The sequence below is a fragment of the Microcoleus sp. ARI1-B5 genome, assembly GCF_036705795.1.
Taxonomy (GTDB): Bacteria; Cyanobacteriota; Cyanobacteriia; order Cyanobacteriales; family Microcoleaceae; genus Microcoleus.
In genome coordinates this window covers 1-57,671 of sequence record NZ_JAUBVK010000017.1, presented here as the reverse complement: position 1 = coordinate 57,671, position 57,671 = coordinate 1, and the positions used below count along the sequence as shown (strand labels likewise).

The following is a 57,671-nucleotide window of genomic DNA, read 5'->3' as shown; positions in this document are numbered from 1 at the left end:
GGCGAAGATTATTGTTACTGCTTTGCGGGATGAAAGCGGAGAGTTGCAGGGCTTTTCTCAAGTAATGCAGGACATTACTCAGCAAAAGCGGGCGGGAGAGGAAAGGATGCAGTTGATTGCTTCTTTGCAAGCATCGGAAAAGAAGTTTCGCACTCTCTACGAATCGACTACAGATGCGGTAATGCTGCTAGACGAAGAGGGTTATTTGGACTGCAATCCGGCTACTTTAAAGTTATTTGGATGCAGCACAGAATCGGAGTTTTGCGGCAAGCATCCTTCTGAATTTAGCCCGCCGCTGCAACCCGACGGACAAGATTCTATGAGTCTGTCTCAAGAGCGAATTAATACGGCTCTGGAAACGGGAAATTGTCGTTTTGATTGGCGGCACTGCCGTTTGGACGGTTCCGAGTTTCCGGCGGAAGTGCTGCTAACTTCTATGGATATCGGCGGCAAAATGGGGCTGCAAGCTGTGGTGCGCGATATCACCGAGCGGGTGCAGGCCCAGGTGGCTCTGAAGCAGGCTAACGAGATATTGGAATGCCGGGTAAAAGAGCGGACAAGTCAGTTGGAAGACGCTATTAAACAGTTGAGTTTGTCGGAGGAAAAGTTTTCTAAGGCTTTTCGATCGAGTCCCGATCCGATGACTATTACTACTTTTGCCCAGGGGCGGTTTCTGGAGGCTAACGACAGTTTTTTGTCGGCACTCGGTTACTCTAGGGAGGAGATAGTCGCTCATACAGTACCGGAATTAAATATTTGGGTAAACCCGCAAGACAGAGTTAATTTTAGGCAAAGTTTGCAGGAACAAGGTGTGGTTCGCAGTCAGGAATGCGAGTTTCGGATGAAGTCGGGATCGGTGGTGGTGTGTTTGCTGTCAGCAGAATTGATTAATTTGGACGGCGAACTGTGTATGCTGGCGGTGATGACGGATATTACCGATCGCAAACACGCAGAAGAAGCCCTGCGGGAAAGCCAGCGCGCATTGTCCACGCTGATGAGCAATTTGCCGGGGATGGCCTACCGTTTTCGCAACGATGCCGATCGCAGTATGGAGTTTGTCAGCGAAGGTTGCTATCAGCTAGCCGGCTATTCTCCTGAAGAATTTATCGGCACTGGGCAAATTTCTCTCTCGGAATTGACTCACCCCGACGATCGCGAAATCTTCTGTAATGCCGTGGAAGTTGCCCTGCGAGAAAATCGACCCTATCAGCTAAATTACCGAATTACTTCTAAAAACGGCGAATTAAAATGGGTTTGGGAGCAAGGTTTGGGAGTATATTCCGACTCAGGTGAATTGCTCGCCTTGGAAGGGTTAATTACTGATATTTCCGAACAAAAACGCAGCGAGGAAGCTTTGCTGCGATCGCAAACCGAGTTAACCCAACAAAAACTTCAGCTCGAAAATACTTTGCACGAATTGCAGCAAACTCAAGCAGTATTGATTCACACTGAGAAAATGTCTACACTCGGTCAAATGGTAGCCGGTGTGGCGCACGAAATTAACAATCCCGTTAGCAGCGTCTGCGGCAATCTCGTCCACATAGGCCACTACACGGAAGATTTGCTGAATTTGATCGATATGTACCAGCAGCACTGCCCGCAGCCACCGGCACCAATTCAAGATAAAATTGAGGCGATGGAGCTAGAGTTTCTGTTAGAAGATTTGCCAAAAGCAATATCTTCGATGCAGATAGGGGCCGATCGCATTCGGGAAATTGTGCGATCGCTCAGAAATTTCTCTCGCAAAGACGATTCTCAAATGACCAAAGTTAATCTGCACGAAGGCATTGAAGGAACGCTGCTAATCCTGCAAAGCCGGTTGAGAGCGCGCGGCAACTATCCAGAAATTGCGGTAATTAAAGAATATGGAAATTTGCCTTTAGTTGAATGCTATTCTGGTAAAATCAATCAGGTGTTTATGAATTTGATCGGAAATGCGCTCGACGCGATCGAGGAATACAACGCAGGGCGATCGGTTGCCGAAGCCAAAGCTAACCGCAGCAAAATCAAAATTAGGACAGAAGTCCAAAACTCCAAGGCTGTAATTCGGATTTCTGACAACGGTCCCGGTATGCCAGAAGAAGTTTCCCAGCAGTTGTTCGAGGCTTTTTTTACCACCAAACCCGCAGGGAAAGGCACTGGTTTGGGCCTGTCAATTTCCTACAAAGTCCTCCAAGAACACGGCGGCAAACTGAGCTGCGTGTCTGCACTCGGCCACGGAGCCGAGTTTATCATCGAAATGCCGATCGAACAAATTAGTCAGTTGACAGTTGACAGTTGACAGTTGACAGTTGACAGTTGGGCAGCGGACAGTTGACAGTTGACAGTTGACAGTTGACATTAGTTATACCAATTTGTCAAATTAATGCAACAGTAATCGTAGGGTGTGGATCTATCAACAATCCCTAAAAAATATCGACGATTTAACAGCGACGCACCTTCTGAGCAGCGTCATTGTAAACAAACACAACATTTATTGTATAGCAATCTTTTGTCAAAATCGTATTATTAGTCATTAGTTATGAGTCATTGGTTATTACTAAAAATCACCAACTAACAACTGACAACTACCAACTGCCAACTGACAACTACCAACTGTCAACTGCCAACTGCCAACTGCCAACTGACAACTGTCAACTGTCAACTAACTATTGGCACCTATCCAAATAAATTTGAGCCACCTTATCCCCCGGATTTTGCCGCAAACAATCGGCAAAAAGTGTCGCAGCTTCGCTAAAATTATACATATTGTACAAAGACCAAGCCTGAGCAAACAGTTGCAAAGTAGCCAACTTCCCCGCTTTAACTTCCGGCAAATCCGCATCAAAAACTTCATAAACAGTCACCCATTCAGACTTACCCTTAACCTGAACCCGATCGATTACCCGAATTGCATAATCAGCAGGATTTGTCAAGCGATCGAAAGTATGCTGAGTAATTAACAGCGACACCCCGTAATTCTTCGTCAAATTTTCAATCCGAGCAGCCAAATTAACCGCATCGCCAATCACAGTACCGTCCATCCGGCTGTTTCCGCCAACAGTACCCAGCATCAAAGAACCAGTATTGATTCCCACCCCAATCTGAACCGGCACATCGCCCGCCGCAGCGCGCTGTCGATTGTATTCAGCAAGAGTATGCAGCATTGCAATTCCCGCTTTCACAGCATCATCCGCGCCCTCGCTAAACAACGCCATAATTGCATCGCCAATATATTTATCAATAAACCCCTGATTTTCCACAATCAGCGGTTCCATTCGACTCAAATAAGAATTTATAAATTTAAAATTTTCTTGCGGTGTCATCTGTTCCGAGAGAGTAGTGAAATCGCGGATGTCAGAAAACAAAATCGACATTTCCAACTCCACCGCTTCTCCCAATTTAACACCAACAATACTGTCACATCCCAAAAAAGATAAAAACTCCTTGGGTACAAAGCGGCTTGTCGCCTCAAGGATTTCTAATTTTGCATCCAGTGAAATTTCCAAACTGCATTTGACCTCAAAGAGCTCATCAATGAACTTTTTGCGCTCGGCCTCAGCTTCTTTGCGTTCCGTGATATCTAGAAGAGTGTTGATAGCATAGACAATTTGGTCGTGTTTATCGTAAATCGGGGTAGCATGAATTTCTAGGGGAATAACCTTGTTGCCCTGTCGGACTTCTAAATCGTCAGCCATGGAAGTTTCGCCCCTCAATGCCCGCATGATGGGCAAGTTTTCGACTGGGCAATGTTGAAGAGTTCCTGCTTGATAAAGTTGATAAACCTCTGACAATTGTTCGGCTGGGATATCGGACACGACTCCTTTATCAAATAGCTCTTTTGCTTTTTTATTGATATAGTAAACTTTGCCCTCCGCATTCAGCACTCCCACGCCCACCGGCATTGCTTCCAAAAACTGCATCAAGCGATTTTCGTTGTCGTGGAGTTTGGCAATCAGTACCGCTTGCTCGGAGTTTAACTGTGCCAACTCCTGATTCATTTGCTGGAGTTGAGCGTTTTGTTGTGCCAGTTGTTTGTGTTGAAGATAACTATTTAGCGCTTCTTTAACCGTCAATTTCAAATCTTCAGCTTGCCAAGGTTTAGTGATGTAACGGTATAAGTTTGCCCAGTTGATAGCATTGGCGATCGCCTCAATATCTGCTTGTCCCGTCAGCATAATTTTTATAGTGTCCGGCGAAATGAGATGAGCCTCTTTTAACAGCTCATCTCCCTTCATCTCAGGCATAATGTGGTCGGAAATAATTAAAGGAATTTCCTCCCCATCCTCTAGCAATTCTGCAATTAACTCTAATGCCTCTTCCCCGCCTTCAGCAATTTCGATTAGATAATCATTACCGATAGACTCTTGCAGTTCTGCTTTGAGGCTCCTGAGTACAGTTCTCTCATCATCTACACAGATAATTACCTGTTGGGTCATAATTTAGATAAACCGGATTTAATAGTTTCCAGCAAATCGGCTTCCGACCAAGGTTTAGACAAGCAGCGATGGAGGTTAGCCTGTTTTTTTGCTCGGTCAACTGCTACTTCATCAGCTTGACCTGTGAGCATAATTTTAATAACATTGGGGTATTTTTTGTGAATGCGAATTAGCAACTCATCTCCCTTAATACCGGGCATTAACCAATCAGAAATAATCACAACAACGCTGGCGGCATCGTCAGAAAGTTCGCTGATTACATCTAAAGCCTCCTCAGCATCTTCTGCTCCTTCATAGCTGTAGGCATCTCCAAATTCTGCTGCTAGCTGCGTCCTGAGACTGTCTAACACCATTCTCTCATCGTCAACGCACAAAATAACTGGTTTAGACATCTATTTCTTCTCCTATTTAATGGTCATTAGTAGCACAAGTACAGTTCCCGATCGCACTCCGACTCCTCGAAACCGAGTTTTTCAACTCGGATTTAGGGTTAGAACGAAGTATGGGGGTTAAAAAACCCGCTTTCTCGGCCCAGGACTGAGCAGTCAGATTAGTAAAGTGTATTAGTAGGCGCGATCGTATTTTAAGATGCCACAAGCTGACCGATCGCCCCCTCCTCTCCCCGTCTCCAGTCGCCGGAACCAAAAAATCTATCTGCGTAGCAGCTTAGCTGAGCATAACGCATCGTACTGCTGTTTTACATCCATTTCCGGTGGAATCCAAGTTATTTTCGTCAAAACGCTTTAACTTTTGCCATCCTCCCTATGGGCTAGATTGCAGGTTGGGTGGAGTCCAGTAATACCCGACCTACTTACTGCGTTATATTGTTTGCGAGATCCTTGACCTGCTTATACAGCGCTCACGGGCAGGAAAACATTAAATGTGGTTTGGCCCGGAATCGATTCTACCTCTATTTTTCCCTGATGTTTGTCAACAATCTTCTTGACAATATCTAGCCCCAAACCGCTGCCTTCTCCCGCCGGCTTAGTAGTAAAAAACGGGTCAAATATTTTCGCTTTTATCTCGAATGGTATCCCCTTACCGCTGTCGGTGACACTAATCTTAGCCTGCCCGGATTGCTGGGCTAACTCAATAATTAGCGTGCCTCGGTAATCCATTGCTTGCAAAGCATTGTGCACAAGATTTGTCCACACTTGATTCAGTTCGTCGGGATAGCACATTATTGGTGGGATTTCGGCATACTTTCTCACTACCTGAACGCCCTGTTTGAGTTGATTTTGATAAAGGGTTAACACCGTTTCAATCCCTTCTGCAATGCTGGCTGCTGTCTTTTTCCCCGACTGTTCGTAATGGGCATAGGTTTTTAAGGCAAACACGACTTTTGATGCTCTGTCTGTAGCTGTGTTGATCGTGGCCATACCTTTTTTTAACTCAGAAAGTTTGTAGGCGATTTCTATAATGTGCAAGCTATCGGGTTTTTGCAGCAGCGACACAAAGCTGTCAAGTTCATGATAGACTCCCATCATTACTAGGCGATCGGCTGCGGTATCTGAATCTGCTATTCCTAATTCTTGCAGTTGGCCTCTCAAAGCTCTCTTCAATTTGCGTTCTTCTTTCGTTGATAAGCTGGTTTCTTGTTCGAGAGCACGCTGAAGTAAGGCTAAGAAATCCTGTACTTCTTCTGGGGAGAGAGATTGAAAAAGTGCGGGCAACTGTTCTAGAGTTTGATTCAAGAACTTAGAAACATTGCCGGCAGACGATCGAATCGCGCCCAGGGGAGTGTTAACTTCGTGGGCAACTCCGGCAACCAGTTGTCCTAAAGCTGCCATTTTTTCTGATTGAATCAGTTCTGCTTGGGTAGCTTCGAGATAGCTTAAAGTTTGTGATAGTTCTTGGGTGCGTTCTTCGACTTTGGCTTCTAAGTTGGCGTAGAGTTGGGCATTTTCTATGGAGATGGCTGCTTGAGACGACAATATTTTTAAGACTGCTACTCTGTTAGGAGTAAAGGCATTTGTTGTCAGATTGTTTTCTAGATACAGAATGGCGATCGTTTTTCCTTGGTGTTGGATCGGCAGGCACAAAACTGACTTCAGTTGGTGCTGAATGATATAAGCATCATATAAATTTTGGCTCTCTTTAGGTACATTGTTGTAGAGCAAAAGTTCTTGAGTTCTGGCTACATAGTTAATCAGACTTATGGGAACTATGTGGCTATTTTCTAGGGCAATGGGTTGCAGGAATGTTGTTTCTGAAGTGTCGCTAGTTCCCAAAGCTTCAACTATTAAGTTACCTCCTCGGTGCAAAATCAGAGCGCCTTTGGAAGCTCCAGCATTTTCAATTGCTGCTTGCATCAAAGTTGAGAGCAGTTTTTCAAGCTGAATTTCCCCTGAAAGAGCTTGAGATGCTTTAATAACTGTTGCCAAATCGAGAAATTCCGACCTTTCCAAACTGCTGGTCATTGAGAGGGTGGCATTAGTCATCAGGGAAAAGGTTTCGCCTGTCTGCAAGCTGGTTTTCTGGTTGAGAATCGGCGCGATTAATTGGGGATAGCGTTTTTCTAAATCCTCAACTTTTGCCTTGGCGCCCCAGCGCGCGTAGGCGTAGTAGGCGTCAGTTAAATAGACTCGGGCAATTTTTTCTTTGCCCCATTCGAGATAAAATGTGGCGGCGAGTTCGTGGGCGAGGGCTTCTTCATTAACGTACTCGTTTTGTTGGGCGAGGCCGATCGCGCGATCGTACATTTCCACTGCCTCCAGTCTTTCTCCTAGCACCCGATGCCGCCCTGCCTCTACTAGATAGAACTTATGTAAATGATTCATCGGAGCATGATGCGCCCACTTTTGCATTTTTTCTTGGTTGTTTTTCACCCGATTGAGTATAACCTCTTGTTCGGAACTTGAAGCCTCAGCAAATACAGCTAAATGTGCCAGAGAATCATAAAAATGGAAGAGAGGCACGCAGATCAGTGCTGTCACGCTGCCTAGATATTTTTCGGCTAAAACAGCATTTTTAATGGCTTCATGAGGTTGACAAAACACGCAATTTAAAATGAGTTTATATAGGTATACTTGATGAAGTTGACAGCCATCATTTGCTTTAATAGCAGTTGTTAGTCCTTCCTCTTCATTGTATATGTCACCCATTAAACAAGTGGGATTTTCATTATTACCTAACAAATTCTGGACTACTTGCCGAGCTAATGCGATCCAACTCAATAAAACTTCTTGTCTAATTTTACTAATAGCCTTACTGTATGCTGATATCTTTTGGTCTACCTCCGTAAGCTCTTGACCCAAAAAACATGATACATAGCATATATGAAATCCACAGTGACCAGCCATTTCAAAGTCTCCACTTTCCACTGCGCTTTGATATCCCTCAATCAAAATGGGTAGTGCTTCTCTGAGATGTTTTTTCCAGTGTACGATCAGAGAACCCCAGACATTGAATACCTTAGCCTTGACTTTCTGAACATTGAGCCGCTCAGCCAAATTTGCAGCTAAGTAACCAAATCGATAACCCGTTTCTATGTCTTGGACTACTCCACACAGAATTAATCCGTAAATAGAATAACCAAATGACGACCAGGTGGCATTACCATATTTGAGTGATAAATTAACCATTTTGCACGTAATTAGTAATAGCACTGTTGGTGCAGCAACATAAGCAGCAGGAGCAATACTTGATATGATATACATGGCTGCTAACGGTTCTGGTTCGGTCATTTCCGACAGGTTAATTAACGCTTCGATTTCGTGTTCAGCACAGAGCAAAGCAGTTTCTTCTAGTCCTTTTTGAACATCCGACTGGTTGGGCGATTCTGGTAAAATTACTCCCAACTGAGCGAGCACTTGCAGCCCAATGTTAACATCTTCTGTGAGGTTCCCCTGGGAGGCCGACGCTTGAATTTTTGCATCATAGACTTTCACTTTGTCCAGCAGCGAAATCGCTTGTTGCAGAACAATATTAGCGAATTTATCCATCTGCTCAAACTCACCGTTGAGATAAGCCACCTCTGCTGCTTCGGAGTACAAAGCCAATGATAGGCTGTACTGATGCTGCCAACTATTTACTGCTAAAACTTCCAGTCCCGTAGCTAAATATCTTTTCGCAGCAGCATAAGCTATTGAACTTTTAGCTCTACGTCCAGCAATTAAATTCAATTGAGCTAATTCATCTCGCTCAGTCTGAGCAATAATTAACTCCTTGCCCCTGTTCAAATGGTTGACGATATCGAAAATTTTCTCTTCTCTTTCTTGTGCCGTAGGGGCGGCGCCTCCCTGTCCGCCCTTCCTCAACAAAAGTTGCCCTATTTTGAGGTGAGTTGACTGTTTCTGAGATTCGGGAATTAAAGAGTATGCTGCTTGCTGTACTCGATCGTGTAAAAATTTGTAGGGAACCGATAAATCAGATGTTTGTGCCACCTCTGATGATTCCGAATTTTGAAAGAACTTGTAAACTTCGCTGATGGGAATCACTAACCCCTCTTGCAGCGCTTGCCACAATTCATCCGCCGTTTCGGCTTGAGATTTTTCGCGGACAACTGCCAGGGTTGCCAAGTCAAATTGGTTGCCGATACAAGCCGCTAACTTTAAAATATCTTGGGTATTTGCAGGGAGGTTTTGCAACTTAATCGCCATAAACTCAACTACATCGTCGGTCAAAGCAAGGGCGGTAACTCGGGCAATATCGCACTGCCAATACGCGCAGCTCACATCAAAGGAAATTAACCCATCGATTTGGAGAAATTTGAGGAATTGCGTAGCAAAGAATGGATTGCCTTTAGTTTTGCTGAAGACGAGTTCTGTTAAAGGAGTTGCTCGTTCTAATGGACAAATTAGGGTATCGGCAATCAGGCGATTTAGGGCTGGTTTGTCTAAGGGTGATAATGTAATTTGATTGACTGGGACTGACTTTTTGCGGAGTTCATCCAAGGTCAAAATTAGCGGATGGGCACCGAAAACTTCGTTGTCCCTATAGGCTCCGATTAACAGCAGATAGCGGGTATCCGTCTCGCTTACCAGCAACTGCATTAGCTTCAGCGAAGCAGAATCGGCCCACTGCAAATCATCCAAGAAAATGACTAAAGGATGCTCTTTTGTGGCGAAGACTCCGATAAACTTACCGAAGAGCAAATTAAAGCGATTTTGTGCGGCAATTCCTTCTAGCTCTTGGACTTTTGGCTGCTTGCCGAGCAGGTGTTCTAATTCGGGGATGACATCGATAATTACCTGGGCATTTTCACCCAAAACTTTTAAGATTTTGGCTTGCCATTTCTCCACATTAGCTGCGGTTTCAGCTAGCAGTTGTCTCATCAAGTTCTGGAAGGATTGCACCCAGGCCCCCAAGGGAATATCGCGCTTGAATTGGTCAAATTTCCCTTTGATGAAGTAGCCCCGCGCTCCGACAATGGGTTTGTGTACTTCGTTGACGGCGGCGGTTTTGCCAATGCCGGAAAAGCCGGCGACTAGCATGATTTCGACCCCCCCTTGCCCCCCCTTATTAAGGGGGGAGTTGAGGGGGGTGCTGACGCGATCGAATGCTTCTAATAATGTGTTAACTTCGGTTTCTCTGCCGTAGAGTTTTTCGGGTATGGCAAAGCGATCGCAAATATCTCTAGCCCCCAAAGTAAACTGGCTAATCTTGCCTGTTTCTTGCCACTGCTGCCTTACCGTTTCCAAGTCGTACCTGAGTCCGAAAGCATTTTGATAGCGCGATTCTGGGTTTTTTGCCATCAATTTAACAGTGATGTCATTCAACATTGCCGGGATGGTTGGGAGGATCTCTATTGGGGGAGTTGGAATCCTGGCCAGATGGGAGTGAACTAACTCCATCGGATCGGTAGATTTAAAGGGTAATTGTCCTGTCAGCAGTTCGTAAAATGTGACTCCCAGCGAGTAGAAATCGGTGCGGTAATCGATACCTCGATTCATGCGACCGGTTTGTTCTGGAGACATATAATTTAGCGTTCCTTCCAGAACGTTAGGGCTTTTAATTTCTTGATTTTCTCGGGGCAAAAGGGAAGATATACTGAAGTCAATGACTTTAATTTCTTTTGTGTGGGGATTAATTAGAATATTCTGGGGTTTGATATCTTTATGAATAATTCGATACTGATAGAGTCCTTCTAATACTTGGACTGTCTGAATAGCTATCGGTAAAAAATCGGCGGTACTTAGTGGGTGAAGGGCGGTATATTCGGCAAGAGAGATACCGCCAAAATCTTCCATGACTAAAGCAAAACCGTTGCGGTAGTTTGAGAGTGCCAGGGGTTTGACAATTCCTTTCAGGTCAAGATTTTTGGTAATTGTGTACTGATTGCGAAACTGTACGAGTTCGTTGAAAGTGGGATATTCGCTTTGGAGGATTTTGATGACGACAGGTTTTTGGTCTGATTCGGAAATCGCTCGGTAAACTTGGGTTCTAGAACCGTTGTAAATGCGATCGAGGATGCGATACCCGGCAATTGTTAGTGAAGTATCTGTCATGGGATTTTAGATTTTAGATTTTAGATTTTAGATTTTAGATTTGACCTAAAACAATGCAAGTTTAGGGAAGCTTCAAGCATTTATTTTATAAGTCATTCAACCTATTGCATAATTTTTTATGCACTCTTGAAAGTCGCAGATTAACGCAGATAATTGAAGGAATTGAGAGCTAATTCTGGCAATTCAAGTCTATTTTAAGATTCTCGGCAAGGACGAAAGGATGTTCGATGAAAGACAGATGCACCGCAGCGTTCTAAAGCCAATGTATGTTTTTTTGTACCATATCCTTTGTTGTTTGTCAAGTCATATTCTGGATACTTGAGGGCCATCCGCAGGATTAATTCATCGCGCCAAACTTTGGCGACAATGCTAGCGGCGGCAATCTGAATCGATCGCGAATCACCCTTAATCATCGTCTCTTGGTCGATCGACAAATTGGGTATTCTTTGATTGCCGTCAACCAAACACAAATCCGGCGTGACATTCAACTTCACAATCGCCCGCTTCATTGCCAACAAAGAAGCCTGCAAAATATTCAGGCGATCGATCTCCCGCACCGAAGCTGCACCAATTTGACAGTCAACCGCCACAGCCCGGATTTTCAGCGCTAACCGACTCCGGGCTGCGGGACTCAACTGCTTGCTGTCGCGCACCCCGCAACTTACTAATTCATCGAGAACCTCGTCGGGCAAAATGCAGGCAGCAGCCACCACAGGCCCGAACAAAGCTCCTCTTCCTACTTCATCTACACCTGCAATTATCCGAGGGAGACGGGGAGAGGGCGAGAGGGGGAGAGGAGAGGGCGAGACTGGGGGAGTGGGAGAAAGGGAGAGATGGAAAGATGGGAAGAGAGTAAAAATTTCTACTTCTTCCTTCTTCACGCTTGACTTCTTTCTTCTTACCTCGGACTTCTTCACGCTTGACTTCCATCCGTTACATCCGTTACACAATCCGTTGCCGAACTTCCTTCTTCCCTCGAACCTCTTCCTTCATAATCACTCATCCAAAACAGCAGACGAGCGGCGGCGGCGCCGGCGGTTGATAGCAGGCTCCTCGGGTTCGATCGATTCGATCGGCTCATGGGATTCGATCGGCTCATTCGATTCGATCGGCTCGTGGGATTCGATCGGCTCGATCGATTCGATCGGCTCATGGGATTCGATCGGCTCATAGGATTCGATCGGCTCGTGGAATTCGATCGGCTCCTGTGAGAAAGCCATCACACCGTCGGTTTCCTCCATCGGCTCAAAATCATCCTCGGTTTCGTCTTCGTCGATCGAACTTGAGCCGTAAATTTGGGCCTCATCATCATCAGCATCATCATCGTCATCCTCAGCAAATACCGGCCGGGCAACCGACATTTCTGAATAATAATCTCGTTCCTCAACATTCTGTGCTGGTGCAGGCGCTTCAAATTCAAATTCGAGCTGCTCAAAAGGTGGCTTGTTCGGGGCCGCTCCCGGGAGCGTCACCGAAACGATCGCATTCTTAGGATTTTTCAGGCTGCGATCCGTCAGCACCAAAGGAGAAACCCCCATCAGAGCATAAACATCCTGCTCCTCTGGCGTCATTTCCACCGAAATCACCTCGGGAGGCTCCACCATCGGCTTCATCAACTCAGACTTAGCTGGGCGCACGCGATCGAAATCCTCGCGCCTGCCAACAGTCGCCATATTCACCACCCCGAAGCCCTCAGAAGCTGCCCGGATGCCGGGGGGTGCCTGATACTCAGAGCGCGGCTCTGCGACGGGCGCGCTGTTCGTATTCGGCAGCCGCAACTTGCTGCGTACCGGTTCCTCCTCCGCCACCACGGCAAAAGGCTCTTCGCCAATCCGGCGGCGGCGGCGCCGTCTGGTTCCGTTGCCCAAATCCTGATAGCTGGGATGGTTGAGCAAGTCCAAAGCCGAGGCGTTGCCGCCAGTCTCAACAAAATCCAAACTTTCGCTAGACGGTTCCCAAGCAGCCCGAGCGGGTTCGGGGGAACGTTCTTCTCTTACTGGCGCAACTGCTGCGCCAGCTACAGGCGCCAAGCTGCGGCGTTCCAATCCTTCTGGCAAGTTCAACATCACCCGGTTGGAGGAAGTCACAGTGCGATCGGCCGATTCCCGCACCGCTGCGGCGAAATCTTCTTCGCCCGGGAGTTGCACCAGATGACCCAACCCGCTGCAAGTAGGGCAACTGTGGCCGAACAACTCGTAAATATTTTGACCTTGGCGTTTGCGGGTGAGTTCTACCAGTCCCAATTCCGAGAGTTGAGCGATTTGCGGCCGAGATTTGTCAGCTTTGAGAGCTTTATTGAAATGTTCCAGCACCTGCAACTGATCGCGGCGGGATTCCATGTCGATAAAGTCAACAATAATCACCCCGGCAATATTGCGGAGTCGCAGTTGTCTGGCAATTTCCGTTGCTGCTTCGCAATTTGTCCAGAGTACCGTTTCGCGAGCTGTTGCCGATCGAGTAAACGAGCCAGAGTTGACATCGATCACCGTCAGCGCCTCAGTCGGCTCGATGATCACGTAACCGCCCGAAGGCAAATCCACCCTCGGTCTGAGGGCTTCTCGAATCGCAGCGTTAACGCGGAAAAATTCTAAAATCGAGGCGCGCTCTCGGTGGTGGTCGATCAAAACTCCAGCAGGAAGTTTACCGCCGTTCCAGCTCATCAACTGCTGCTTCACCCGCTTAATTCCATTTTGCGAGTCCACCACAATCCGATTCACGTCACCGCTGAACATATCCCGCAGCACCCGCTGGATAAAATCGTCATCGCGGTTGAGCAGTGCCGGCGCCCGCGAGGTACCGCCTTCGAGTTGCACGGCTTCCCACTGTTTTTGCAGGACTTCCAAATCTTCCATGATGGCTTCTTCGGTCATGCCTTCGGCTTCGGTGCGTACCAGCAGCCCCATCCCGGCCGGTTTCACCAAAATAGCCAGGGCTCTGAGGCGGTTGCGCTCGGCTTCCGACTTGATTCTGCGGGACAGATTGACTCCCCTGCCGTAGGGCATCAGTACCAAATAGCGGCCCGGCAGAGTAATGTTGCCTGTCAGCCGAGGGCCTTTGCTGCCCGTCGGTTCTTTCATCACCTGTACCACCACTTTCTGCTGCGGCGTCAGGAGTTCTGTAATTGCTCCTGCCGATCGTTTGAGCCGCAGCGGGCCGAGGTCTGTGACGTGCATGAACCCGTTGCGTTCAGGGTCGCCAATATTGACAAAGGCCGCATCTATCCCGGGGAGTACATTTTCGACAATTCCCAAGTAAATGTCGCTGACTTGGTGGCTGCCTGTGGCTACCACGAGTTCTTGGATTTGATCTTCTGAAAAAACGGCAGCAATGCGATGCTGCTCTGCTATAACTATCTGCTTTGTCATTCAATTTCCTCAAAAAACTGGCAGCAAGTTAGAGACACTAACGCGCTTAGAGTGCCTCTGACTTTAACTGTAATTAGTAGTAGCAGGAAGAGTTATTAGTTGTGAGTTGGTGCAGGGTGCAAGGAAATTTAACTGTTAACTGTTCACTGTTCACTGTTACAGATAAAGTAGTTAAACCCGCCCGATCGAGAGTTATGAGTTATGCTCAGCAGATAAATCTGAGAGATAGAAATAAGGAGGCTTTGATCGAGTTAGCAATATTAAGTTGTGAGTTGAGAATTGCTTGACTCAATACTCAAAATTCAACACTTGCAACTCTTCCTTTGAACTCAGCGAATAAATTCAGCGACAATCCCACCAATTTCTTAACACACAACTGAACATACAACTTAACACTACGAACTGATAACTCCCCTTGCGTGGTGGTTGAGGGCTGGTTTTGAGCGAATGTAAGTAGGAGTGAAAGCGTAAGGACTTTTGTTGAATTCTTGCGCGATCGCACTCAACTGACTCTACTCTTGGCATTCGACTGCAACCTGGGCCCCTGCCAACCCTAAAACCTGGTCAGTCGATTTTAGATTTTAGATTTTAGATTTTAGATTTACTGCACAGATGCCATCTGGGAGCTTGAACTAGGGTCTAAAACCTAAAATTTTGGGTTCTCCACGACGATTGTCGGGGGCTTCTCTCCGTTTTCGATCGAGGTTAGTCGATTAAAGAATTGAAGAATTTTAGATTTTAGATTTACCGAACAGATGCAATCTGGGAGCTTGAACTAGGGTCTAAAACTGCGATCTCTCTACGACTGAAGTCTGGGGCTTGTATCCGTTTTCGATCGAGGTCAAAAAGATCTATTGTTGAATACCAGCAGAGCGGCTTGAACCGTGAGATTTTTGAGTAAGCCGACGATCGACAACCAGTCGATCGAGCGAAATTAATCGATCAATTTGGTTCAGGCCCCGCTCCTGCGGGTTTGGCGCTAGATTTAGCCCGTGAATGTACAAAAAGGCTTGAAGTCTTGAACAGAAGCAATTTGCACCCAGCCCGCGTTGCTGGTTGACTCTTAGCGACGAGCGACAAAAGCGCTCAAGCCGCCGCGGCTTCCATAACAAGCAATTATAGCGTGAAACGATACATCCCGATAGGGAAGCCCGGGTGAAATATTCCACTGCGGCTTCCCTATTTTAACCATAACCCAGGATGAGCTGACTGCGTTGTACCTGCAGAAGCTGAATTTCTTGCTGGCTAACTTGTTCGAGCATGAAAACAAGATGTTCGGGCTTCAGCAAGTTGCCATCGCTGCGACAACTGCCGGTATAGCGCAAGACGGCTGTACCTTGGGATTTACCACTAGAGGCAGAGGCGCTGCTTTCTGGTTTCTGCTCTACAAGTTCGAGTTTGTGCAGCCGATCGCGCAAATTGACATCCCGCGTCTTTCCCGACTTAGTAGTGTGCACCCGCCAAAAAGCCGAACTTTGGGCGATCGCTTTAACCCAAGCCTCCCAATTGGCACTATCCGCGACCCCGACAGCAGCAGAATGCTCCCGGTCAGATTCGCCATTTTCTGCCAGCGAGCCTGTTGCAGCGACAGTGATGACATACTCCGCAGCTTCTAACAACTGACTGGCAGAAGGAGCTTTGAGATCGATCGGCTCAACCCTGTAAATCGGGATATTTTCCGGCAGAGTCCCCGCCAATTTTTCCCGAAAAATCTCAATATCGATCGGCTCAGTGAGTTCAAAATCAGCAATTTCCCCAGTGCTCGTAACGCCCAGAGGCAGGGCATTTGCCACAGAAATTCGAGGGTTCGGGTGGAAGCCGCCGGTAAACGAAATCGGTAAATCGGCCCTGCGGACAACTCGATCGAACAATCGCAGCAAATCCAAATGACCAACCAAAGCCATATCGCCCACCTTCCCGAACCAAACCCGCAAACGCTGTTTCCGCTGCGTATCCGGCACGAATTCCCCTGCAAACTCTGGAATTGGCAGAGCATCCACAACCACATTGTGTCCGAAATCAGTGCCGCAAACCCCGCAGCGCGAACACCCTTCAAAGGAACAGTCAGGAACCGTCGCTGCTTCTAAAGCATGAAGCAAGTCCATTTTAAGCCAGTTTTTGTCGATCCCCGTGTCTAAGTGATCCCAAGGTAAAGGTCGATCGAGAGAGAGGGGGAGAGTGGGGGAGGGGGAGAGGGGGGGAGTGGGAGAGGGGGAGAGGGGGAGAGTGGGAGAGGGGGAGAGGGGGAGAGTGGGGGAGGGGGAGAGTGGGAGAATTCGGGAAATCTTCGTTGATTCCTGGGAATTCAGACTTGTATCCGTTAAATCCCGTACAGTGCTCGTTGCCGAACTTCCTTCTTCCTTCTCCTCTTCCTTCTGAAAAAGATTCCATTCGCCGCTTTCGACTTGGCGGTATTTCCAGGTAAGGCCCGATTCATCGATCGCCTGAGTCCAAGCCTTGTAAGCCTTATCCAAACTTTCCCACCACGCATCCATACCAGCACCGAGTTCCCAAGCGCGGCGGACTACAGCGCCCAAACGCCGATCGCCCCGTCCGACAAAATCCTCCATTGCCGAAATCCGCACATCAGTGTAATTCACCTTAACGCCCCGCATCCCGCGAAATTCATCCTTGAGGAGTCTTTGCTTGCGGGAAAACTCAGCAGTCGAAACCGAGTGCCACTGAAAAGGAGTGTGAGGCTTGGGGGTAAAATTAGAAATTGTCAAATTAAAATTCAGTCCCCGGCGGCCGACCAGCCTGCATTCCCTGTGCAGCCAGCGGACTGTTTCCGCGATGCCCAGAACATCAAAATCTGTTTCTCCGGGCAAACCGATCATAAAATACAGCTTGATTTTATCCCAACCGCGATCGACCGCAGTTTTGACACCCCGGAGCAATTCTTCGTTTGTCAAACCTTTGTTAACAATGTCGCGCATCCGCTGCGTGCCGGCTTCCGGCGCAAAAGTCAAACCGCTTTGCCGCGTGCCGCCGAGAATGTCGGCAATATTATCGTCAAATCTGTCAACCCGCTGGCTGGGTAGAGACAGAGAGATATTTTTATCTTTGAGGCGGTTTTTGATTTCCATCCCGACTGCTGGGAGTGCCAGATAGTCGGAACAACTCAGGGAAAGCAGGGAAAACTCGCTGTGCCCGGTGGCTTTCATCCCTTGTTCTATTGCCTCTACGACTTGCTGCGGTTCCACATCGCGCGCGGGGCGAGTCAGCATTCCCGGCTGACAGAAGCGGCAGCCGCGGGTGCATCCCCGGCGGATTTCTACTGTCAGTCTGTCGTGTACTGTCTCGACGTAGGGTACTAGCCCGATCGAATATGCTGGTATGGGAGTCGCCACGCGGCGCAGAATTCGATCGGGAACTTGCGGGCGGTTGGGACGAACAGAACCGTCGGCCGCCATATCGTAGAATTGGGGGACGTAAACGCCGGGAATTTGCGCTAAATCCAGCAGCAGTGCTTCTCGGCTCAAATTGTTAGTTTTGCCTTCGGTCAAAATCAAGCCAATTTCCGGCAGCAATTCTTCTCCATCTCCCAAAGCGATGAAGTCAAAAAAGTCAGCGTAGGGTTCGGGATTGGATGTTGCGGTTTGTCCGCCAGCAAAAATCAGCGGCATTTGACCGTTTTGGTCATTTGTCGCTCTTTCTTGCCAAGTTAGGGGAATGCCGGCTAAATCCAGCATTTCCAGAATGTTTGTCGCTCCGAGTTCGTAGCTGAGGCTGAAGCCCAGAATATCAAATTCTGAGAGCGAGCGCCTGGATTCTACTGCAAACAGGGGAGTTTTGGTCGATCGCAGTTTTGCTGCTAAGTCTGCTGCGGGCAAATAAGCTCGATCGCACAACTGTCTCGGCAAGGCGTTCAAAATGTTGTAAAGGATGATGTGCCCCAGATTGGAAGCACCAACTTCATACACTTCTGGGTAAGTCAGCACCCAGCGCACAGACGCCCCGTCCCAAGGCTGTCGCGCAGCCCCCAACTCGTTTCCTAGATAACGAGCAGGCTGATTGATTTCTGCTGTAAGTAATTCTTCGACTTTTACTGCCACGGCTCGACTCGCTCTGATAGTTGCGACTAGACAGCAGCCTACCTTAAAATCTGCCAACACGCCAACGGCAATCAGTTGATTTTAGATTTTTGATTGAAGAATTTTAGATTGACTTGCAGCGCCCAGAATCTGGGAGCTTGAACAAAAGCGTTGCCCGAAGAGCGAAGTCGAAGGGAGCGCAGTCGTTGGGTCTAAAATTTTGGGAGCATCCACGACGATTGTACGGGACACGGTACCCGTCTCTGGCGGCTCCTCTGTCTTTTGGGGCATTTAACTCAATTTGCTGTGTTTTGTTGCTTGTTTTCACCGATAAAAAGGTTCTACGAGTGATTTTTTACACTAGAGTTTGCCGCTTCAAAGCTCTCGACATTTTCAAAGATCTCAAAAACTCGATCGAGTTGACTGAGTTCCAGAATCATCCTAATCCCGGCGGAAATTGAGCAAATACTAAACCTGCGCCCCATTTTTTTTGCCTGCTTGAGGCCGGAAATCAATGCCATCAAACCCGCACTGTCAATAAATGTCACTGCGCCAACATCCACGAGTACCGCTACCACCCCGGGGGCTGAAATTGCTGCGGTTAGTTGCTGTCCGAATTCTGCGGCTGTAGCTGCGTTCAGGTGGTCTAGGGGTCGAATCACCGTAATTGCTTTATGGGCAAGAAGTGTCTGCATATATCAAACCTATGATTTCTACGTATTTTCAACTACTTCATTGGACGGATGTAAGCCTAAACCTACTTGATACCTACGAGCCTAACTCGCTCTGAGGAAAACCGACCAGTTGTTTTCAGTAAGTTTACTGAATCTTTATTTATTTACTCTTTTTTATAAAATTTTCCGCAAGATTTGGGGAGTAAAGGTAAGCTACTATACGATTTTTTATTGAGGCGACTAGGTTTAGTCTAGGCAATGGTAAAAATTGCGATCGACCTTGCCTTAGCTGTTAGGTCAAACTGAAGAATGTAATTGAAATCACTTGTTAGTTCTGATTTAGATCACTCGCGCGATCGACTCTTAAGATGAAAATTAAACTGTACGGAGTTCTCCGATATACTATGCAAGCAACTCATGCTATTCGTCAACTTGTAGAAAAAGCCCTCTACATTAAGCAGTTGACGCCTGACATTGAAAACGAAATCAACAACGAGCTCACCCGCTTGGGCTACATCTCGGATATTGATTATGAGGCTTTAGAGTTATTAATGGATGAAATGGATGCCGGCCGGGTGCAATTGGTCTCTAGTCGATAGTTGGAACCGGACGGGGCAGGAAAAATCAAATAGCAAAAAAAATCCTTGCACGGCGTGAAATACAAAAGTCCCAGAAGCATTTACCCCGGCACGGTATTTTTCACGTGAAGCACCGAGTTGATGAGCTTGATATTTGAGGAGCTGGTTTTTGCACCTCAGTATCAAAAACTACAAACTTTGACCTCAATTAAATCTATAACTTTTGGGGCTTGACAAAGGAGCTCAGATAGTAATTTATTCTAATGATTACTGTTACCGGACTGAGGCAGAAACTTGGTTTGGAACGATCGCAATTAAATTGGTTCGATCGTTCCGACTTGAGTCCTCATCAAACGAGAGACTACTCATATCATGTCCGGTGCATTACCCTAAAAAAAACTTTTCGTAGTGCGCCCGAAAGTCCGCAAAAAGCTGCGGACTTTCGGGCGCACTACCAACCTTACTTATTGCGGTTAATCGATCGGACACCAGATAAATCAGGTGCGATCGCCAGTTGTGTAAAGTTTGGTAAAAAAGCTGCGGGATTTGCATAAAAAAGAACAAGTTGCGCCGATAGCTCAAATAGAGAGGCCCGCGTCAAGGCGGCGAGAGAGCCAGTCAACTTGTATCTAAATCAATATAATATGTCACGAAAACCAGAAAGCACGGAAACTTCCATCAGCAGTTTATTTGCCAAAATCGAGAGCTTGCTGATGCAGACTTGGCAAGAAACAGGCCACGGATGCCTAACTATTGAGAGCGAAAAATTTAGTCCGAAAAAAATCCAAGTAATTATTCGCGGCTCTACTCACTATCGGTATGTTATTTCGCCTGAAGGCATAAACGAGAGGCTTTCAAAGCAGAGTACCGAAGGGGATTGAGCGATTAACGGTTGGGTTAACGTAATTGGTAATTGGTAATTGGTAATTGGTAATTGGTAATTGGTAATTGGTAATTGGTCATTGGCCCGCGCAGGTCATCGGTCATTGGTCGTTATATAATGTGCGATCGCTCTTATCGAAGAAAACTGATTTTTAGTGAGGATTTCCCTCCTCGCCGAGTCAATCACAGATAGATCGATCGCGCCGCCAAACTTGCCACCACCGCCACCAACTCACCAGCATCGAGAGGCTTGGACACGTGAAGTTGAAAACCCTGCCGCAGCGCCCGCACCCGTTCCTCTACCCTACCTGCCGCCGTGAACGCCAGCGCCGGAATTTCCCTGTGGGCCATTCGCTCTCGCACTTGCAGCAGCAGAGCCTCTCCATTTTCCGACTGCATCCCGAGATCGATCGCCAACACATCCGGATTCAGCCTAGGAATCGCTTCCAAGGCTTCCCTTCCCGAGACTGCCGTCTCCACCTCGGCCCCGCAATCTTCGAGCACTGTACGCGCAAAATCCAGGGAATCCCCGTCGCGATCGACCACCAACACCCGCACTCCCAAAAGGTTGCTGCTGACAAAAGACTCATTTACAGGGGCTGGCGCCTTACTTTCTAGAACCGCAAAATCCGCCGCCGGGCCAACAGAAAATCCGCAGTTGCCGTGGAGCTGTTTAATTGGCAATCTCACGAAAAACGTCGCTCCTTGTCCCTTCCCTGCCGATTCCACTTGCACCGTCCCCCCGTGCATTTCCACAAAATGGCGCACTAGGGCCAAACCCAAACCCAATCCGTCGTAAGATCGCGTTGTAGAGCTGTCAGCTTGGCTGAACCGCTCGAAAACGTGCGGCAAAAACTCTCTCGCAATCCCTTGTCCCGTGTCGCTGACCTCAATTTCCACACTAGGCGGCGACAAATTTTCACAGCAGGCGGATGGCGCCCGGGCCATCGTCCCCTCAACCGGGCGCAGCGCCACCCTCACCTGTCCCCCGTCAGGAGTAAACTTAATCGCATTCGACAGCAAATTCCACGCCACCTGCAGCAAGCGGCCGGAATCGCCAAAAATCCGCCCCGCAAAGGAGTCGAAATCCGCCACAATTTCAAGATTTTTTGCCGCAATCGCGGGCCTCAAAGTATCGATCGCAGCCTCAACAATCGAAATCAAATCCACCCACCGCAAATTCAGCGACAGTTGACCGGTAATAATCTGCGACACGTCCAACAAATCCTCGATCAGAGTTGCCAGCGATCGCGTATTGCGATCGATCGTGGAGAGAGCCTTAACAGTCGTTTTTTCATCAAACTTCCGGTTTCGCAGCAGTTGCGTCCATCCCAGCATCGCATTCAACGGCGTCCGCAATTCGTGGGACAAAGTTCCCAGAAACTCGTCTTTAATCCGGTTCGCCCGCGCCAATTCGGCGGCTCGATCGTGCAGTTCTCTTTCCAACTGCTTGCGCACCGTCAAATCCAGAACAAAAGCCACAGATTCTTGCCGCTTTTCCCCCAGCAAAATATACCCCACCAACACCGGAATCCGGCTGCCATCTGGCCGCACGTACTCCTTGGAGTAAGGAGTGCAAACGCCTTTCGCCTTTGCCTCTGCGATGCCGATTTCGTCCAGCGGTAGGTACTCCGGCGGTGTAATGTCAATCCAGCGGAGTTCCCCGCGCTCCAACTGTTCCCGCCTGTAGCCCACCGTCCGCAAAAATTCGTCGTTAGCGTCACTGATGCCGCCGTCAACATCGCCGAAGAGAATTCCGATCAAGTTAGATTCTGCCAACATTCTCAGCTTTTCTTGACTAGCTTTGAGTGCTGATTCTGCTTGCTTGCGATCGCTAACATCTTGGATGTAAGCCGACAAACCAGAATCGGCAGGATAAAAACGCACCTTCAACCACTTATTCCATAAAGGCACGAATTCTTCATGCTCAACCATTACCTTTTCTGCTAATGCTTTTGCCGCCATTTTGTAACACTCTAAATCGACAGCCCTGGGAAATAGATCCCCAATATTTTTACCGATTAGTTCGACTTGTGACTTGCCTAAAAGCTCGAGAGCTTTGTGGTTAATATATGTGTAGTTCCCGTTTAAATCGAAGGCGACAAAAGCGTCGGTAATGCTTTCGAGAATGTTAGTAATTCTAGCGTTTGCCGATAGTAGCACTTGAGCTGTTTCTTCTGCTTGCTTGCGAGCTGCTTGTTCGTTTTCCAAAGCGGCAGCGCGTTCTTGTTCTGCCAGTTTGCGATCGCTAATATCGATGCAAGAAGCGATGTAACCTGCAAAAGTGCGATCGGGCCTGTAGCGGGGTACGCCCCTACCCAAAACCCAGCGGTATTCCCCGTCATAGCGTCTCATGCGGCATTCAAACCCGTACTCCACCCTAGCATCGAAAGCCGACCCGCAGGTATCCAAACATTGCTGCAAATCATCGGGGTGTACGGTTTCCATCCAACCGGTGCCCATTTCTTGCGCCAAAGTTCTACCGGTAAAATCCAGCCAAACTTTGTTAAAGTAATCGCAAAGTTTGTCAGTGTCCGTCATCCAAATCATCACCGGCGCGGTATCGGCCATCATCCGAAATCTCGCTTCGCTCTCGATCCGCTGCGCTTGAGCACAAGAGCGATCGATCCGCTCTTGAACTTCCCGCAGCGCCCGCTCGATCGACGGCACCAAGCGCGTCAAACGCCGTTTGAGAACGTAGTCTGTAGCACCGCTTTTCAAAGTTTCGATCGCCACTTCCTCGCCCAAAGTAGCCGACACAAAAATAAACGGTACTCCCGGACAAGTAGCGCGAGCGATCGAGAGTGCCGCTATCCCGTTAAAACAAGGGAGCATATAATCTGCCAAAATAATATCAACACACTGTTTGTCAAGTGCTGCGATAAAGTCTTCCCGAGTTTCCACGCACAGCAGAGAAAAGTCGAGACCGCCATCCATGAGATATGCCTCAATCAGTTCGGCATCTTGGGGACTGTCTTCTACTAAGAGGATATTAAGCGTTTTCACAAAAATTCCTTAATATGTTTTACTTAAATATTTAATCAAAATCCCTTGAATATCTCCATTATTTACTCAATTCCGATCGCCGATCTAAAGAAAAGATAAAAAATTGCTACGCTGTCTGTTTGAACCTGTACTCCGGTTTGCGGGTGCATCGCCATCTCTGCTAAAAAAATATCTTTTTGTCAGTCCTGGACGCACAAAACCCAGTCTGGCGTCAAAATCAAAGGTTGTGATACCAGTTTAAAAGGAGAATGCCACCGCAGAGCCGTGCTGCCAACCCATACACAATCAGTCATTCCTAATTCTTCAATGCTTTAATTTCAAATATCAAAGGGTATGAGCGATCGATCGACCTTAACGCAGAAACCGAGTCTTTGACTTCATTTGCGCCCGACTGTTCATATATCACATTCATTGCAACACAGGTATCTATCCCCAGATAGATATTTGCGAACTTGATCTAATTGAGAAAGCCTATTTCTTAAAACAACCGGATTTTTGACCGCAAGAGACAATTTAAATGTGTTAGTCCTAGACGGACAAAACTCAGGTTTGTAGGCTACGTACAGAGTCATATACTCACCTTAAGAAAGTATGTATTTGTTGTCAATTTTTGTCCGCAAAAGTTGCAATTAGAGACTAAGCGATCGACACAATACTAGCTCGACCGTCAGGCAATCTGTTAGTGGGCCCAACCTCGCTCCCAATTTCTGGCCAATCCAAAGCCGGATTTTGGACTAGCAGCTTTTGCGTCAAATTCTTATTCTGAACTTCCCAGAAATCCGTTTCCTTTGGATAATTAGCCAAAAAATTGTCGATGGTTTTGTAACTCGGCACCAAATCGCGATATACCTCCTGCATCATTCCTGGTTTTTACTGATAGTTGACATCAATATTCTGGTTATTCAAACCCAGGCGATCGATCGAGTAATTAGGAATCTTGAAATCCCACCCTTCCCCTAATGTACCATCTGTAGCGCCAGTAAAAGCAATTGGTTCGTCGGTCAAACATCCAAATTAACCGTCAGCGACGAAATTGCCGGATTGTCAGCAAGCACTTTGTGGGGTGGGCCCGATCGGTACGCCTCTAATCACTTAAAAGATGGACAGTACATCGCCGATCGCGGTACAATCACCAACGGTCTTGCTCTAGTCCGCCGCATCTTAAAAATTCATCTGTTCTCGAAGCAGCCCAAAAGCCGTCTGCAGGAAACGCCCCGACTCCCTCCGCCTCAACGCCCTTACCTTATTTGTTAAGTCCGAGATAAATTGTCTTAAAATATACAATATGGTGGGCTGTGGCACAGCCCGCATACATTAAAAGCAAGCGCTTTCCTTGCAATAATTCTTTAAAATATAGGTACAGCACCGCCGCTCCCTAACTCTTCCGCGCTCGGCAAGGGTAGGGTTTGGCAGAATAAAAGACGATCGTCCACAGTGACTTCCAGTAAAGCCCGTGCAGTTGCTTTAGTCTCAGCTTTATTCAGGTTCTTGGCAACCAGTTACGAGGAGATTTGACCCGCCGTGCTCCAACGCATCAAACAAGACTTAAAAAACGACCTGATCGCAGGTCTGCTGGTAGTGATACCCTTAGCTACCACCATCTGGCTGACAATTACCGTCGCCAGTTGGGTGATCAATTTTCTCACCAAAATTCCCAAGCAGATCAACCCTTTTGACGGACTCAACCCGATTTTGGTGAATCTGCTAAATCTGTTAGTAGGGCTGGCTGTACCCCTGCTGAGCATTTTAGTCATCGGTTTAATGGCCCGCAACATCTTTGGCAAGTGGCTGCTAGACTTTGGCGAACGCCTGCTGCAGGCAATTCCTCTAGCGGGTTCGGTTTACAAAACCCTCAAACAACTGCTGGGAACTATCCTCAAATCAAATGACAAATTTCGCCGCGTGGTGTTGGTAGAGTATCCCCGGCGGGGAATCTGGACTTTGGCATTTGTGACCGGTACGATCGAGAGCAACGACATTCCGTCTCATCTTTCCGGCGAAAGCCCGATCGGGATTTTCATCCCCACTACACCCAACCCCACCACAGGATGGTACGCTATAGTGCCAGAGGCAGATGTAGTCAATTTGTCAATGTCGATCGAAGATGCCTTTAAAGTCATCATCTCCGGCGGCATCGTCAACCCCAGCAACTCAGCAGCAGTCACCGCCGACAACCCCCCCGGCAAAACACTCGAACCCTTGATATCCGAATCAAGATACCAGCCTGTACCAGTCGAAGAAGATTAAACCAACTCGCCCGCCCAGAAAGCCGACACTCAGAAACCCGGTTTCTGGCGATATATCTTGTTCACACCGAAGTATCGATCGAGAAACCGGGGATCTCGGCGGTACACTTTCTCAATCATCGATCGTAGGTATCCAAAACCTGCCCTGAAATAATCGTGACAGAGGGCGGGTTTTTTGGGAATTTTTCTGCTAAAGTCCAAGTCTATGCTGTCAACCAGCGCTTAGCAATCTCAACAATTCCTAAATTCCTAAAGTCCCAATTCCTATCTAAAAACTGTCACTAACCCCGCTATTTCATAGACGGGGCTTGCGGGAAGCCAAGCCATAGGTGGAACACAAGGTAAGCGAAAGCCGAAGTAGGACTAGACAACGGCCGAGAAGCCAATTTGAACTAACTGAAGATGGCACTTCACAAGACGTTACAGGCACTTCCCTAACCCGTATCCTCTCTGTTAGTCAAAGTCGAAGGGATCTATACAGTTAGCCTTATCGGCAAATCCAAACCATGCAATATGTTCCTGTAGTCGATTCAAATCAACGCCCCCTTATGCCAACAACACCCGCAAGGGCTGAACGTTGGATCGAGTCTGGTAAGGCTACACCATTTTTTCGCAAAGGAATATTCTGTGTTCGCTTAAATATTGAGCCGTCTAATCGCAATCTACAACTCGTAGCTGTTGGAATCGACCCCGGTTCTAAGCGTGAAGGGTACACGATCAAGTCCAAGGCTCATACTTACCTGAATCAGCAATTTCATGCCGTTGATTGGGTTAAGGATGCTGAAGAATCTAGTACCAATGCCAGACGCGCTAGACGTAATCGCAAAACACCGTATCGACAGAATCGCCAAAACCGCAAACGTGGCGGGATACCCCCTAGCACAAAAGCGAGATGGCAGTTCAAGGTTCGTGTAGTTAAAGCGTTAGCCTCAGTATTTCCTATCTATCATATCGGGATTGAGGATGTTAAGGCGACGACTAAAAAAGGCTGTAAGACATGAAATACATCATTCTCTCCCCTCGAAGTGGGCAAGCAGTGGTGTTATTGGGAGCTTACCAAGATTGCACCTGTTAGCCTGTTTGACGGCTACAAAGACACCTATACAACCCGCAAAGAATTAGGATTAAAAAAGTCTAAGGCTAAGTTATCCAACGGATTCAATACCCATTGTATCGATTCTTGGGTTTTAACTTATTTGCTAGTCGGTGGTGACTCAGTACCCGATAACACAGTGGTGATGGAATGCAAGCCTATTCGGATTCATCGCAGACAATTACACGTTTTCAACCCTAGCAAAAATGGCTATCGTCGTCCCTATGGCGGTTCTATTTCACAGGGTCTCAAGCGTGGGGGGATTGTCAAACATTATAAGTTTGGCAAGTGCTATGTGGGTGGTGAGGATACTAAAAAATCTCGGATTAGCCTACATTGTCTTAGCACTGGACAGCGCCTAACCCAGTCAGCTAAGCCCTCGGATTGCAAGTTTCTTGCTTTCAACTCATGGCGCACTGTAAAGCCGTCCTAGAAGGACGGGGTTTCAACCCATTATTCTGATGAAAAAAGCACGGGAAACCTCACGCGAACTCGCACTCCTCGGCATCAGCCAACTGCCGGCGAATCCAGAACTCTTAGAAGCCAAGAAACTGCAAGATGTTCTCCTCGCCGCCATCCGCACCCTGACTGCAGAAGTTCAAGAATCCCTAGAAACAGCAGCCTCCGAAGTGCAGCGGGGTAGCGACAAACTGCTGGCTAGCGAAATCCGCGCCGCTGATATACAAAGTGCTAGAGCAATGGTGCGGGAAGCACTCGAACTCACCCAAACGGCGATTAACCGTCTGGGTTCAGCAATGGAGTTTCCAGAACTGATCCAGCTTGCTAACCAGCAAGATGTCCGCACCTATGCTTTGCAAATCCTGACGAAAGTCAGCGCCAACAGGGTTCAAATTGACGAATTGCTCTCGGAAGCCCTCGTAGACTGGCAAATCGATCGCCTGCCCAGGATCGATCGAGATATTATGAGAATTGCGATCGCCGAAATCCTATATCTCGGCTTACCCGAACAAGTCAGCGTCAACGAAGCCGTCCAACTCGCAAAACGCTACAGCGGCGACGAAGGACATCGCTTCATCAACGGAGTCCTCCGCCGAGTCGTCGATAAAATCAATGCAGAAGTTGTGAGTCAGTAGTCATCAGTCATCAGTCATCAGTCATCAGTCATCAGTCATCAGTCAGTAGGGGCGGTGCAACGCCGTGCCGGCCCTCATCAGTCATCAGTCATCAGTCAGCAGTCATTGGTCATTAGCAATCGGCAATCGGCAATCGGCAATCCGCTCTACACTAAGGACTGATGACTAATGACTGATGACTCTTCTCTATTCCCCATTTAGTTCTATGGTTTTTAATTGGTTTCGTCGCCAGTACAGCGAAAGCGGCTCTTCTGAAAAAGAAACTCCCCCCGAACAAACCCCAGATGAGTCGGCAAAATCCGCACCGGTTGAGCCTCAAACGGATGCAGCAGAGGAAAGTTCCCCCGCTGTAGCCGAAGATTATCTCAATTGGGCAAAAGCTGCTTACAAAAATATTCAAAAACAGCAAAAACCTGAAACAGCAGAGGTCGAGGTTCCAGCAGCCGAAACAGAAGTTGCAGAAGTTGCAGAAACAGTTGCAGAAGTTGCAGAAGTTGCAGCACCAGCGCAGGTTGAAGCGGAGGATGCTAAAGAACTCGACGCAGCAAACCCAGTAGAGATTCCCGAACCCCTGCAACCAACTGCCGGGGCGATCGACATTGCGCCTGTTGCTCGACAATTAGAAGTTACAGCAGAAAATATAGAAATTGCCGAACCTGCAACTGAGATCTCGATCGCACCTGAAGATTCCGCAGCCGAAGCCCTGCCGTTTTGGGCCAGGGCTCAGGCCGATCGCATGGAACGCATCGAACGCCTCAAAGAAACCGCCCTAGAAGAACCAGAAGTAATCGCCAACGCCGCCGAAAGAGCCGCAATTATCGAAGAAATCCCCGGTTTCGCCTTTGACGAAGGCTTCCTGTGGTCATCCGAAATCCTCGCCAGTCAAGGCCGCCGGCCCGATCGAGTATCCGTCGAGGAAATCACTTGGCTGCAAAAACTGCGGAAAGGCTTAGAAAGAACGCGCCGCAGCTTAATTAACCGACTAAAGGCGATCGTCGGTCAAGGCCCGCTCAATCAAGACGCCGTAGCCGAAATCGAGACTTTGCTGCTGCAAGCCGATGTCGGAGTCGCAGCCACCGACATTATTATCAACCGCCTCCAAGAAAGACTAAAGAAAGAGGTGCTGCCGCCAGAACAGGCTCTAGCCTTCCTCAAAAGCATCCTGCGCGACATTCTCGACGCTCCGACAGCCGAAACCGCCGCCGGCAATCCCGCCTACAGTCTGACTTTTGCCCCGGAAAAAGACACCTTTAACATCTGGTTGATTGTAGGAGTCAACGGTGCGGGCAAAACTACGACGATCGGCAAACTTGCCCACATTGCCCAAAAATCCGGCTACAGAACCCTAATTGCTGCCGCCGACACTTTCCGCGCCGCCGCCGTCGAACAAGTGAAAGTTTGGGGCTCCCGCAGCGGCGTCGAAATTATTGCCAACCCCGGGAAAAATACCGATCCGGCTGCTGTAGTGTTTGATGCGATCGCTGCTGCAGGCGCCAGAGACACAGAACTGCTGATCGTAGACACCGCAGGCCGCCTGCAAAACAAAAAAAATCTGATGGACGAACTAAGTAAAATCCGTCGCATAGTAGATAAGAAAGCCCCCGGCGCTACCGTAGAATCTCTACTGGTATTGGATGCCACACTGGGTCAAAATGGTTTGCGACAGGCAGAAGTGTTCGCAGAATCTGCAAAATTAAGCGGAGTAGTATTGACAAAACTCGACGGTTCTGCTAAAGGTGGTGTTGCCCTAGCAGTAGTGCAGCAGCTTGGTCTGCCAATCCGGTTTATTGGAGTTGGGGAAAGCATCGAAGATTTGCGCCCGTTTTCTAGTTACGAATTTGTCGAAGCCCTGCTCGATTTTAGATTTTAGATTTTAGATTTTAGATTGATGGGGTATCTTTAGCCGTCCCAATTTTTGGAGGCGGACACAGATATTCAAAATCTCAAATTATTAACCTCAAACTAGCATCGCAGGACTTGTGCCGATCGCCACCTGACGGTCTGTGGAAAACTAAATATCTAGAAACAATACTTTCGCCCTGTTCTTGCACAGGTTGGGTTCCAAGCGCGATCGAAAGCTTGTCAAATTGAGCTACGAATGTAGTATTTAGTCTGCTGTCTGATGGTACAGTCTTCTCGATCCCCCCGCAGGAAGAGCCCCCTACTCGACCCCTACTCCCCTTTCCAAGGGGGGGGGACAGGAAAGGGTCAAAGTCGACCCCTACTCCCCTTGGAAAGGGGGATGCGAGGGGGATCGGGCCTAGGCTATAAACGAGATTTCTTGAGGATTTCAGGCTTAAATTCACACCAATGACCTACTGCCCAAACTACTTGCTCGAAAAACAACCGGATTTCTGTTCGTGTGGTGCGTAATTCCTCACTCAATCATTCTCCTTTTAAAATCGAAAATCACACATCTAAAATGACTGCTGTGCCTTTGCCTCGCCCCTCACCTCAACCTGCTGACCGCCCTACGGGTCGCAATTCCACCGACGCGACGCCAGTATTTGCCCTCAAAGAACTGGTGGCGCGCTTGCACCGATACCAGCACAACGTTCAAGATATGTTGGGCTCGCTGGGATTTGCCCTGCGCAGTTTTAACAATCTCAACCAATTTTTGGAGTTGGTTCCTTTGGTGGCGACTCGCGTTACCGACGCCGACGGGGGAGCTCTAGTGCTCTTCAAACCCAACGGTCAAGTTCGGTTCCAGCAGTTGCACTGTCAGGAAGGACGGCAGTGCCAAGATATGCGAAAAGCGCTGGAAATAGCCACCAGGCAAGCTACAGCAGGTACGGGCGCGGCGGCTGGTGAATCTTTTTGGGAAACCTCTGGCCAAACTTCTAGTCTCGACCTGCAAGTAAGCCGTTATTTGGGCCCGGATGTTCATTTGTTTGGGGCGCCAATTTTAGTCAAGAATTTGGAACGCGGACGGCTTTATGTTTTTAGCAGTGACCCACAATATCTGTGGACTCCCGGGAGGCAGAAATTAGTTCGGTTGGTGGCAGATCAAACCGCCGTGGCGATTTGCAAAGATGAACTTACTGTGAAGTTGGCTGAAAAAGAACGTTTGGACAGAGAGTTGGAAATTGGGGCGGAAATTCAATTGCGGCTGCAACCCCGCAGTTGTCCGAAAATTCCCGGTCTTGATGTGGCCGCCCGCTGCCAAACTGCTAGCAGGGTCGGTGGCGATTATTATGATTTTATTCCTGCTGACTATGACCCGATCGGCAAGGAGAATGAGGGGGAACACCCCCCATCCCTGATTAAAAATCTCAAGTCCAAAATCGACAAGGGCCGCTGGAGCATTGTGATCGGCGACGTGATGGGCAAAGGGGTACCGGCCGGTCTGCTGATGACGATGACGCGGGGTATGCTGCGGGCGGAGGTTTTGAACCGCCACTCACCTGCGAGAATTTTGCAACACTTAAACCGGGTAATGCACGCGGATTTGGAAAATTCCCACCGTTTTGTGACTCTGTTTTATTCTGAGTACGACCCGAAAACTCGCGTTTTGTCTTACAGCAATGCTGCTCACCACCCGCCTTTGCTGTGGCAAGCTGCAACTAATTCGATCGTGCGGCTCGATACTTTGGAGGGTATGTTAATTGGCCTGGATGCTGATTCGCACTACCAAGAAGCTCAGGTGCAATTGCAGCCTGGTGATACTATTATTTATTACACCGACGGATTTACTGATGCTGCTAATCAAAGGGGCGATCGCTTTGATGAGGATAACTTGACCGCGGCTTTTCAGTGGGCTTGTCAAACTTATCAGCAGTCTGAGGAAATTTTGGATTACTTGTTCGATCGCGTTCACCAGTTTATCGGCATCGGCAACCGCAATGAAGATGACATGACACTGGTTGTACTTAGGGTAACACCGACCACAGGAGAACATCACCATGATAGTTAATTTAATGCCGGAAATTATTGCTGGATTCACCAACTCGATTCATTGGCATGACGGCGTTCATTTGTTAGTTGTGAAATCTCATTTGAGTTCGACGGTGATTTTGGGTCAAAGCTACGACATTTTTACGAATTTCCAGAAAGCTTGGAGCAATTTTGTTTCGACTGGTCAAATAGGAGCTTTTTTTATCGGTATGTTTGTTGGCTGGTTCTTTAAGGGAATGTTTCCTTAGATTTATACTTTGATTTGAGACATCAGGAAGCGATTTCAAAGGTTCGCAGTCAGGACTTCAGTCCTTTCTGATGCAGGATAATTTTAATATTTTTGTAGTCAGGACTTCAGTTTTTTAGAGTCAATACTGGTATAAAAAGTTTGAGCGTTCGGAATGCAAGTCCTTTCTTGCCGAATTTGGGACGAAAGACTTGCATTCTTTGCTACTAAAAGAAGGAAGGAATTGTATTCTTTGCTACGAACCGGAGGACTTGCATTCCTTATTACGAACCGCAGGACTTGCATTCCGATGCGGAGAACCGCAGGACTTGCATTCCGATGCGGAGAACCGCAGGACTTGCATTCCTTATTACGAACCGGAGGACTTGCATTCCGATGCGGAGAACCGCAGGGCTAAAGTCCTTATTACGAACCTGTTTTTATAGGGTTCTGCAAGAGAGATATAATCTAGTTTTACCTTTAGCAATGACAACACAACAGAAAACTTGGAGTCAAAGATTTGAGTCGGCACTGCACCCGGCGATCGCCCGATTCAATGCTAGTATTGGCTTCGATATAGAACTGATTGAGTACGACTTGACCGGTTCTATCGCTCATGCTAAAATGCTGGCAAAAACCGGGATTATTTCCGCAGCAGAAGGCGAACAGTTAGTCAATGGTTTGGAACAAATCCGACGCGAATACCGCCAAGGTCTTTTTGTGGCGGGAGTTGATGCAGAAGACGTTCACTTCGCTGTAGAGAAGCGGCTGACGGATCTCGTCGGGGATGCAGGGAAAAAGCTGCACACGGCCCGATCGCGCAATGACCAAGCCGGCACCGATACTCGCTTGTATTTGCGCGATCGCATCGCCGAAATTCGAGATCAATTGCGAGAATTTCAAGGGGTTTTGCTCGAAATTGCGGAGCTTAACGTCGAAACTTTAATCCCCGGTTACACGCACTTGCAGCGCGCTCAGCCAATCAGCTTGGCTCATTACCTGTTAGCTTATTTTGAAATGTCCGATCGCGATTGGGAGCGCCTCGGCGATATCTTGAAGCGGGTGAATGTTTCGCCTTTGGGGTGCGGCGCGCTGGCCGGGACGACTTTCCCTATAGACCGACATTTTACGGCCGAACTCTTGCAATTTGACAAGGTTTATGCTAATAGCTTAGATGGGGTGAGCGATCGAGATTTTGCGATCGAATTTCTCGCTGCCGCCAGCTTGATTATGGTACACCTGAGCCGCTTGTCAGAAGAAATGATTTTGTGGTCTTCTCACGAATTTGGATTTATTACGCTCAAAGATAGCTGCGCTACGGGTTCTAGCATCATGCCGCAGAAAAAAAATCCCGACGTGCCGGAGTTGGTGCGGGGCAAGGCGGGGAGGGTGTTCGGTCACTTGCAAGCTTTGCTCGTAGTAATGAAGGGACTTCCTTTGGCCTACAACAAAGATTTGCAAGAAGATAAAGAAGCTTTGTTTGATAGCGTCAAAACTGTACAAGGTTGCTTGGAAGCAATGACGATTTTGCTGCGGGAAGGAATCGCGTTTAATGGCGAGATCCTCGCCGCTGCGGTTGCGGAAGATTTTTCCAACGCTACAGATGTAGCAGACTACTTGGCTGCTAAAGGCGTTCCCTTCCGGGAAGCTTACAACCTCGTGGGCAAAGTCGTCAAAACCTGTCTTTCGGGGGGCAAACTCCTCAAAGATTTGACACTCTTTGAGTGGAAAGACTTGCACCCAGCTTTTGATACAGACATTTACAGCGCGATCGCACCTCAGCAAGTGGTGGCGGCTCGCAATAGTTACGGAGGTACCGGGTTTGAACAAGTGAGAAAATCACTGATTGCTGCGCGCGATCGGATCGCCTAAACATCGTCGTTGTTAAATTACTGGACAAATTCTGGCTGGCTATCTCTACGAAAGAACGATCGTGTTGTGCACTTTGGTTCTAAGTTCGGCAGATAGCCTGACTCAATTAATCTTCAGCAGCAGCCATGTCTTTGTCCCGTCCGCCGCCGCTCATGGCGCCCATGCCACCACCGTTACCTCCGTCAAATCGCCTTCTCTTGTTGGAGAACATATCTTGATTTCTCCGCTTGCGAAACTTGCGAGCGTATGCTTGATTTCGTTGTGCCTTCTCTTTCTTGAGATTGCGGCGCTTAGCCATTATGACCTCACTAATAAACATTGACACTCCCCAGGCTTTCACGCCTGGGGATTCTTAAGCTTGACACTTTCACCACTCTTTGTGACTGAGATTCTTCCTTGGGCGAAGTCACTTGCTTGCAACTGGATTTCTCCAGTCGCTTTAGAGGTGTCTTCTCTCCAAGCGTGAATTCCGGTATACCCTACCGTACTCGATCAGTTCTCTTTATGTAGTTAGGTTTTGTTCAAATGCGAGCCTTCCTAAACCGCAACACCTATCGGTGTGACTGCGCGCTCAACTAATCGAGTGCGAGTTTTTACGTTGTCTAGTTATACTCAATTTTAGACCGATGACGATTATACCACACCCTGCACTCTTACGGATCAAAAAGAACACTCTACACTAAAGTCCCTTGAGACCGTTAGCGTTGAGAATCCGGGCCCAAGCGGGACGGCATTTTTTAAACTTTTGAGAAAATTCCTATAAGCACTTGACAAATAACACAAATGACGATATTGGTCGGTGACGTAGCTCCTGTGTTCAGCCGGGCCGACGCTGCCGGCAAACTTGCCCACCTTCAGGCAGATTTTCTCCTAGCGGCGAGTTGTACTCTATTTTTACCCTCGGGACTTTTGCCTCCGGCTGTATCAAAGAAGCTTGCGGAGGCGGTGACATAGACTCAGACTACCAGTCGCGCAATGCCTTGCAGTGCAGGCGCGCCAGCAGACACAAGGCAAAATCTCACAGTTTGCAGCCAAATATCAACTGCCTTTTCCCTTGCTGTGCGACTCCAACGCCGAAGTTGCTACCGCCTACGGCTGTTACGGACTCGAAAAGTTTATGGGAAAAGAATTTATGGGCATTATTCGATCGACTTTCGCGATCGACCCTGATGGTAGGATTGAAAAGGTTTACTGCTTTCGTTAAACCAGAATCTCACGCAGCGGAGATTTTAGCAGATCTCCCAGACCTCTGGCCTGAGTAAAAAATTAAAAATTAAGACTCGATAGCTGCGAGCTAGGAAATCTAAAATTACTTCCCCTAAACAAGCTTTTGAGTTTATGCGTCGATTGTGGCAAATTGTACAAACTGTGCTAGGACTGATTTTTCGACATCCCGTCACTGGTACTGCTGTGATTCCTGTATTGCCTGACGGGCGAATTGTGTTAATTCGCCGCCGCGACAACGGTCGCTGGGCGCTGCCCGGAGGTATGGTGGATTGGGGAGAAGATGTTCCGACGACAGTGCGGCGGGAATTGGCGGAGGAAACAGGACTCGATTTAGTCAAAATCCGCCGCTTGGTGGGCGTTTATTCGGCAGCCGATCGAGATCCCCGCCTCCACTCGATTTGTATCGTGGTGGCAGCAGAGGTCGAGGGAAAGATGCAAGTTCAGGATACGCTGGAAATCAGCGAGGTTGAGGCTTTTTTGCCGGCCGCGATGCCACAGGGCCAGCTCAGCCACGATAATGACCAGCACTTGCAGGACTATTTTCAAGGGCTGACAACTTTGGCTTAAACTGGCGGAGCATCCAAATTTGAGCAAAGTCGGGAATTATCTCGCCGGCTCGTCGATTGAAGAATTGAAGAATTGAAGAATTTTAGATTTACTTCACAGATGAATCAGGAGCTTGAACCTTCGTCTAAAATTTTGCTCTCTCCACGACTCCTGTCGTTCGTAAGTATCGGTTTTTGGGCGGGGTCAAAAGTTGGTAGCTATTCGTGGGGAATTAATTTTTAATCTTTCCCTACTTCAATTTATAATCTCTGAACATTAAATTAATAATCTTTTTATTGCTGAATATTTAACCGGATGTACTCACCGCTACGCAATTCTCGGGTCAAACTCTCTGTAGGGCAAATCTTCTGGCGCGAAGTCGGTCAAGGCCCAAGTTTAGTATTTTTGCACGGTTCTTGGGACGACAGCAGTCAGTGGCTGCGGACGATCGAGCATTTGAGCCCCTACTACCAATGCTTCGCACCGGATTTGCTGGGGTTTGGCGACTCGGAACGCCCGAATGTTCATTATTCGATCGATCTGGAAGTAGAATGTCTCGCCCAATACCTCGATACTTTGAAGCTGCGACAGGTTTATTTAATCGCTCACTCTGTGGGCGGCTGGGTGGCCGCGGGCTACGCAATCAAATATCCCGATCGAGTTCGGGGTTTGGTGTTGTTGGCCCCAGAAGGCGTCAAGGTGGGCTACCGAGGGGCGCGGTGGCAGACGGCTAGCTGGCTGATCGGTAAACCTCCGCTGGCTTACTGGTTGCTGCGATCGATCTATCCAATTGCTAAGCTGCTGGGGGGCCAAAACAAGATTGACAGGCTGCTAAACTTCAGACAGCAGTTGATGCACTCCCCAGTTGCCGTGCAGTTGCTGTTCCGGCGGCGGCGGGCTGAAATTACACGGGAGTTACTTGATGAGAATTTGCCTTTGCTCAGAGCGCCTGTTTTGCTGTTGCACGGTTCTGAAGATACCGTCGCAGCTTCGTCTCTGTGTCAATCCTATGCTGCTCTGGCTCCTAATGCCGAACTGCAATCTGTCAGTCCGGCCCAAAGCAATTTGCCGCAGGAAGTCCCGGATATTGTTGCTAAATATATTCGCGAGTTTGCCAAGTGAATTGGGAATTAGTAATTGGTAATTGGTAATTGGTAATTGGTAATTGGGCCGAAAAGAATTGGGAATTGGGAATTGGGAAAAAGGGAATTGGGAAAAAGGTGATTGGGAAAAAGGTGATTGGGAATTGATAATTGGGAATTGATAATTGGGAATTGATAAAATGACAACTGATTACTGACTACTGACAACTGATACCATTTTTCTAAAGATGTGCTATGGATGAAGTCTTAGCCCCCCCGATGCTTTGGGGGGGTTGGGGGGGTAGTATCTAGCGGTACTTTATGAAATTGGTATGACTACTGACAAGTGACAACAGTCAACAGTCAACAGTCAACAGTCAACAGTTAACAGGCTAATTCCCCAAAAAATCGCTTCAGGTGCGTCAATTACCGAGGAGGCCGTATCGGGAAATGCTGCGGTGAGGTATTGCAATAGCAAAGTTCGATCGCCCCCCGCGACTGCAATTTTGCTATTTGGAAACAACCTCCGCCAATCTTCAATAAAATCTCTAACTCCTGCCACCGCCGCATAGACAACTCCGCTTTGAATTGCCCCAGCAGTATCTGTAGCCCAGCGATGCGGCAGATTGTCTGGTAAGCTGACTGAGGGCAATGCAGCGGTTTTTTGACCTAGGGACGATAACTGCAAACCCAAACCCGGTAAGATTGCGCCCCCAACTAAGCGCCTATTGACATCAGCCCCAGTAAATGTTAAAGCTGTACCAGCATCTATAAGTAAAACTGGCCAACCCAATTGGTTGCCAGCACCCAGTAAAGCTAAAGCTCTGTCAATTCCCAGGGTAGGATAGAGTCCCCCGATCGGCAACTGGTCTAAAGTAATAATTCGGGCTTCAGGATAACTCTGCCAGATTGCTGTTTGCTGGGGAACTACTGATGCCAAAACTAGAGGTAGCGGCACGGCAGAAAGTGTGTGAGGACTAGAAACAGCGCCAGTAGCAGTTCGACAAAGGAGATTGCCAGCAGATATTTCCTCGATCGACCCCATGACTGTTTGCACCAAATATTCGGCTTTTTCCTCCTCACAGAGCGCGGAAACAGCATCAGCTTTGAGATGCTCTGTATCCCATGTTTTCTCCAGAGTTTCGCCCGCAAATAATCCCCAGTGCAGCCGCGAATTGCCGATCGCCAAAGCTATTTTAATCTGCCCTTTACCTATCAATCCAGATGTCAGGTTGGTGGTGGAAGCTGGCGGGGGAAAATTGTCGGCAAGTGAGTTTTCCATTTCGATCGAGCGCGAGCGCCAACATTGAACTAAAGATAGATTTTAGATGAATTTTCTTCGCTTAACCTAGCGGGTAACTCTAATTGATATCTGACGAATTTCAAGGGCGCGCGCTTAATTAGTATGTTCGGCTACAGAGGACACAATTTATATTTATAAATATTTGTAAAGCAAATAATTGCTACGCTCGGGCTGCATGATTTATAATGTCTTAATATATTCCAACAGTCCTAGTAGTGGCGATCGGACTCTTGGCGGGGCAAGCAAATGTGTAAAAAACCAGACTCTATCAAAATACTGTACAAAGGCTGAGTAAATATGTCTTTAAAGATACAACAACCAGAAAACCCCTGGCCGAGATTCACTTCGCGGTTGCCGGAACCTGAAAACTGGAGGCAGGAAGAAGGTCTTTTGTTGCCGGAAGTAGACCAACAAAAAGCCCTGATCGTGCAGATGCAGCAGCAAGTTCAGCTATCAAACTTGCTGAACCAAATTAATAACGAAATTCGCAGTACACTTGACATAGAAGAAATTTTGACATCGGCCTGCAGATTGCTGGGGCAAGCGCTACAGTGCAGCCGCGCGAGTATTTTAGTCAAACAATCCAATACAGAAAAAACTTTAGTCACGCGGGGAGAGTACAACGCGGGGGACTATCCGATGCAACTGGGCATGAAAGTACCGATTACAGACAACCCGCACTTGGCAGCAGTCGTGTCGGGGCAAGAGTCGCTAGCATTGACGAAGTTTCTCGATTTTCCGGGGTTGAACGAACAAACCCGAAAAATTGCCGAAGCTTTGGAGATTAAGTCAATGCTGGCAGTAGCTACTCGCTATCAAGGTGAAGTGAATGGCATAATTGGGCTGCATCAGTGCGATCGCGAACGAGAATGGACCCATTGGGAACAGCAACTTTTAGAAGGGGTAGCATCGCAGTTGGCGATCGCGATCAATCAAGCCAAACTCTACAGCAAAACCCGCCGCCAAGCCGAACGAGAGTCGCTGCTGCGGCTGATCGGCAACCAAATTCGCAGTACCCTGGATCTGGGAACTATCCTGGAAACAGCGGTAAGGGAAGTCCGCCAACTGTTGCAGTGCGATCGGGTAATTATCTACCAGTTTGAAGACAACTGGCAGGGAAAAGTTGTCGTTGAAGATATGACAGTTCCTTGGCCTTCAATTTTAGGAGATATGGGGGCCGATAAGTGTTTCAGGGGAGATTACGCCGATCTTTACCAGCAAGGGCGAGTCAAAGCAATTAATGATATTTTTAATGCCGGTTTAGAGCCTTGTCACGTTGATTTCTTAGACAGTTTGCAGGTAAAAGCTAATCTGATCGTGCCGATTGTTACATCCAGAAGCGAAGAAAATTCACTTTCTACAGCCGAAAGTTCTAATTTTAAATTTCCCGGTAAACTGTGGGGTTTGTTGATTGCTCACGAGTGTGGGGATACCCGGAACTGGCAGCGCCAAGAAATGGAGTTGCTGTCGCAGCTAGCCGACCAAATGGCGATCGCAATTCAGCAAGCAGAACTTTACAGCAAAGTCCGAGAAGCTGCGGTCAAATCTCAAGCTCAAACCCAGCAATTGCAAGCAGCGCTCCAAGAATTGCGATCGACCCAGCAGCAATTGATTCAAACCGAAAAAATGTCGGGCTTGGGGCAAATGGTAGCGGGAATTGCTCACGAAATTAACAACGCTAACAATTTCATCCACGCCAACTTGTTTCACGCTCAAGAATATTTCAAAGTCTTGAACGAAGCTCTCGAATTGTGCGGGAAGGCCTGCCCGGAAGCAGCGGAGGCAATTGTCAGAATCAATGAAGAACTAGAACTGGATTACATTCGAGACGACTTTGGTAAACTGCTCAATTCAATGCGGGAAGGCAGCGCCCGGATTCGCTCGATCGTGATGACGCTGCGAAGTTTTTCTCGCTTAGACCACGCTGAATTTAAAGCTGTGGATTTGCATGAAGGTTTGGAAAGCAGTTTCTTGATGCTGCAAAATAAGCTAAAAACAAATATCAAAATAAACAAACAATACGGCAGTTTGCCGCCTGTCAAATGTCATGCCGGTCAAATCAACCAAGTATTTTATAATTTGATTGACAATGCTTTAGATGCGATCGAGTCAGCCGACAAACCGGGGGAATTAACCATCCGCAGTTGGCAAAGCGAGCCGGACTGGGTAACAATCTCTGTCCGCGATACGGGAAATGGCATTCCGGCGGCAATTCAAGACAAGATTTTTGACCCATTTTTTACTACTAAACCTGTGGGGAAAGGCACTGGTTTAGGGCTTTCTGTTTGCTATCAGGTAATTGTTCAAGCTCACGGCGGCCGGATTCGGTGCGTCAGTGAGGTGGGCGGAGGAACTGAGTTGATTGTGGAGTTGCCGCTTACAAATCAGAGGATAATTTAGACAACTGGGCGGTTGAAACCGCGTCTGTACAGGCTTGCACCCACTAGAGAGCGGGTTGAAGACAGTAGGCGTAGGGTGCGTCGAAGAAAGAAAATCATGCAGCATAAAATCGACAATCTCATAGCGATGCACCTATGCCCTCGCGAGTAGAGTAAACAAACTAAAAAATTATTTTGTAGCCACACTTTTTAGTAATGATATTAATCGTCAACTTGCTGCTGATAGGCGTGATATACAGCCTCTAAAAAGAGATTAGCATCAACTTTTGTCGGCAATTTTGGCAAACCAATGATGTCTTTAACCTGAGTAGCCAGTTGTTTGCTCAATTCATTTCTGGCATTAGGTATCATAGCTTCGCGCCGCTGCAAATACTCTCGAACTACAGCAAAATCTTCAGGCAGCAAGCGGGAGATATCGGCATCTACAAACAGTTTTTTTGCCAGGGATCGAGCCGGTGTTGATACTTTCAATTGAGCAGTCACAGGTTGTTCTTCTTGAATTACGAGGGTTCCTGCTACCCAATCTCCTAAACGTTTTTCCCTCTGGCTGAACGCGATAAAAAATACGCCTATAAAAAACAAGTCGTCAAAAGGCCGCAGCAAAGCCCGCAGTGTTGATTGCTGAAGCCTGACTGGACGGCCGTCATCTCTAATTACTCGGATTTTTACACGACGCTTGCCTGGTGTTTGACCAGACCACATTGTTTCAAAAAATACAAAGTAACCTACATAAATGAAAAAACCAATTAATGCCTGAACTGCTATCAACCAGAGTTCTAAACGATTGGTACTTCCTAGCAACTTGGCAATAGTATCAAGCAATACTGAATTAAATATTATTACACCTACTAGAGACACTATGAGAATCAAACCTAAAATAATATAGTCGATCAGCAATGCGTAGGCTCGGTTGCCAATTCCCGCTAAGGTAAATTCGAGTTCAACACTTTCGGGAGTGTGCAGAGTGAATCGATTAAAAAGTGGCATAAGTCGAAGGAAGAAGGAAGAAGGTTCGGCAACAAGTAATGTACGGGATGTAACGGATAGAAGGAAGAAGGAAGAAGGCAGAGCTTACGTTTAATTAGGTGGGGTTACTTGTCAATATATAGCATTTCTCAGAAAGATGAGGTATGTCTGGTAATGGGTAATGGGTAATGGGGAAAAAGGTAATTGGGAAAAAGGTAAGGGATATGTATTACAAGCTTTCTGAGGTTTCTCTCCCGTAAAGATAATCTTAGTGTGTGCATTCTCCCTGATTATCGTAGCAGAATTTGGTATGCCTCATCTTTATGAGAACGGCTATAGAATAAATTCAGTTAAATTTGGCGTTTTTTATTCATAAATATAGAATTTATTTAGATAGCAAATTTATTGAATAAATCTGGTATCTAAATAAATTCATTTTTGGGTATTTGGCTTGTTTGACTTGCGTTTTTTATCGCTAATTTGCAAACCCAAACCTTCTTTGCGGCTGCGGAGGTCGTAGTAGATAATGGCTTTAATAGCTTGCCAAAAAGGAATTACCAGCGCGCCAAAGCCAACGATCAGTGGCAAAACCAAAATATAATAAACTAAGAAGAATAGACTAGATTCTGAACCCAGAAGTTTAGTTAAAACACCTTGAACGAGCAGGGTAAGTACATTTGACACAATGTAGACCGGAAGAGAGACCAAGAAGGCAACAACAACTATCCACTGAATGCGTCCAACCGACCCCTTAGTTAACTCCCAACTGCGACCGATCGCCGAACTAGCAGTCTGATTGTTCTCGATCGCCAGCGGCAACTCAACAATCAGTAAGCGAGAGATAACTCGGATATATATAATGAAGAAAGCAATGACCGCAACGGCTGCCAGCAAACCTAGAATAAGTCCAATAATTGTGGAATTTTGCCCCAACATACCAGCAGCAACCCCCACTCCGACAGATAACACTGCGATCGCGATCGCACCTGCCAAGTATACTCCAATGTAAATCAGAAATGTCAATACACCCGCCCAGAAAAAACTCCACCTCCGAGGATTAACCTCACTGCGAACATCAGTGACAGTCTCTGGCTTTTCGCTGACTTCACCGAAAGCCAGACGAGAAATGATCCCTAACATGGCAGAAAATTTAGCCCAACCGTAAATCGGAACTAACAACCACAGATAACCATTCAAAGCCAAAGTAAAATATGACTTAAAACGATCGCGATAAATCCGCAAAGCAGCACTAACAACATTACCCACGCTCAAGGGGCCTGTTGGTTTAGAAGGGCTAGGATTTTTAGGCATGACAGGATGGGTGTAATTGTGCTGGAAAATTTACCAGAAAGAATTGGTTTAAAGCCGGAGCCTTTTTCGGGAGAAATTAAAAGAAGACTATTCATTACTGCAATCCTCTTCCTTTCAGGTAGAGGTCGCCCTCATCTGTCAACTGTCACAGGTCAACTGTCAACTGAAAACTATCTTAAGCTATATCTAATATAACTTCGAGAAAACTTCATGAATATTAAACGTTGGATCGCGCGGCGGGAATCGAACTGGAAACGGTTAGACACTCTTTTAACAAAAGTGGAAAAAAAGGGGCTAAAGTCCCTACCTGCGTCTGAAATCCGGGAATTAGCTAGTTTGTATCGGTCTGTTTCGGCGGATTTGGCTAGGGCGAGGACAAACGAAGTAGGTAATATTTTGTTACAAGATTTGCAAAACTTAACTTCTCGCGGCTACACCCAAATTTACCAAGGTTCTCGCGGTCAAGATTGGGAAGCTGTAGTGGAGTTTTGTCGCTGGGGTTTTCCGGCTACAGTACAGGAGACGTTTGGTTATACGGCGACTGCGACGGGTATTTTTTTAGTAATGGCGTTGATTGCTTGGTGGTTTGCTTGGCAAGATCCGCAGTTTTTGTCTCTAGTAGTTCCCGGACATTTGATTAAAACAGTGCGCGATGACGGGAAATTGTGGATGGGTTCAATTGTGGGAATCGAACCTTTAGCTTCTAGCGGTATTATGACTAACAATCTATCCGTATGCTTTGCGGCTGTTGGGGGAGGGATTGTTTTCGGTCTTTACACTGTTTATATTATGGCATTTAATGGAGTGAGCATCGGCGCGATCGCCAGTTTAGTCGCTCAGCACAATTTAGCTTATCCTTTTTGGGCGTTTGTATTGCCTCACGGTGCTCTGGAGTTGCCGGCGATTTTTTTAGCTGGAGGTGCTGGTTTAGCGATCGCCCGGGCAATATTTTTTCCTGGCAAATATCGTCGTGCTGATGCGATGAAATTTTACGGTACTCAAGCTGCACAGTTGGTATTTGGGATTGTACCGATGCTGGTAATTGCTGGTACGATTGAGGGGTTTTTCTCGCCAAATCCTGCCTTTCCCGATCCGTTGAAGTATTTGGCTGGGATTGGATTGTTTGCGCTGTTGGTGATGTATTGCAGTAAAAGGCGATCGGCTACATTGGTGTCAACTTAAGCCTGACAACCTTTGTATATCTCATTTATCGACAAGTCTCGATCCCCCTCGCATACCCCCTACTCCCCCGAATCGTTGCGGGGACTTTGAGGGCTTCCGGTTCCCGCCTTCTTAAGGGGAGTAGGGGTCGAGTAGGGGGCAAGAATTCGGGGGGATCTAAATCTAACGGTCAAACAGCAGTCTGTGAATACATTTGACGTTAAATTGACCAAAATAGCACCTTACCTACCCATATCGAGCCAAGTAATTAATTAAAATCATGACTCTTACTAACATCCGCTTTCCCGAAGACAATCCTTTTGCTCGAATCAAGGTTCGGCATATATTTGGATGGTTATTTTTATTAGGTATGGGCATTTACTTTCAAATAGCAATGATTGGCCATACACGGGGGATAAAGTTCGATAGTAAAGAACCATTAGATCCATTATTTAACGAAATATTTGGAATTTATTTAGGGATTTTGATAGTGGCTTTGGTGTGGCGACAATGCAGGCTAGCCGGAATTGAAATTAAATATCTGGTGGGTAAAGTCCCCGATCGCTACCAATGGTTGCCATTAGTAGGTCTGGCGATCGCTAGCGTGGTTTTTTCAATAAGTGTATTCCGAGTATTTTATTATCCCTTGTCTTTTCTTATACCTTCCTTTGTTGAACAAATACTGACTGAGAGTAGAAATACCGGGATTTTAATCACAGCTTCAAAATCCTTTTCGCCAGCGCTTTACTACTTAATTTTCCCCATCTCTACTTATGTAATATCTCCCCTAGTTTATGCGTCTTTTTTTATGAGTATTCCGCTACACAGATGGGCAGCCAAATGGGGAAATATTACCGCAATAATAGCTATGTGTCTGCTGTGGGGAACTTTGGGATATAATAATTTTATATCGATGATTATTTTGACATTAATCTTCGCAATTTTATATGTAAAAACCCGCAGCTTACTTGTACTAATAATTTTTCTCATAATCAGAAGTCTTTGTTTTACAATTTGGGATTTGTCATATCCAATATTTTTTGACAATCCAACACGAAGCACTTTAGAGATATTTCGATCGCAAATACAGCTAGGCGTCTTGTTTTTTGCTTTGTCAGCCCCTAGGGTAATCGGTTTCATCTATAAAAACTGGTCTGTTCTCAAAGGGCCTTTACCTTACTTTGCGAATGCTGCGGAATCTGAGAAGATTAAACAGTTGACAGTTGACAGTTGACAGTTGACAGTGTGGACAATTGTCAATTGTTAAAGCTGATTCCGAGACTTAAGTTGCAAATATCGGTTAACTAATTGCTCGCTAATTTGATTGGCCGGCGCATCCAAAACCAAAACTCCTTTTTGTTTCAACTGTGCAAAAGCTACCTGACGCTGTGCTAGTAAATCTAATGCTACAGCACGAGTATAAGCAGATGTAATTTCCACGGTGGAAGTGCGAGCGATTTTGTCAACGAGAGGGTCGCGCAAAGTTACGCAAAAAGGTAAATAACGAGGTGCTAAACGCGCTAAGGCGGAAAGCATTTCTGTGGAGGCGGTAACGTCTACTAAATCGGTAATTAGCACGACTAATGCACGGCGAGTTTGTTGATTTACTAACTTAGTTACAGCACCAACATAGTCTGGTTCTAACAAAACCGGCTGAATTGGTGCTAGGCGTTCAATTAATTTCGATAGTTGATGTTGTCCCCTTTCTGGAGGTATCCAAGTCGTGATTTCGCGATCGAATACGCCGACTCCCACGCGATCGCCCCGATTTAGCCCCGCTAAGGCTAAAGACAGGGCTGCATTCACTCCCCAGTCAAAACGCTTTAAACCCTGCACTCGCGCGGTCATCAGCCGTCCCCTGTCGAGTAAAATAACCAAAGTTTGCTCTTTTTCGGGTTCCAAGACTCTGACTAAAGGGCGCGATCGCCTCGCAGTAGCTTTCCAATCAATCAAGCGAGGATCGTCACCAATAGCATATTCCCGCAGTTCGGCAAATTCAGTTCCCATGCCGAGTTTTTGTGATCGACGCATTGTGCCGCTATTTTCCAATGTTAGCCGAATAGAAAGTTCTTTCAACGTCACTAAATCGGGATAAACGGCCACTTTTTCACCCGCAGGTATTGTCCAGTCGTGCCATGCTAAACCCCAGTTTCCCAACTGCCGCACCTGAATATCTCCCCACTGATATTCGCCTCTACTTTTCGGGCCGACTGTATAAGTTAATTCCTCATTTGTGTTAGGATTGAGGGATGCTTCAAGTATCGGTTGAGAGACATCAAATTCTAGCGGATAGGAGTCGCACAGGCGGATTTTAGCTGTTCGATCGGGCGATCGCACTGACAGTAAAATTGGATTGTCTCGCCCGATCGAAAGTCTGTGCAACGGATGGCGCGTCACTTCTACCCGATGGGATTTTACGCGCAGCGCGTCGGTAATAGCTAGACCTACCATTAAACAGTCAAATAGCAAAGTGCCGGTGATGCTTGTCTGGCGATCGACAAACACGGCTAGCAAAAGGGCGATCGGGATTGCGATCGCTAACAGGAAATAAAGGCGAATAGAAGGAATCATTTCGTTTACGGTGGATAAAGATGAGACGGCGGTTGAAACCGCTGCTATACAAACCATGTCCGCCGACGCGGACTGAAGAAATTAACGTAATTTTAACCACCGGATCTTCAACCCGCTCCCGTCGGGTTTTGTCTGTATAAACCTGGTTTCAACCGCCCGGTCTTCAACCCGCACCAGAAGGGTTTTGTTATGGGTAATTCACCGAGAATGATTACGATCTATAATTTACCTCGGTACAGCGACTTGTTTTAATATCGAAGCAATTACCGAATCAATTTGCAAGCCATCTAGCAGCGCTTCTGGTTTGAGGATCAGGCGGTGGCGCAACAGCGGCAGTGCGATCGCCTTCACATCATCAGGAGTAGTATAATCCCTGCCGGCCAGCCAAGCGTGAGCTTTACTGCTTTGCAACCAAGCTACAGCCGATCGCCCAGAAGCACCCAATGCCAAATCCGGATGTTTTCGCGTACTGTGTACCAAAGCTAGCAGGTAATCGAGCACTTTCTCTTCTACTTTGACTCTTTGTACTGCTTGACGGGCGCTAAGTATTTGCTCTACCGTTGCTAAAGATTTTATCCGAGCTAAATCGATGCGTTTGGCGCCAAATCCTGCCTCTGCATTCAGCAACATTTGCTTTTCGGCGGCTGCATCGGGATAGTCAACCACAAGTTTAAATAAAAATCGATCTAACTGAGCTTCTGGTAGCGGATAAGTGCCTTCAAATTCTAGGGAATTTTGAGTGGCGATCGTCCAAAACAAATCTGGCAAAGCCAAAGTCTCACCATCTAGCGTTACCTGCCCCTCTTCCATTGCTTCTAACAGTGCTGACTGAGTTTTCGGCGGCGTGCGATTGATTTCGTCTGCCAGCAAAATCTCAGTAAAAACAGGCCCTTTTTTCAAAGTAAAAGTGTGGCTGTTAAAATCAAAAATATTCGTTCCCAAGATATCCGACGGCAAAATATCCGGCGTTAGTTGAACGCGGCGAAAATCTGCTTGAATCAATTTGGCGATCGCTTTTACAAGTAGAGTTTTCCCAGTTCCCGGTACTCCCTCCACAATCACGTGGCCGCCACTCAGAAGTGCCACTAGCAACTGCTGTATTATGGAAGATTGACCCACCACTATTTTGTCGAGGGCTTGGCTGAGGCGCTGAAAAATAGAGTTTGTTTCGCTCATGTTATATCTTTCCTATTAGAGGGGAGATGTTGACGGATCTGCTCCCATTTACCCAACCAGGCTAGCAAATCAGTATCGCTGATGCGGCGGCGTTTCTCAGATGGCGATCGCAGTAATTCTGCTAATTCTGCCGCTTTTCGCCCTGTTTGCTGCACCCAGGCATTTGTCAGGGTTTCACTTTCGAGCGATGCCTGTCCCAATAATAAAGCTTTTTGCAGTTGTAACTGTTCTTCTTTTCCGATAGTTTCTACCGCAAAATCAGTGCTCTTGGCTTTTTGCAAGACACCCGCTAATGCTTGAATGTAAGCTTCGCTGTTGTCAACCGCCGCCGCTGATAGAGTTACAGGCTGTCCAAACCTGTTCCACCCCGCAAAAATAGCAACGATCAGGATAATTGTACCCTGGATCAAAACTGGAAATAGAGGAGTTTTGGCTAAATAAGTAAATAAATTCCCCTCGGATTCGCGTTCGATAACTTCTGGATCTTTGTAGCCGTGAATGTATTCGTCTACCCAGACTTTATTGATGATTTTACTTGTTTTCTGGCTTGTGCGATCGATCTGACATCTTGCACCAATGTCAATTGGGGCTTTTTCATGGGGAAGGGCGGGTTTATTTAACCTGTCTGTAACTTTCAAAACTGTTGGCGAAGGGGCCCCTACAGGATTATTGATAATGCTGCAAGATGTCGGACCGATCGGATTTTGGATAAAATTCACTGCTAGAGCCTGCTCCGCTCCTTCTATTTCTGTTTCTGCACCTTCTAATTGAGTAACCAGCCCTGCTAAAAATTCATAATTACCCCGAAAATCCTGATAAGCGTTAGCAGCTAGATAGGGTGCAGCGGCAAAAACAACTGTTCCCTTCCCCAGTGTTTTTTTCCAAACAATTGCCCCAAAGCGATCGCCTAAAATTTGTTTTTTGTCGCTGGGAGCTCTCCGCGCTGTGTCAATCTTGATTTCCCCCGCTGAAGCTGGGTGCAAGCTACTAAAAGAAGCTGCTGTCACCGGTGCGCGAACTCCCAAAATCACCAAAGTATTGCCCTGTTTTACCCAATTTTCCTGTAGATCGGAAACAACTTCTGGTATCAAGCTACTATAGATCTGTAAAAATGTACTGGGCGGTTTTTTATCTGGGTTTTTAGCCAACTCTTCAAAAGGTTTTTGCCAGCGCTGAACCTCGGTTCCCCGTTTTGACATAAAAGCATACCATGCTCCGTAGCCGTCCGGCGCTCTATTATAGGTAGAACCGCTGTAGATTTTGTTGTTAGCAGGAGCAAATACCAGGGTAACGATAATTATTGCAGTAATGGCGATCGCTCCCAACAACCACAACCTGCGCTTTGAGGAGTTCATCTATCCTTAATCCTTAATTTGTTGATAAGCTTGCTGACACTGTTCAAAGATTGACGGGGAAGCTTCCGTATTTCCAAAATATAGTTGCTCGTGTATTGCTATCACAGTTTCGTAAGGCCCTCTCTGGGGTAATTCCTGGATTAATTGCAGGTATTCGCCATCAGTGCGACTGGGTTGGTGCACCGCGATGCCCCCATCGTTTAACCGCTGCAACACCGCCATGTAAAGACAGCGGCAAGCTTGGCGGTATTTCGCTTTTTGCTGCAATTTTTGCGATCGCAACAACCACTCTGCTACCGATAAATCTTGACTGGTTTTTTTCGCACTTGCATCAGTTGTTTGATTCCTCTTTTTGAAATTATGAATATAAAAACGCAACAGTTGCCAAATCTGCCAAGTCGCCCAGACTGCGAGCAATGTTACAATTAACCAAAAGGCGGCTTGAGCCATCGCCCACCAGATCGGGGAATCAAACCAAGTTGGGAATTTGATATTCGGTGTATTTTGGGGTGTTTTTAGTTCCCACCACTCCTGTATTCGCTGTTGCAACTGTCCTACTTGCCAATTCACATTGGTTTTGTCAAAGGAACTTTCAGGCATAGCTTTACATCAGTTAATCAATTTGGGATTGTGCATTTGGAATCTTTTTATTCACTCATCTTACTGCACATTATTTATGCGTAAACTGGCGCGGGGGCCAGAAACCCGGTTTCTACGAGTTTTGGGAAGAAAAATCCGAAATATCGCCAGAAACCGGGTTTCTCAGTTGTGGGTGCGTCCGTTTTATTTAAACGCTCGATGAAACTCCGGCGGGCGCGGGGCCAGAAACCCGGTTTCTACGAATTTTGGGAAGAGAAATCAGAAATATCGCCTGAAACCGGGTTTCTGAGTTGTGGGTGCGTCCGTTTTATTTTAAAGCTCGATCGTTCAGTTGACAGTTGACAGCTTGCCCCGAGCGAAGCCGAGGGGTTGACAGCTTGCCCCGAGCGAAGCCGAGGGGTTGACAGCTTGCCCCGAGCGAAGCCGAGGGGTTGACAGTTAAAATCCTAATTTTGTCAATACCCAATCGGTAGATTTTTCCCAAAATGGTCGTCAAGCGAAGCTATCCCCTAGGGAATCGCCCAGACTCACACATTAATAACTTTGAAGTTACTTAACTCCGCCATAAGAAAATTTATGAAGATTTACAAAAGAAACGTGTCAGAATGGAAACAATAAGGTAATGGATAACAGACAAGGAGGCAGAGTATGGTAGCCCTGACTGAACGAGTCCAACGCAGATTGACGGTGGAAAAGGTCGAAATTGCCTCTGATACAACGGCAATTCGATGCCTGGACTGGGATAGAGACCGCTTTGACATCGAATTCGGGCTCAAAAACGGTACAACTTACAACTCATTCATCATTCGCGGCGAAAAAACTGCCCTCGTCGATACCTCGCACGAGAAGTTTCGCCAGCAATATATGGACACTCTGACGGGGGAAATTGACCCGAAAGAAATTGATTATCTAATTATCAGCCACACTGAACCAGACCACAGCGGTTTAGTCAAAGATGTGCTGGCGCTGGCACCCCAGGCGATTGTCGTGGGGGCGAAAGTAGCAATTCAATTTTTAGAAAACCTTGTACACCAACCATTTGAGCGACTTGTCGTTAAAAACGGCGACAAACTAGATTTAGGAAACGGCCACGTTATCGAATTTGTGTCGGCGCCGAACTTGCACTGGCCCGATACTATTTTCAGCTACGACAGCAAAACTCAAGTGCTGTTCACCTGCGATGCTTTCGGGATGCACTACTGTTCTGACAGCACCTACGATGACGATTTAGCGGCGGTTGAGGAAGATTACCACTTTTATTATGAGTGTTTGATGGGCCCTAATGCTCGATCGGTACTCAGTGCAATGAAGCGGATGGCCGAGTTGGGAGAAATCGGTACAGTGGCGACAGGTCACGGCCCGCTGCTCAGGTACAATGTGGTGGAACTTACCGGACGTTACAAAAAGTGGAGCCAAGAACAAGCTAAGGCAGAAACCACTGTAGCGGTATTTTACACTTCCGATTACGGATTTAGCGATCGCCTCAGCCAGGCGATAGCCCACGGAATCACCAAAACAGGTGTCGCCGTAGAAATGATGGACTTGAAAACCGCCGACTTACAAGAAGTGCGGGAACTTGTGGGTAGCGCTGCGGGGATCGTAATTTGTTCGCCGCCGACTAATGGCGCTGCTGCGGAGAATGCCGAAGCTGCTATCAACACAATTTTAGTTGCAGCTAACAACAAACAATCCTTCGGTTTGTGCGAATCCGGCGGCGGCGATGACGCATCGGTTTATCCGCTGCGAAACAAGTTCAAAGAGTTGGGTTTGAAAGAAGCATTTCCCAACATTTTGATTAAAGAAGCGCCGACGGAAGCGATTTATCAAGTTTGCGACGAAGCCGGTACCGACTTGGGACAGTGGCTGTCGCGGGACAAGGCTGTCAAACAGATGAAATCCCTCGATAGCGACCTCGATAAAGCTTTGGGACGCATCAGCGGCGGATTGTACATTATTACTGCTCAAAAAGGCGAGGTTAGCAGTGCTATGTTGGCTTCTTGGGTGACGCAAGCCAGCTTTAAACCGCTGGGTTTAACTATAGCAGTTGCTAAGGATCGGGCGATCGAATCGATGATGCACGCGGGTGATAAATTTGTTCTCAACGTGCTGGAAGAAGGCAATTATCAAAGCCTGATGAAGCACTTTTTGAAGCGTTTTGCTCCTGGTGCCGATCGATTTGCTGGAGTCAAAACTCAACCTGCTACCAACGGTTCTCCGATTTTGACTGAGGCTTTGGCTTACATGGAATGCGAAGTGGTCAGCCGGATGGAACTTTCGGATCATCATATCGTATATGCGATCGTCGATAGCGGCCGCGTCTCCCATCCCGAAGCGCTGCCGGCGGTTCACCACCGCAAAGTCGGCAATCACTATTAGTCAGTTGACAGTTGACAGTTGACCTGTGACAGTTGACAGTTGACCTGTGACAGTTGACAGTTGTCAGAAGCAAGAAGGAAGAAGGCTATAAAGGCTTCGCGAGCGCGTCAAAAGAAGGATGAAGGATGTTTCAACAAGCGCGTTTAACCCCTGATAAATGTCGTTTACATCCGAGGCCCGATCCCCCCTAACCCCCCTTAAGAAGGGGGGAACTGGAATTGATCGAAGTCCCCGCAACGATTCGGGGGAGTAGGGGGTATGCGAGGGGGATCGGGCCTGGGCTACAAACGAGATATTTCAAGGGTTTTAGGCTTTTGAGATCCGTGCGCTGCGCACCAGACGCCGCCAACAGTTGCTTTTTTTTATTTCTTTCTCTCTTCCTTTCTTACTTACTCTGCGTTAGGGTGCGCAACACCTTACCAGGCGATAAAAGTAGACCGGGCCAACTGTTGTCATTCTGACTGCATTTTCACTCTGAGGAATTGCCAATGCGTGCCAATCTTTTAGAAGACCGAGATTACACAATTATTATTGCTAGAAGCCATGGCAGCAGAGACCCCGAACATCCTTGGTACGAGGAGTGGGTAGAAGCACAGGCATCTCTGATCGACTTAGCCAAAAAATGCCAGGAATTTGACAGCGACGGTATCACCGTTTACGAAGCTTCTACTCCTATGTGGAAGTATAAAAATTCTAATGTTGGTCGGTTAGCTGAAATTTTGCAGCGACAAAATACGGAACCAGATTCAGCAAAGCCGACTGCAATTAATTTGGCAGAACCTCTGAAAGGAGCTTTCAGCGATTATTTTCAGCTCAAAACAAATGCCAAAGGCAAGAAAGGAGCCATAATTGTGGCAGTTCTAGATGAAAAACCCGAAAATGCTGCTGCTGTCGCCGAAATTATTGTAAGTGCAGCCAAGAAAATAGATAAAGATGAAGAAATTGGTGTGAGCTTTATCCAAATTGGGGACGATTTGAAAACCCGGGAATTTCTGACTGACCTGGATACCAATTTACAGGCTCAAGGTGCAAGGTTTGACATTGTAGATACCAAATTTTGGCACGAAATCAAAAGAAGTTCTGTAGTTCAGTTTCTCATAGGTGCAATTAATGACTAACACTTTGACTCCTAAACTCGCATCTAATTCCAAACCCCGCGACGTGCAATTTATCCCGCTCGCGCCAGATACATTTATCGTGCGATCGCGCACTTGGGAAAGACTAAAATTTGAAGTCGAGTATTCGCTGCAAAAGGGGACGACAGCAAATAGCTATATTATTCAAGCTGACAAAACTGCTTTGTTCGACCCGCCCGGGGAATCTTTCACCCAAAACTATCTAGATTGTTTGCAGCAGCGACTAGATTTGACCAAGCTGGATTACGTGATTTTGGGGCATTTTAATGCTAACAGATCCGTCACAATTAAAGCTCTGTTAGAATGGGTTCCGCAAGTAGCTTTTGTTTGTACGAATCCAGCCGCGATTGGTTTGCGAGCGGCTTTTCCCGAACAAGAGTTAAACATTATGATCGTTCGCGGAGAAGAAACTCTCAATTTAGGCAAAGGTCACGCCTTAAAATTCATTGCGACTCCGACTCCCCGCTGGCCTGACGAACTTTGCACCTACGATCCGCACACTCAAATAGTGTTTACTGACAAATTTTTTGGAGCTCACGTTTGCGGCGATCAAGTATTTGATGAAGGGTGGAGCGTTTACAGCGAAGATCGGCGCTATTATTACGATTCCCTGCACGCATCTCAGGCGAAACAAGTGCTGGTGGCAATGGATAAATTAGCGGATTTGCCAACAGCATTTTATGCTCCAGGTCACGGCCCGATCGTCCGTTACGGCCTCCACGAATTGAGCAATTTGTATCGGGAATGGAGCCAACAACAAAATTCAAAAGACTTGACAGTTGCTTTGATTTATGCTTCGGCTTACGGCAATACTGCTACTTTGGCGCAGGCGATCGCCAAAGGCATTACGAAAGCGGGCGTTGCTGTTGAAACTATCAACTGCGAATTTGCCGAACCGGGAGAAATTAAAGAGGCGATCGAGAAATGCGCGGGATTTATCATCGGCACTCCCACCCTAGCAGGACACGCGCCGACGCAAATTCAAACGGCTTTGGGAATTGTGTTGTCTACAGCAACTAAGAGCAAATTAGCGGGGGTTTTTGGTTCGTTTGGCTGGAGCGGTGAGGCGATCGACTTAGTAGAAGGAAAATTAAAAGATGCTGGCTATCGCATCGGATTTGAGCCGATTCGAGCCAAGTTTAAGCCGACGGCGGCGACGATTCACGAGTGCAAAGAGGCGGGAACGGATTTTGCTCAAGCTTTGATTAAATCGCAAAAATTGCGGGCACCGAGACCGCAGTTGGCGTCCGGGAGCGATCGCACGGAACAAGCTGTAGGAAGATTGGTAGGTTCGCTGTGCGTACTCTCGGCGCGGCGCGGGGATGTCACGAGTGCGATGCTGGCTTCGTGGGTGTCGCAAGCCACGTTTAATCCCCCTGGGGTGACGATTGCGGTGGCTAAAGATCGATCGATCGAAGCTTTGATGTACGCCGGAGATAAATTTGTGCTGAATATCTTAGCAGAAGGGCGGCAGTTGCGGAAATATTTCATGAAAAACTTTGCTCCGGGAGAAGACAGATTTGCCGGAGTTGAAACAACAGAAGCTAGCAACGGCTGTCCGGTTTTGACTGATGCTCTAGCTTATCTGGAATGCGAAGTGATAAGTCGGATGGAATGCGGGGATCACTGGGTAGTTTATGCGGCGGTTGAAAACGGTCATTTGCTGAAAAATGACGGGGTGACAGCGGTACACTACCGGAAATCTGGGAGTCATTATTAAGCTGCGATTAGGACACGGCATTGCCGTGTCCCTACAAATATATCGAACTTTTTGAACTGGTTCCTAGGCTCTGCCTGGGAACCGATGTAAGCGAGGCTCTGCCTCGCAAGCTGCCATGAAAATTCGAGGCAGAGCCAAAGCATCTGTGTTACCAGGCAGAGCCTGGTAACGAGTAAAGCCACAAACCCAACCATAGTTTAAGGTTTAAACATTGCCTTTTATTTTTGTTTTCCGAGAGTGACAGAAGAGGGGTAAAACCCTCTTACTTTTCCTCTGTTATCCTTCTTCTGTCACTCTCCGAGTATTAAAATAAAGGTGTGAAAAGATACAAATTCTACAAATGAGGTATTATATGCAAAATACTAACCGAAAAAAATCCAGAAAACTTGTGGTAGCTTTCTTAGTGGCGAGCTGCTTGCTCATAACAGGAGGCTTGTTGGCAACCCAAGCTACAATTTCTGAAGCGGCTACCAAACCAGAAGAAGTAATTTGGCAATGTTCTGCATCTGGAGCCAACCGCCATTATGTCGTAGACCAACTGAAAGATGGGGCAAATTTCGATCTGGCTATTTATAAAGTTGATAGGAGCGACCCTTTCGATGAAAACCCAGGAGATTACTTAGAAACTGCAACCCTCACAGCAAACTTAGACCAAAATCGCGCCCTCAAAGCAACAGGCAGAAGTAGCAAGGGAATGATAGTGGTTGAAGCGTTTGGCAGGACAAAAGCTTTCACTGTCAAGGAGAGTGCAGTGGAGGCGGCTGCATCGGGGCAGTGCGATCGATTTTGGAAGATGGCTAGCAGTCAGGCAAGGCGAAAAATTCGAGAGTGCTTGGCAGCAGTTGCCCGCAACAATGGAGGCTCTATTGCAGAAGTCGAGCGATTTGGATGTATGTTTTCCGATCGTAGGTAGGAAACAATCAAACTCATTTAGCTGTTTACGAATTCGACTTTTTAGCCAAGACCAGCGTCATGCGATCGCGTCAGCAGCACAAGGGAATACTTCCAGTTTACCCCATAACACCCTTGGCGGTTGCTATACCTTTGCAGACCAAAGTTGCTATACCTTTTCTGGCCACAGATAAATAGCGCCAGAAATCAAAGTTAAAGCTACAGAAATCCAAAAAGCAATAAGTGTAGGAAAATTCCACGCTTCAGACAGAGGAGCAATTAAAAGTGCGATCGCCACAATCTGACTAACCGTCTTCAACTTGCCCCAAATATTAGCTCCCGAAATCGTAGTTTTATTAACACGCCACCCGGCAATTGTCAACTCCCGCCCCAAAATTAAAAACACTGCCCAAGCCGGGACTTTACCCAACTCAATCAATACTAAAAGCGGCGCGAGCACCAACAATTTATCCACCAAAGGGTCGAGAAACTTTCCCAAATCGGTAATTTGGTTCAGCTTCCTAGCCAAATAGCCGTCCAGCCAATCAGTAGCCGCAGCTACCACAAAAATCGCGGTGCAAATCCAGCGGCTTTGCGGGCTGGGGTCGTACAAACCGTAGAGCAGAAACGGCACTCCCAGCAAGCGAGAAAAAGTAATTAAATTAGGCAAATTCATAACAGAAGGAAGTTCGGCAACGGATTGTATAACGGATGTAACGGATTTAACGGATGTAACAGATGTAACGGATGGATGTTGAAGGAAGAAGGCAGAGGGCAGAGGAAAAAAATTAAGGGCAATTGTTTTACACAATTGCCCTTAATTTAACATTTTTTTGTAGCTCTTTAACTTTTTGCAAAACAGCGTTTAACTTAATATTCATCTCCATCGCAGCTCACAACCAACAGACAACCCAAAACCGCAGCTTGATTAACACGCACCGTGTTTATTCAATACAACCCAAATAGTTTTGCAAATCAGACTGATGTCGTAGACAACAGACCACTTTTCCTGATAGTCGAGATCCATGCGGACAATCTCGTCAAAGTCTTTAACTCCAGAGCGTCCGTTGACTTGCCACTCCCCAGTCAGGCCGGGTTTGACATTTAAACGCTGCCAGTGAAAATCGTCGTAGCGAGCGACTTCATCGGGAGTTGGCGGTCGAGTTCCCACCAAACTCATGTCGCCGACTAACACGTTCCAGAATTGAGGCAACTCGTCCAAGCTCGTGCACCGCAAAAAGCGGCCGACGCGGGTAATTCGCGGGTCATTTTCATTCTTGAAAATGTGACCCTTGGCTTCGTTGGTAACTAGGTGTTGGAGCTTTTCTGCACCGACAACCATCGATCGAAATTTCCAGATTCTGAAATGCCGCCCTTTGAAGCCGCAGCGGACTTGACTGTAGAGCAGCGGGCCCGGACTGTCCAACAGCATCACTACCGCTACGGGTACAGCCACCGCCGCAGCAATTGCCAGTCCCAGCAGCGAGCCCAAAATATCGATCGACCGCTTTGCCTTGCTCGTTACGGATCGGTGAAGCGGCAATTTGGATACACCAATTTTGTAAGTAGGTTTCGGAACAAATAAGGAAAGCATTTCGGATAATACTGATAAATTAGAGGCACCCATCGCAAATTTCATTTGATTCGTCTCAACTTTAACGACATCTCACGTTCATCTTATGAGACTCCCCTAATCATGAGAAGCTGAACTCCAGAGCTTTGCACAATCTTTAAAAAGCAACAACACTTTTATAAAGTTTCTGTGTATTTCCTTTGAAAACGTATAAATATTACGTAAAATCAAGCACATTTACTTAAAAAAGTTACTTCGGGTCGCAAAAAACCCGGTTTTTACTAGGAATATTTGGGGAATACAGGGAGGATTCCACTGAGAAACCGGGTTTTTAGACGTTTACCGATAACTACAGCAACCTTCAGGGCTGTTAGGACTACCGATAACCTCATGAATAGAACCCGAGACCCCTCTACCCTAAACGGTTTGATTCCCATATGTAACTGT

At 47.1% G+C, this 57,671-nt stretch carries 42 protein-coding genes (1 of these 42 running past the window's edge); 22 read left to right on the top strand and 20 right to left on the bottom strand.

The window, feature by feature from the left end; genetic code table 11:
- Nucleotides 1-2,281: the 3' portion of a PAS domain-containing sensor histidine kinase gene (locus tag QUB63_RS22440; RefSeq protein ID WP_332947536.1), read on the top strand. Its footprint begins 749 nt before the window's first position; only the last 2,281 of its 3,030 coding nucleotides appear in the window; the start codon falls outside the window, past its left edge; it ends in the stop codon at nt 2,279-2,281.
- A gap of 367 nt (nt 2,282-2,648) precedes the next feature.
- Here the strand turns inward: QUB63_RS22440 and QUB63_RS22435 are convergent, their stop codons facing one another.
- From QUB63_RS22435 to QUB63_RS22405, 7 genes are all read right to left on the bottom strand, one after another.
- Nucleotides 2,649-4,418 carry an adenylate/guanylate cyclase domain-containing protein gene (locus QUB63_RS22435; RefSeq protein ID WP_332947535.1) on the bottom strand — a complete coding sequence of 590 codons (1,770 nt, stop codon included), beginning with the start codon at nt 4,416-4,418 and terminating at the stop codon, nt 2,649-2,651.
- Nucleotides 4,415-4,810, bottom strand: a complete 396-nt coding sequence (locus QUB63_RS22430; protein WP_332947534.1) for a response regulator — start codon at nt 4,808-4,810, stop codon at nt 4,415-4,417. The genes QUB63_RS22435 and QUB63_RS22430 overlap by 4 nt, the downstream gene beginning before the upstream one ends.
- A gap of 456 nt (nt 4,811-5,266) precedes the next feature.
- A complete protein-coding gene (locus QUB63_RS22425; protein ID WP_332947533.1) occupies nt 5,267-10,867 on the bottom strand; it encodes a trifunctional serine/threonine-protein kinase/ATP-binding protein/sensor histidine kinase in 5,601 nt (1,866 codons plus the stop codon).
- Nucleotides 10,868-11,061: 194 nt separating this feature from the next.
- Nucleotides 11,062-11,748, bottom strand: coding sequence for a ribonuclease HII (locus QUB63_RS22420; protein ID WP_332947532.1), 687 nt, complete (start codon nt 11,746-11,748; stop codon nt 11,062-11,064).
- Between the two features lie 114 nt (nt 11,749-11,862).
- Nucleotides 11,863-14,232 (bottom strand): Rne/Rng family ribonuclease, encoded by a 2,370-nt coding sequence (locus QUB63_RS22415; protein WP_332947531.1) that lies wholly within the window; start codon nt 14,230-14,232, stop codon nt 11,863-11,865.
- 1,184 nt (nt 14,233-15,416) lie between these two features.
- Nucleotides 15,417-18,287, bottom strand: a complete 2,871-nt coding sequence (locus QUB63_RS22410; RefSeq protein ID WP_332947530.1) for a TIGR03960 family B12-binding radical SAM protein — start codon at nt 18,285-18,287, stop codon at nt 15,417-15,419.
- Nucleotides 18,288-18,607: 320 nt separating this feature from the next.
- Nucleotides 18,608-18,961, bottom strand: coding sequence for an STAS domain-containing protein (locus tag QUB63_RS22405; RefSeq protein WP_332947529.1), 354 nt, complete (start codon nt 18,959-18,961; stop codon nt 18,608-18,610).
- Between the two features lie 383 nt (nt 18,962-19,344).
- On the opposite strand from QUB63_RS22405, the gene QUB63_RS22400 reads away from it, so the two are divergent.
- The 3 genes from QUB63_RS22400 (at nt 19,345) to QUB63_RS22390 (ending at nt 20,399) form a co-directional block, all read left to right on the top strand.
- Entirely contained in the window at nt 19,345-19,539 is a 195-nt protein-coding gene (locus tag QUB63_RS22400) for a hypothetical protein (protein WP_293155487.1), read from the top strand.
- A gap of 242 nt (nt 19,540-19,781) precedes the next feature.
- A complete protein-coding gene (locus QUB63_RS22395; protein WP_332947526.1) occupies nt 19,782-20,072 on the top strand; it encodes a hypothetical protein in 291 nt (96 codons plus the stop codon).
- Nucleotides 20,073-20,162: 90 nt separating this feature from the next.
- Nucleotides 20,163-20,399, top strand: coding sequence for a hypothetical protein (locus QUB63_RS22390; protein ID WP_332947525.1), 237 nt, complete (start codon nt 20,163-20,165; stop codon nt 20,397-20,399).
- 184 nt (nt 20,400-20,583) lie between these two features.
- On the opposite strand, the gene QUB63_RS22385 is transcribed toward QUB63_RS22390, so the two are convergent.
- The 3 genes from QUB63_RS22385 to QUB63_RS22375 all read right to left on the bottom strand — a co-directional run bounded on the left by QUB63_RS22385 (nt 20,584) and on the right by QUB63_RS22375 (nt 24,411).
- Nucleotides 20,584-23,406, bottom strand: a complete 2,823-nt coding sequence (locus QUB63_RS22385) for a PAS domain S-box protein (RefSeq protein ID WP_332947524.1) — start codon at nt 23,404-23,406, stop codon at nt 20,584-20,586.
- Between the two features lie 636 nt (nt 23,407-24,042).
- Nucleotides 24,043-24,267, bottom strand: a complete 225-nt coding sequence (locus tag QUB63_RS22380; RefSeq protein ID WP_332947523.1) for a hypothetical protein — start codon at nt 24,265-24,267, stop codon at nt 24,043-24,045.
- Nucleotides 24,268-24,276: 9 nt separating this feature from the next.
- The gene (locus QUB63_RS22375; protein WP_332947522.1) at nt 24,277-24,411 is read right to left on the bottom strand and encodes a hypothetical protein; all 135 of its coding nucleotides are present in this window, start codon (nt 24,409-24,411) and stop codon (nt 24,277-24,279) included.
- 516 nt (nt 24,412-24,927) lie between these two features.
- Between QUB63_RS22375 and QUB63_RS22370 the strand changes: the two genes are divergently transcribed.
- From QUB63_RS22370 to argH, 7 genes are all read left to right on the top strand, one after another.
- A complete protein-coding gene (locus QUB63_RS22370) occupies nt 24,928-25,653 on the top strand; it encodes a DUF502 domain-containing protein (protein WP_332947521.1) in 726 nt (241 codons plus the stop codon).
- Between the two features lie 505 nt (nt 25,654-26,158).
- The gene (locus QUB63_RS22365) at nt 26,159-26,653 is read left to right on the top strand and encodes an RRXRR domain-containing protein (RefSeq protein ID WP_332947520.1); all 495 of its coding nucleotides are present in this window, start codon (nt 26,159-26,161) and stop codon (nt 26,651-26,653) included.
- A 553-nt stretch (nt 26,654-27,206) separates the two neighbouring features.
- Complete coding sequence (gene nusB, locus QUB63_RS22360; protein WP_332947519.1) at nt 27,207-27,839, top strand: transcription antitermination factor NusB; 633 nt, start codon at nt 27,207-27,209, stop codon at nt 27,837-27,839.
- Nucleotides 27,840-28,044: 205 nt separating this feature from the next.
- Nucleotides 28,045-29,709, top strand: coding sequence for a signal recognition particle-docking protein FtsY (gene ftsY / locus QUB63_RS22355; RefSeq protein WP_332947622.1), 1,665 nt, complete (start codon nt 28,045-28,047; stop codon nt 29,707-29,709).
- Nucleotides 29,710-30,261: 552 nt separating this feature from the next.
- The gene (locus QUB63_RS22350; RefSeq protein WP_332947518.1) at nt 30,262-31,752 is read left to right on the top strand and encodes a PP2C family protein-serine/threonine phosphatase; all 1,491 of its coding nucleotides are present in this window, start codon (nt 30,262-30,264) and stop codon (nt 31,750-31,752) included.
- Nucleotides 31,742-31,981, top strand: a complete 240-nt coding sequence (locus tag QUB63_RS22345; protein WP_332947517.1) for a hypothetical protein — start codon at nt 31,742-31,744, stop codon at nt 31,979-31,981. Before QUB63_RS22350 ends, QUB63_RS22345 begins: the two co-directional genes overlap by 11 nt.
- A gap of 464 nt (nt 31,982-32,445) precedes the next feature.
- Complete coding sequence (gene argH, locus QUB63_RS22340; RefSeq protein ID WP_332947516.1) at nt 32,446-33,831, top strand: argininosuccinate lyase; 1,386 nt, start codon at nt 32,446-32,448, stop codon at nt 33,829-33,831.
- Between the two features lie 106 nt (nt 33,832-33,937).
- On the opposite strand, the gene QUB63_RS22335 is transcribed toward argH, so the two are convergent.
- Nucleotides 33,938-34,129 (bottom strand): hypothetical protein, encoded by a 192-nt coding sequence (locus tag QUB63_RS22335; RefSeq protein ID WP_190738786.1) that lies wholly within the window; start codon nt 34,127-34,129, stop codon nt 33,938-33,940.
- Nucleotides 34,130-34,614: 485 nt separating this feature from the next.
- Here QUB63_RS22335 and QUB63_RS22330 point away from each other — a divergent pair, with 485 nt between their 5' ends.
- The 4 genes from QUB63_RS22330 to QUB63_RS22315 all read left to right on the top strand — a co-directional run bounded on the left by QUB63_RS22330 (nt 34,615) and on the right by QUB63_RS22315 (nt 36,726).
- Nucleotides 34,615-34,785: a hypothetical protein gene (locus QUB63_RS22330; RefSeq protein ID WP_332947515.1), complete on the top strand. Its 171-nt coding sequence runs from the start codon at nt 34,615-34,617 to the stop codon at nt 34,783-34,785.
- Nucleotides 34,786-34,816: 31 nt separating this feature from the next.
- Nucleotides 34,817-35,035 (top strand): redoxin domain-containing protein, encoded by a 219-nt coding sequence (locus QUB63_RS22325; protein WP_332947514.1) that lies wholly within the window; start codon nt 34,817-34,819, stop codon nt 35,033-35,035.
- 134 nt (nt 35,036-35,169) lie between these two features.
- Nucleotides 35,170-35,625 (top strand): NUDIX hydrolase, encoded by a 456-nt coding sequence (locus QUB63_RS22320; protein ID WP_332947513.1) that lies wholly within the window; start codon nt 35,170-35,172, stop codon nt 35,623-35,625.
- A 294-nt stretch (nt 35,626-35,919) separates the two neighbouring features.
- The gene (locus tag QUB63_RS22315) at nt 35,920-36,726 is read left to right on the top strand and encodes an alpha/beta fold hydrolase (protein WP_332947511.1); all 807 of its coding nucleotides are present in this window, start codon (nt 35,920-35,922) and stop codon (nt 36,724-36,726) included.
- 330 nt (nt 36,727-37,056) lie between these two features.
- Here QUB63_RS22315 and QUB63_RS22310 read toward each other — a convergent pair whose 3' ends face one another.
- On the bottom strand, nt 37,057-37,968 hold the full coding sequence (locus QUB63_RS22310; protein WP_332947510.1) for a pantothenate kinase: 912 nt from the start codon (nt 37,966-37,968) through the stop codon (nt 37,057-37,059).
- 318 nt (nt 37,969-38,286) lie between these two features.
- Here QUB63_RS22310 and QUB63_RS22305 point away from each other — a divergent pair, with 318 nt between their 5' ends.
- Entirely contained in the window at nt 38,287-40,389 is a 2,103-nt protein-coding gene (locus tag QUB63_RS22305) for a GAF domain-containing sensor histidine kinase (protein ID WP_332947509.1), read from the top strand.
- Between the two features lie 200 nt (nt 40,390-40,589).
- Here the strand turns inward: QUB63_RS22305 and QUB63_RS22300 are convergent, their stop codons facing one another.
- Both QUB63_RS22300 and QUB63_RS22295 read right to left on the bottom strand, forming a co-directional pair.
- Nucleotides 40,590-41,375 carry an RDD family protein gene (locus QUB63_RS22300; protein ID WP_332947508.1) on the bottom strand — a complete coding sequence of 262 codons (786 nt, stop codon included), beginning with the start codon at nt 41,373-41,375 and terminating at the stop codon, nt 40,590-40,592.
- A 411-nt stretch (nt 41,376-41,786) separates the two neighbouring features.
- Nucleotides 41,787-42,665 carry a glycerophosphoryl diester phosphodiesterase membrane domain-containing protein gene (locus QUB63_RS22295; RefSeq protein ID WP_332947507.1) on the bottom strand — a complete coding sequence of 293 codons (879 nt, stop codon included), beginning with the start codon at nt 42,663-42,665 and terminating at the stop codon, nt 41,787-41,789.
- A 210-nt stretch (nt 42,666-42,875) separates the two neighbouring features.
- Here QUB63_RS22295 and QUB63_RS22290 point away from each other — a divergent pair, with 210 nt between their 5' ends.
- Complete coding sequence (locus tag QUB63_RS22290; protein WP_332947506.1) at nt 42,876-43,847, top strand: stage II sporulation protein M; 972 nt, start codon at nt 42,876-42,878, stop codon at nt 43,845-43,847.
- Between the two features lie 259 nt (nt 43,848-44,106).
- Nucleotides 44,107-45,060, top strand: coding sequence for a hypothetical protein (locus tag QUB63_RS22285; protein ID WP_332947505.1), 954 nt, complete (start codon nt 44,107-44,109; stop codon nt 45,058-45,060).
- Between the two features lie 29 nt (nt 45,061-45,089).
- Here the strand turns inward: QUB63_RS22285 and QUB63_RS22280 are convergent, their stop codons facing one another.
- The 4 genes from QUB63_RS22280 to QUB63_RS22265 form a co-directional block, all read right to left on the bottom strand.
- Complete coding sequence (locus QUB63_RS22280) at nt 45,090-46,397, bottom strand: DUF58 domain-containing protein (protein ID WP_332947504.1); 1,308 nt, start codon at nt 46,395-46,397, stop codon at nt 45,090-45,092.
- Nucleotides 46,398-46,622: 225 nt separating this feature from the next.
- Entirely contained in the window at nt 46,623-47,573 is a 951-nt protein-coding gene (locus tag QUB63_RS22275; RefSeq protein WP_332947503.1) for an AAA family ATPase, read from the bottom strand.
- Nucleotides 47,570-48,928: a DUF4350 domain-containing protein gene (locus QUB63_RS22270; protein ID WP_332947502.1), complete on the bottom strand. Its 1,359-nt coding sequence runs from the start codon at nt 48,926-48,928 to the stop codon at nt 47,570-47,572. Before QUB63_RS22270 ends, QUB63_RS22275 begins: the two co-directional genes overlap by 4 nt.
- A 6-nt stretch (nt 48,929-48,934) precedes the next feature.
- Nucleotides 48,935-49,528 carry a DUF4129 domain-containing protein gene (locus QUB63_RS22265; protein WP_332947501.1) on the bottom strand — a complete coding sequence of 198 codons (594 nt, stop codon included), beginning with the start codon at nt 49,526-49,528 and terminating at the stop codon, nt 48,935-48,937.
- A 648-nt stretch (nt 49,529-50,176) separates the two neighbouring features.
- Between QUB63_RS22265 and QUB63_RS22260 the strand changes: the two genes are divergently transcribed.
- The 4 genes from QUB63_RS22260 to QUB63_RS22245 all read left to right on the top strand — a co-directional run bounded on the left by QUB63_RS22260 (nt 50,177) and on the right by QUB63_RS22245 (nt 55,673).
- The gene (locus QUB63_RS22260) at nt 50,177-51,904 is read left to right on the top strand and encodes a diflavin flavoprotein (protein WP_332947500.1); all 1,728 of its coding nucleotides are present in this window, start codon (nt 50,177-50,179) and stop codon (nt 51,902-51,904) included.
- A 488-nt stretch (nt 51,905-52,392) separates the two neighbouring features.
- Entirely contained in the window at nt 52,393-53,022 is a 630-nt protein-coding gene (locus QUB63_RS22255; protein ID WP_332947499.1) for a hypothetical protein, read from the top strand.
- The gene (locus tag QUB63_RS22250) at nt 53,015-54,760 is read left to right on the top strand and encodes a diflavin flavoprotein (protein WP_332947498.1); all 1,746 of its coding nucleotides are present in this window, start codon (nt 53,015-53,017) and stop codon (nt 54,758-54,760) included. The genes QUB63_RS22255 and QUB63_RS22250 overlap by 8 nt, the downstream gene beginning before the upstream one ends.
- Nucleotides 54,761-55,112: 352 nt before the next feature.
- The gene (locus QUB63_RS22245) at nt 55,113-55,673 is read left to right on the top strand and encodes a hypothetical protein (RefSeq protein WP_332947497.1); all 561 of its coding nucleotides are present in this window, start codon (nt 55,113-55,115) and stop codon (nt 55,671-55,673) included.
- Nucleotides 55,674-55,820: 147 nt separating this feature from the next.
- Here QUB63_RS22245 and pgsA read toward each other — a convergent pair whose 3' ends face one another.
- Together pgsA and QUB63_RS22235 are read right to left on the bottom strand one after the other, a co-directional pair.
- On the bottom strand, nt 55,821-56,327 hold the full coding sequence (gene pgsA, locus QUB63_RS22240) for a CDP-diacylglycerol--glycerol-3-phosphate 3-phosphatidyltransferase (protein ID WP_332947496.1): 507 nt from the start codon (nt 56,325-56,327) through the stop codon (nt 55,821-55,823).
- A gap of 252 nt (nt 56,328-56,579) precedes the next feature.
- The gene (locus tag QUB63_RS22235) at nt 56,580-57,290 is read right to left on the bottom strand and encodes a sugar transferase (RefSeq protein WP_332947495.1); all 711 of its coding nucleotides are present in this window, start codon (nt 57,288-57,290) and stop codon (nt 56,580-56,582) included.
- Between the last annotated feature and the right edge of the window lie 381 nt (nt 57,291-57,671).

Coding starts and splice junctions, on each gene's coding strand:
- QUB63_RS22405 (WP_332947529.1), bottom strand. CDS start 18,961: ATGCAGACACTTCTTGCCCATAAAGCAATTACGGTGATTCGACCCCTA.
- QUB63_RS22255 (WP_332947499.1), top strand. CDS start 52,393: ATGCGTGCCAATCTTTTAGAAGACCGAGATTACACAATTATTATTGCT.
- QUB63_RS22395 (WP_332947526.1), top strand. CDS start 19,782: ATGATTACTGTTACCGGACTGAGGCAGAAACTTGGTTTGGAACGATCG.
- ftsY (WP_332947622.1), top strand. CDS start 28,045: ATGGTTTTTAATTGGTTTCGTCGCCAGTACAGCGAAAGCGGCTCTTCT.
- QUB63_RS22305 (WP_332947509.1), top strand. CDS start 38,287: ATGTCTTTAAAGATACAACAACCAGAAAACCCCTGGCCGAGATTCACT.
- QUB63_RS22320 (WP_332947513.1), top strand. CDS start 35,170: ATGCGTCGATTGTGGCAAATTGTACAAACTGTGCTAGGACTGATTTTT.
- QUB63_RS22350 (WP_332947518.1), top strand. CDS start 30,262: ATGACTGCTGTGCCTTTGCCTCGCCCCTCACCTCAACCTGCTGACCGC.
- QUB63_RS22345 (WP_332947517.1), top strand. CDS start 31,742: ATGATAGTTAATTTAATGCCGGAAATTATTGCTGGATTCACCAACTCG.
- QUB63_RS22275 (WP_332947503.1), bottom strand. CDS start 47,573: ATGAGCGAAACAAACTCTATTTTTCAGCGCCTCAGCCAAGCCCTCGAC.
- QUB63_RS22315 (WP_332947511.1), top strand. CDS start 35,920: ATGTACTCACCGCTACGCAATTCTCGGGTCAAACTCTCTGTAGGGCAA.
- nusB (WP_332947519.1), top strand. CDS start 27,207: ATGAAAAAAGCACGGGAAACCTCACGCGAACTCGCACTCCTCGGCATC.
- QUB63_RS22415 (WP_332947531.1), bottom strand. CDS start 14,232: ATGACAAAGCAGATAGTTATAGCAGAGCAGCATCGCATTGCTGCCGTT.
- QUB63_RS22390 (WP_332947525.1), top strand. CDS start 20,163: ATGTCACGAAAACCAGAAAGCACGGAAACTTCCATCAGCAGTTTATTT.
- QUB63_RS22270 (WP_332947502.1), bottom strand. CDS start 48,928: ATGAACTCCTCAAAGCGCAGGTTGTGGTTGTTGGGAGCGATCGCCATT.
- QUB63_RS22425 (WP_332947533.1), bottom strand. CDS start 10,867: ATGACAGATACTTCACTAACAATTGCCGGGTATCGCATCCTCGATCGC.
- QUB63_RS22245 (WP_332947497.1), top strand. CDS start 55,113: ATGCAAAATACTAACCGAAAAAAATCCAGAAAACTTGTGGTAGCTTTC.
- QUB63_RS22260 (WP_332947500.1), top strand. CDS start 50,177: ATGGTAGCCCTGACTGAACGAGTCCAACGCAGATTGACGGTGGAAAAG.
- QUB63_RS22300 (WP_332947508.1), bottom strand. CDS start 41,375: ATGCCACTTTTTAATCGATTCACTCTGCACACTCCCGAAAGTGTTGAA.
- QUB63_RS22235 (WP_332947495.1), bottom strand. CDS start 57,290: ATGAAATTTGCGATGGGTGCCTCTAATTTATCAGTATTATCCGAAATG.
- QUB63_RS22400 (WP_293155487.1), top strand. CDS start 19,345: ATGCAAGCAACTCATGCTATTCGTCAACTTGTAGAAAAAGCCCTCTAC.
- QUB63_RS22365 (WP_332947520.1), top strand. CDS start 26,159: ATGCAATATGTTCCTGTAGTCGATTCAAATCAACGCCCCCTTATGCCA.
- QUB63_RS22435 (WP_332947535.1), bottom strand. CDS start 4,418: ATGACCCAACAGGTAATTATCTGTGTAGATGATGAGAGAACTGTACTC.
- argH (WP_332947516.1), top strand. CDS start 32,446: ATGACAACACAACAGAAAACTTGGAGTCAAAGATTTGAGTCGGCACTG.
- QUB63_RS22285 (WP_332947505.1), top strand. CDS start 44,107: ATGACTCTTACTAACATCCGCTTTCCCGAAGACAATCCTTTTGCTCGA.
- QUB63_RS22250 (WP_332947498.1), top strand. CDS start 53,015: ATGACTAACACTTTGACTCCTAAACTCGCATCTAATTCCAAACCCCGC.
- QUB63_RS22380 (WP_332947523.1), bottom strand. CDS start 24,267: ATGATGCAGGAGGTATATCGCGATTTGGTGCCGAGTTACAAAACCATC.
- QUB63_RS22290 (WP_332947506.1), top strand. CDS start 42,876: ATGAATATTAAACGTTGGATCGCGCGGCGGGAATCGAACTGGAAACGG.
- QUB63_RS22430 (WP_332947534.1), bottom strand. CDS start 4,810: ATGTCTAAACCAGTTATTTTGTGCGTTGACGATGAGAGAATGGTGTTA.
- QUB63_RS22330 (WP_332947515.1), top strand. CDS start 34,615: ATGACGATATTGGTCGGTGACGTAGCTCCTGTGTTCAGCCGGGCCGAC.
- pgsA (WP_332947496.1), bottom strand. CDS start 56,327: ATGAATTTGCCTAATTTAATTACTTTTTCTCGCTTGCTGGGAGTGCCG.
- QUB63_RS22335 (WP_190738786.1), bottom strand. CDS start 34,129: ATGGCTAAGCGCCGCAATCTCAAGAAAGAGAAGGCACAACGAAATCAA.
- QUB63_RS22280 (WP_332947504.1), bottom strand. CDS start 46,397: ATGATTCCTTCTATTCGCCTTTATTTCCTGTTAGCGATCGCAATCCCG.
- QUB63_RS22310 (WP_332947510.1), bottom strand. CDS start 37,968: ATGGAAAACTCACTTGCCGACAATTTTCCCCCGCCAGCTTCCACCACC.
- QUB63_RS22265 (WP_332947501.1), bottom strand. CDS start 49,528: ATGCCTGAAAGTTCCTTTGACAAAACCAATGTGAATTGGCAAGTAGGA.
- QUB63_RS22295 (WP_332947507.1), bottom strand. CDS start 42,665: ATGCCTAAAAATCCTAGCCCTTCTAAACCAACAGGCCCCTTGAGCGTG.